The following is a 54973-nucleotide window of genomic DNA, read 5'->3' as shown; positions in this document are numbered from 1 at the left end:
CATTACATACCAAACCTCCTGGCAAGTCTGCTCAATTGTCTCTTGTTCATGCTCTTAAATAACTTTTTCATCTGCCTATATTGATCTAAAAGTTCTTTTACATCCTTTGTAGATGTTCCTGATCCTCTTGCAATTCTCTTGATCCTGGAATAGTTTATTATCTCGGGATTTAGCAGTTCTTCCTCTGTCATTGAATCCATTATTACTTTGAATTTCTTTAGCCTCTCTTCTCCGATTGAGATCACGTCATCGGGAAGGGAATATCCCAGCCCGGGAATCATTCTCAGTATTTGTTTTAGGGGCCCCATTTTTCTCATCGCTTCAAGCTGAGCATACATGTCCTTAAGTGTAAATTTACCCCTTAAGAATCTTTCAATGTCTTCCTCTTTTATTTCAACTTCTTTCTCTAACTCCTTAAATTTTTCCAGCAATCCTTGAATATCTCCAAGTCCCAAGAGTCTTGAAACAAATCTCGGTGGGTCAAAGGGCTCGATATCATCTATCTTTTCTCCCGTACCTATGAATTTTATTGGAGCCCCTGTTGCGGCAACTGCAGAAAGGGCTCCTCCTCCCTTGGCAGATCCATCGAGCTTTGTGACTATTATGGAGCCAATCGGTGTTGCTTCTTTAAAGGCTAAGGCCTGGTTGTATGCTTGTTGTCCTATTGTTCCATCAATTACAAGTATAACCTCATGAGGATGTATTACGTTGCTTATTTGCTTCATCTCTTCAATTAACGCCTTGTCTTCTTTGTGCCTTCCCGCGGTATCCACTATTATTATGTCTACTCCTTTAGATTTGAAGTAATCAACTCCTTCTTTTGCTAACTTTATGGCATCTTTTTCTTGAGGATTTCCAAACACTTCTATGTGGTAACGATCTAGAAGTTGCCTAAGCTGGTGATAAGCCCCAGGTCTCCAGGTATCTGAACATACAACTCCGACCTTATATCCTCTTTTTTGGAAGTATCTCGCAAGTTTTGCAACCGTTGTAGTTTTTCCACTTCCCTGAATTCCAACCATTAACAAAATTGTTGGTTTCTCCTTGATTTCTATTGGCTTTGCTTCTGTTCCGAGGAATTTTGTTAACTCTTCATAGACTATTTTTATAATGTGTTCTTTCTTAGATATTCCTGCAGGAGGCTTCTCTTCCAGTGCTCTTCTCTGTATTTCTCTTGTAAGTTGAAGAACTAGTCTAACGTTTACGTCAGCTTGAATTAGAGCTCTCTGGATATCCCTAACTAACTCTTTGATTAAAGCTTCATCCACACTGCTGGCTCTGGCTATCTTCTTTAGAGTGTTGGCAAGTGCTTTCCCTAGGTTATCTAGAACCATAGTTTTTCCCCCAGATTTCTTTTATCGAACTTATTATTTCCCTATGGACCTCTTCTACACTTTTAGTTGCGTCAATTATCTTAATTTCATCAAACATCTTGGCAAGTTTTATATAATTCTCTCTTACTTTCTCTTGCAACTTAAATAACTTGTCGAATTCCGTCTGTGAACTTCTTTTTTTGATCCTTTTTATGCCTTCCCTTGGAGGTATGTCAAGGAGAATTGCTATATCTGGATGCGGGGCAAATTTGTTTATCTCTATTAACCACTCCAGGTTTAATCCCCTCGCCCATTGGTATGCTAGAGAGGAATAAAAGTATCTATCTGAAATTACTACTTTCCCCTCTCTAAGGGCTGGTTCTATTATCTTTTTCACATGTTCGGCCCTGTCTGCTGCAAAGAGCAAAGCTTCAGCCTCTAGGCTTATTCTACCCCCATCTATTATGCTTCCTTCTAACACTAGCTTTCTAATGATCTTTCCAAACTCTGTGTCGGTAGGTTCTTTTGTGAGTACGACTTTGAATCCATTGTCCTCAAACCATCTTGCTAGTAGTCTTGCCTGTGTTGTTTTGCCAGAGCCATCTATCCCTTCGAGGACTATGAAGAGCCCTCTCTTCATTATTTTCACCAAGCATTAAAATTTAGCCAAGTGATCAAGTAGCTTCCATAAGCTATCGAACTCCTTCACTTCATTGTCTTTATAGACTTCAGCTATTCCATCAGGTCTAAATCTTAGACCAAAGTCGTACTCGCCTTTGGATAACTTCTGAAGAAATACTTCCTTTGGTTTTGGTGGAAGATAACTGGTCATCATATCGTTGATAAGCTCGACTTCAAATCCAAACCTTTCGTTAAGTCGTGGGAAGAGAAGGGCTGCTGGAGTGTTCATGCAATCTACAAGAGCTTTTCCACCTATGGTGAAATTATAGTGCCTAAACAATTCATATAGGAGGTCATCCAAAGCATTTGGATAGTACACAGTGGCCCCAATGTCATTTGGAGGTGCCTCTACAAAGGCCCTACTTTCGGCAATTGCCTTTACTTCTTCGACTTCAAGCCCACTTATTTCAACCCTAACTCCGCCGTAGTAGTAGACGTATACAAATGGGTATCCCTTTTTCTTTGCAAAGTCCCTTAGAGCTATCATTGGAATTAGCCTAACGTCCATTACTGTTGACCCCGTACTCACTATTCCTACAACTAAAGCCCTCTTTCCATATCTTGATATGGCCCTTCCATCTCTCCCCACTACAATTGTCCCCTGGGTAGCAGTTCCTATAGCTCTTCCCAGGAGGGCAAGTTCTTCTGGATTGAACTTTTCTGAGTAATATAACTCCATTTCCATCACCTCAGTCGGGTAGTATTATACTTTCTTTACCAATTCTCGAATCTGCCCAAATCTTAACATTTGCACCAACTTTACTAAAGTCTTCAATTATTGAGTTATCTCCAATAACACTTCCTGGCTCAATAACAACTCCCTTACCTATGTAGACGTTTTCTCCAATTATTGCCTCTCTAATTTCTGCTCCTTCTTCTATGGTAACGTTGGAGAATATAACTGACCTTTCTATTGTTACATCTTTGCTGATTTCAACATTGTTCCCCAAGACTGCAAAGCCGATGATTCTTGGTCTTCTTAGTATGCACCTACTTCCCGTGAATAGACTTCCCCCTTTTTCAATGTTTCCTTTTAGTGATCCAACATTTATTTGAGGTAGCCTTAGTTTACCCAAAAATACATCTTCAGTAGCTTGGAGATATGTGGAGGGTCTTCCTATATCATTCCAGTACTCATCAAAAGGATATCCGTAGATAGGAATGTTTTCATTTAGCATTTTTGGAAAGAGATCCAAGGAAAAATCGAAGTTTTTACCCTTCGGGATTAAATCAAAAATTTCTGGTTCAAATACATATATTCCTGCATTTACCAAATTGCTTGGAGCCTCTTCCCTTTTTGGTTTCTCTTTGAAGTATGATATTCTCCCTTCCTTATCTAATACCGCTACTCCATACGCACTGGGATCTTCCACTTTTGTTAGGGCTATTGTCGCGGGGCCTCCCTTCTTTTTGTGGTATTCAACTAAACTCCTAAAGTCCAAATTTGTTAGAATATCTCCCGAAACTACTAAGAAGGTGTCTTGGATAAGTTTTTCAGCTTTTTTTAGAGCTCCCGCAGTTCCAAGTTTTAGATTTTCCCCATTTGAGTACTTTATTTCTACTCCAAATTCTTCTCCATTTCCAAAGTATTCAAAAATTCTCTCTTTCAGATACCCTACTAGGACAATGATTTCATCTACTCCAAATTTAACCAAGCTTTCTACAATGTATTCCATTATTGGCCTGTTGAAAAATGGTATCATTGGTTTTGGTCGATATACTGTCAGTGGCAATAGGCGGGTTCCTTTACCTCCTGCTAGAACTACTGCCTGCATTTTACCTCCCTCTCCACTTTTTTAGTTAGTTAAAGAGAAGTTTTATATGTTGTGGTTTAGTAAAATGATAATGGGGGGAAAGAATGAAGATTAAGAAGTGGGAGATATACCTAATAACCCTCGTTGCTGGATATGCGACAGGAATTGGAACACTAGGCCTTTTCCCACAGATGTGGCTAAAATATGGCATGTCTGGTCTTATATTGCACTTAGTATTCTTGGCCATGTTCACATATCTTGCCATTATGGAAACTAAGAAGATTGGAGAGTCAGATTATTTTTTTGCAGAATTCTACGAGAAAGTCGTTAGGAAACCAGGAATAATTTTGCTAATTTTCTCAGTAATTGTGTTGTTCCTGTCATATTACACAGCAAACGTGGGGCTATCGGTACTTGCTCCTTATCTGGGAACTGAAACACTTGGAAGATTGATATCAAAGATTGTAGTTCTGGCAATAATAGTTGTTATCTTAGCTAGAGCAAGGGAAAAGACCTTCACGATCATGGCCATAGGCTCGATGGCATTTATATTCTTGACTCTCTTACTTGCAGTTTCCTCTTATCAAATTTCTAGAATTGCAGAGATTACTAGCTTAGGCAAGTAGATGATTACAAGCTTCAAGCCAATAACGTTTGACATGATAAGGGTAGCTGCAGATAGGGCAATATATGCAGTTGGGTTAGGGTTTGGGTTCTATATTATGCTTGGAAGCTTTATTGGTAAGAGATTTTCACCTGAAAAAATTATAAGTATTGGAATTCTCATTCAGCTAATTCTTGGGATCATTGGAACATTTGCCATCATAAACTTCTTGGGAGCGTCTGAGAGTGGAGAAATGATACTAAAGGAATATGCTCAGGGAGAAGAAGAGGAAGCACTTGCAATCTTAGGTTATTTACCCACTATAATCTCAAGCACCCTAATTTTGGCATTGATAGGTATCGCTGTATTCCTGGCAGGGTTGACTAGTATCTTGCCAACTTCAGAGGTTGCCCTTCAGATAATTCAACATTTAACACGTAAACCTAGAACAAAAGCTGCTCTCTGGTTGTTTATGATAGTTCTTCTAGTAGGTTTGACTAATTCTGCTCCAGAAATATCTGACATGTTTCTTAAGTGTGTATCAGCGATGGTGTTCATTGTAGCAATTTTTGAACTGCTACCAATCATTACAACAGAGAAAAAGCTCTCAATAGCAAAAGTAGTGGCAGGGATATCTGCCTTAATATTCCTCATAGGATTTGGCCTCCAAATCAAGCACATAATTGAAATTAGATATTACATTTCGCTGGCTCTAGTGGTGATATTATTTATTGAAGCTCTGTTGTGGGAAAAGATAGCTCCACAAAGTGAAGAAGAAATCTAAAGCCCTCTTCTACTTTTACTTTTTATTTCTTTTTCAAAAAATAGAAGTCAAGAGAAAAAGAGCTCATTCTGCGAAAGTTATGATCTTAAGGGTTATGGGTCTTCTAACTACATTAGCTTTTCTTGCACCAATCAAGTATTTTGCTCCTTTCTCGCTCACTATATCAATTAACCTTTGGGTTATGACTCCGTTAAACACAACAGCATATATACTTTCTGAGCTTTCTATTGCACTTAACATGTCTCTTATTGGCACTTCTTTTATTATGTTCTTATTTTCATCTATTAGGAGAGCTATTGAGTCGTTCTTTACCTTCTCGATGAATTCCTCAAATTCTTTGTAGTCTGGCTTTAGTACTTTTAGGGGCTTTACAATTTTTTCATTTGGTTGAACTTGCGGTTGGGGTTTTAAACTTTCCTTTTCTTCTGTATATTCTTGTTTTCTAGCTCTCTCGTCCTCTTCTTCCTTTTCTCTTTCCTTAACTATTTCATAAAAGCTCTTTCCTTTGTTGAACAATTCGTTAATAACTTGTTCCGCTGGGACCTTACTTCTTAGCGCCTTTATAATTTCTTTTTTAGTTAGCTCTTCAACTTCTTTTCCTTCTGGAGCTCTGGCTACGTAGTCTATATCAGCAACTTGGAGGAGCTCTTTTAGAATTAGCTCTCCTCCTCTGTCTCCATCGGTAAACGCTGTTACTATTCTCTCCTTACTTAGTTTTATTATTGTTTCAGGAATTGATGTTCCTTCTACAGCAATTGCGTTCTTTATCCCGTGCCTTAAGAGATTAAGGACATCTGCTCTGCCCTCAACAACTATTATTGAGTCAGAAAATGGGACATGGGGTCCTGCGGGTAACTTCTCAGGACCATATTCGATAAGCTCCATTTCTCTTACTGCCTTTCTAACTTCCTCAACTAGCTCTTGTGTTTCTGGGATCTCCTCCTCCATGAGTGTTTCGAGTATTTCTTTTGCCCTTTCGATTATATACTTCCTTTTTGTGGCTCTAACATCCTCTATTTTTATCACTCTTATTTTTGCTTCGCAAGGACCTACTCTATCTATGGTTTCAAGGGCTGCTGCTATAATTGCAGTTTCTACTCTATCTAGGCTTGAGGGTACTAAAATTGTTCCATAAGTTTTGCCTGCCTTTGTGTGTACCTCAACTTTGATTCTTCCTATTCTTCCAGTTTTTTGAAGTTCTCTTAGATCTAAATCGTCCCCAAGAAGTCCTTCCGTCTGACCAAAAATTGCCCCCACTACATCTGGTCTTTCGACAACCCCATTAGCCTCAAATTCAGCATGAATAATATACTTTGTCGTTCCGAAATCATCTTTTGCTGCCATATTCCCACCTTCTTTAGCTTTTTCAAATCTTTGTTTTTCGGAAATCAACTGGTGGATCACAGTCTTCTTTCTTTTCATTAATCACCCTCCTTAGGGGCCCAGAAACGGAGCCTCAGGCTCTCCCACAAATCATAGAGATCTTCAATCCCCTTAGCGTCCTTTGAGGCAATAAATTGGAGTTCCCTTCTAGTTTCCATATCGACTTTTGTTAGACCTACTAAGAGGTCGTAGAGCCTTTTTGCGAGTTTCTCTCCAGTTTCGTCGAAATCTGTTAGGATCATTACTTCTTCATGTTCAGAGGCTAGTAACGCTACATCTGCAAGGGATGATCGGGAGAGCCTGAGGATCTCCGTTTGGACCCCCAATTTGCGTAGGGAATCTTCATCTCGCTTTCCCTCTACTATTATAACCCCCTTGAATTCTCGCAACCTTTCAATTATTTTTTCAAACTTTTCATAGTTTTCGGGATACATATAACTATCGGATATTTTGAGCGAAGTTTAGAGTTATAAATTTTTGGGCCTGGGCCTTTAACTATTTAGCAAATTTCTTTCACTTTTCCCACATAGCTAAACGGCTCTTCATAGAACTCTTCTATAAGTTTCTGGAGTTTCCTGGAGGTTTCTATCTGTATTCCCCATGCTCCTTCAATTTTTCCTTCCGCTGCCATTCTCCCCAAGAATTTTTTCATTTCTTCGCTAAGGGGAGATGGCTTGCATTTTGCCCAGGGGGTCCCAGGTAGGGGCATGAAGTAATGAGCCCTGACTTTTCCACCCTTTTTAATAATCCATTTCATTAGTTCAATACTTTTTCTTTGCATCTCTTCGGTTTCTCCTGGTAAACCTACTATAAAGTCTACTACAGGGGTTATCCCATACTCAAGGGAGAGTTCAACAGCATTAATCACGTGTTCCACTCTATGTACTCTGTGCATTGCTTTCAGCATTTTATCATCTCCGCTTTGAGCTCCTATTGCTAGCCTTTTTGTGTCTGTATACTTAACTAAAAGCTCTACAGTCTCCCTAGTAACGAATTCTGGTCTCACCTCACTTGGAAATGTTCCATAAAACAGTCTTCTTCCTTCTCTTCTAAGAGGTTGTAACGCCCGAAGAAGCGCTTCGACTTTTTCAATTTTTAATATTCCCCCAGGACTCCCATATGCGAATGCATTTGGGGTTATATATCTCATGTCTTTCATTCTCTTTGAGTACTTTACTATCTGGTCAATTGGCCTATGTCTCATTCTGAAACCTTTTGCGTAAGGAGTTTGACAATAGTAGCATCCAAAGGGGCATCCTCTACTTATCTCCATTGGCGAAATTAACTTTAATCCCTCTGGGTATGGGGGGAATTTCCAAAAGTCCTCAACCTTTGCAAATCCCGTGAATACAAATTCATCTCCAAGATAAAAAGCAAGTCCCCTCACTTCAGTGAGATCTTTTGTTATAGTGTAGTTTGTTTTTCTAAGCTTTGTAAGGAGGTCATAAAGAGCTTCTTCTCCTTCCCCTATAACGGCAATGTCAAATCCCAGGACTTTGAGGGTATGCTTGGGCATCGCTATTGCATGATATCCTCCTGCTACCAAAATTGCGTTGATATTCTTCCTAATTTTTTCAACTTCCTTTTTAACAGTATCAACTTCTTGGCTATAGAAGGAGTATAGAATCACTTTTGGCCTCTTCTCAATTATTTCATCTAAATTGTTAGAAACTAACACGTTGGACAAATCATAGCCTTGGCTCTCTAACGCTGCAAGAAGGTGAACAAAGGCGTTATGATTTCTTCTAGTAATTCTTACTGCAACTTCATAATCCATGGGAAAACATTAAAAGAAACCCTTTAAAAACACTAAAGGTCTTACAAGGGGGACAAAAGGAAAAGTAAAAACGGAGAAATCAGCTCTTAATTGCGAGCTTAATGTCTTCGACCTTAACGGTCTTTCTACCTGCGTGCTTTGCAAGATCTACTGCCTTTTTTGCGATCTCAATAGCTTTTTCCTCAAGGTGCTCTGCAAGTACCTTAGCTGCTTGCTCGCTAACTCTCTGAGCACCAGCCTTTCTTATAAGTCTGTCAACTGGGGCAATTGGTAATTCTCCCATCATCCACACCTCCTACAAGGTTCTTTCGTTTAAAATAGGGCTGTAAAAGTATATAAACTTTTCGCAAATTTTTGCCGCCTAATCCTCCTATGGGCTATTAGAAGGAGATCTAATTAATAATTATTTGATATTTTGGCACTTACATCTCTGATGTGCCTTATAGTGGGTCAGTTATAGGATAGAGGGTGAGTCCCGGGTAGGAGGTTCTTTTCATGTTTGGTGTAAAATAATGGTTATATTTTCCGCAAAAATTTTGATTCTAGGCGATATCCCTTTAGCATGAGCAGAGACAGTGCCGTTGCCATAATGTCGGCTAAACTTCCTGGGTTTCTTAAGTCTCTTTTTTCATACATAAACCTCTCAAATTCCTCTTCAGTTATCTTATTTTTAAGCAACTGGGTGGCCATTTCTTTAACTTTCTTAGCTTCTTGAATTCCAGCCTTCCTTATTATGAGAGTGTCTTCATATTTGGATAAGAGAACAACAAATGTTTTTCTTACCTTACCTTCAAGATCTTCTTTCTCTAAATTATTTTCAAGAAGCTTTAGCGTTTCATATGTTAGGTCATAGTTATTTAACCATTCACAAAACACTAATTCCCTTTCGCAGCTAATTTCTGCCAACTTATAGAGATTAATTCCATCTCTAACGAGATCCTCAAACGAAGTGTCGCTGTATACGTCATATTTAACCCCTCTTGGAATACCTTTTGGATTGGCAATTCTTATCGCTTTGTAGAGCTCTACTGTATCTAAGGGCGTTGATTTGGAAATCAATCTGGTAGCCATTTTACCGGCATCCTCTATAGAAGCTCCTGAAGACAGTGAAACTATTAAGGGAATACTCAACACTATTATCCCAAAGTTTGGATTTGCATCCTGATATTTCTTTGTCGCTGCTACAGCCATCCTTATAAGTTCACCAATTCCGACCTCGCTCTCGTTAATTTTTCCTTCTTTAAGCAGAATTCCTCTTTCAGTAGCCTCAAAATAAGGTCCGATTAGGGCAGTATTTCCAAATAAAAAATGATAGAATGTTAGGTCTTCAAAGTCCTTATATCTTGAAACGTTTCCAGGCTTTGGAATAGCTACTTCTAACAGACTTCCTAGGATGAATGCCCTTACTATTTCACTTTTCGTTTTCAACGGTTAGCTCACCCAGAATGTCTTCAATATCTACTTTAACAATCTTATTGCTATCTTCTGAAAGATCAGCAATCTTTCCGATAATTTTAGAATATGATATCTTGGCGGTAGAATTCTTTGGTATCGTGATTTTTACCTCTCCTATGACATCCTCAATCTGAACTTCTCTTGTTGCCTTGATCTCGGCTCTTCCAAGAATGTCCTCGCTCTCAAACACTTCTGTGTATGCTTGAATATTAACTTCCCCTAATACGTCTCCAACCTCTATTCTCTTAGTTGGTACTTCAACTATAAGTCTTCCCAGGATGTCTGATGTTTTTATGCTCGATAAGTTTCCCATGAGTATTATTTCTCCGTTTTTAAAGCTCTTTTCGCGACATTCTGAGCACGTTATAACCAGCGAGTCTTCAGAAACGGACACATTTATCGGAAGGTTGGAGAGAACCTTTATCTGTGGTTCGTTACTTGGCTTTATTTTTACCGTTCCAATTACGTCCTCTATGATAAGGGATGTTGCATTATACGCTCCTATTTCTTTTATAGGACCTGCATTATTAATAGTTTCACATGTGCAGTGGCAGTTGGGGAAGTCTAGAAAACTTATGGTGCTCCCTAAAGCTAGGAGGAATATTCCTGCTAAAATTAGTGCTCCTATTATTATCCCAATAACTGCACCAATAATAAAACCAAGTAATGATAGCCCCCTTCTCACTAGTATTCACCAATGAAAAAGGACTAACAAAAATATAAAAAATTTATGAATTATGAATACTTACAATGATCACTTAAGTAATTTAACAAATTCTCTCATCCAAGCGTAAAGGTCTCCTGGGTGTCTAGAACTAACCCAGTTTCCGTCAACAACAACCTCTCTGTCTATCCACTCTACTCCGGCATTAATCATGTCGTCTCTTATTCCTATGTAGCTTGTTCCCTTTCTTCCCTTTAGCACTCCAGCGGAAATCAATATCTGAGGACCATGACAGATAGTTGCCACTGGCTTTCCTTCGGTGAACATTTTTCTTGCTATCTCAACTGCTTTCTCGTTAAGCCTTACTCTCTCTGGGGCCCTTCCTCCTGGGAGAACTAAAGCGTCGAATTCGTCGGGGTTAACCTCGTCAAAGGTTAAGTCCACCTTGACTGAATATCCGTGCTTTCCTGTAATTACACCCTTCTCGAAGCTCGCTATGTAAACTTCGTGACCTTCTTCCTTGAGCCTGTGGTAGGGGTAGATTAGCTCTACATCTTCAAATTCGTTTGCACTCAAGAACAGTATCTTCATTCCTATCACCAAAGACTTTATTCGTGGCTTTTCTTTAAGGCATTTTGGGTTAACAATACTGTTTAATGAATTAGTTTTCAAAAAATGTTGTTGGTTAAATGAAGGTAAATAACTTTTTAAATGATTATTCTGGTATTTAAGTTAGGCGAGCCTAATCTGGAGGTGAGTGAGAATGGATATAAAGCCTGGAAAAATTACTGTTCAAGCTAATCCAAACATGCCTGAAGAGATAGCTAATTTGTTTAGAAAACAACACTATGAACTCGTAGGTAGGCACAGCGGGGTTAAACTTTGCCACTGGTTGAAGAAGAGTCTAACGGAAGGGAGATTCTGTTATAAGCAGAAGTTCTATGGCATTCACTCTCACCGTTGCCTTCAAATGACTCCAGTGCTAGCGTGGTGCACCCACAACTGTATCTTCTGCTGGCGTCCAATGGAGACTTTCTTAGGTACTGAAGTTCCAGAGCCCTGGGATGACCCAGCTTTCATAGTTGAGGAGAGTATAAAGGCCCAAAGAAAGCTGTTGGTGGGGTACAAGGGTAATCCAAAAGTTGACAAGAAAAAATTTGAGGAAGCTTGGGAACCAAAGCATGCTGCAATAAGTCTTTCAGGGGAGCCAATGCTTTATCCATATATGGGAGATCTGGTAGAGGAGTTCCACAAGAGAGGGTTCACGACATTTATAGTTACCAACGGAACAGTCCCAGAAAGCCTCAGGGAGATGATAAAGGATGATAAGCTACCAACTCAGCTCTATGTATCTCTGACAGCTCCGGATATAGAAACCTATAACAAAGTAAATATTCCTATGATCCCAGATGGGTGGGAGAAGATACTGGAGTTCCTAGAATTGATGAGAGATATCCCAACGAGAACTGTTGTTAGACTAACACTAGTTAAGGGAGAGAACATGCACAATCCAGAAGGATACGCTAGGCTAATAATGAAAGCGAGGCCAATGTTCGTTGAGGCAAAGGCTTACATGTTTGTAGGATTTTCAAGGAATAGGCTCACAATAAACAACATGCCAAGCCATGAAGACATAAGAGAATTCGCTGAAGCACTGGTCAAGTATCTTCCGGGTTATCACATTGAAGATGAATATGAACCAAGTAGGGTAGTTTTGATTATGAGAGACGATGTAGATCCTTCTGGAACAGGACTGGAGGGGAGGTTTATTAAACATTGAATTCCCAGGAATAAAGCTATAAATGGAATAGCTATCTACCATTTTGGGGGAGAGGACAATGGGTGAGAAAAGAAAAACTAGGCAGGCGGAGGTAAATATAGGGATGGTTGGTCACGTTGACCACGGTAAAACAACCCTTACAAAAGCTCTTACGGGGGTTTGGACAGATACTCACAGTGAAGAGCTTAGAAGGGGTATCACAATTAAGATAGGATTTGCAGATGCAGAGATAAGGAGATGTTCTAACTGTGGCAGGTATTCAACTTCACCGATATGTCCTTACTGTGGTCACGAGACAGAATTCATAAGGAGAGTTTCTTTCATAGACTCTCCCGGTCACGAGGCGTTAATGACCACAATGCTTGCTGGGGCATCATTAATGGATGGAGCAATTTTAGTTATAGCTGCAAATGAGCCCTGTCCAAGGCCTCAGACGAGAGAGCACTTGATGGCTCTCCAAATTATTGGGCAAAAGAACATAATAATTGCTCAAAACAAAATTGAATTGGTTGATAAAGAGAAAGCCTTGGAAAATTACAGACAGATAAAAGAGTTCATCAAGGGGACTGTAGCTGAAAACGCTCCAATAATTCCAATATCTGCCCTTCATGGGGCCAATATTGATGTGCTTGTCAAGGCAATAGAGGAGTTTATACCGACCCCAAAGAGAGATTCAAATAAGCCTCCAAAGATGCTCGTGCTTAGGAGCTTTGACGTAAATAAGCCGGGAACTCCTCCAGAAAAGCTCGTGGGAGGAGTTTTGGGAGGTTCGATAGTTCAAGGAAAGCTAAAAGTTGGGGATGAGATAGAAATTAGGCCGGGAGTTCCCTATGAAGAGCACGGAAGGATAAAATATGAGCCAATAACTACCGAAATTGTATCATTACAGGCAGGAGGACAATTCGTAGAGGAGGCATACCCAGGAGGACTTGTGGGTATTGGTACAAAGCTCGATCCCTACTTAACTAAGGGTGATCTAATGGCAGGAAACGTGGTTGGAAAACCTGGAAAACTGCCACCAGTCTGGACAGATCTGAGGCTTGAAGTTCACCTACTGGAGAGAGTCGTTGGTACTGAGCAAGAGCTGAATGTTGAGCCAATTAAAAGGAAGGAAATTCTTCTCTTAAACGTTGGAACGGCTAGAACAATGGGTTTAGTTACAGCTCTAGGTAAGGATGAGATAGAGCTTAAGCTCCAGATACCAGTTTGTGCTGAACCTGGAGAAAGAGTTGCAATTAGCAGGCAAATAGGGTCAAGATGGAGATTGATAGGATACGGCATAATTAAGGAGTAAAGGCAATGAAGAGAGTTTGGCTGGTTATTCCTGATACAAATTTTCTTTTTATCCCTGGGCAATTTGGCGTGGACATAATATCTGAGCTCGAAAGAATACTTGACGTGAACTACAAAATTGTGATACCGAACGTAGTTTTGGAAGAATTAAAGACTATTCTCAAAGAAGGTAAGCTTAGAGGAAAAGATCTAATTGCTGCTCGAATGGCACTTAAGTTAGCTGAAAGGTTTCCCACAGTTTACATAGGGGAGTTCATGTCCAAAACTACAGATGAGTTAATTTATGAGTTTGCGATTTCAAACGACAATGTGATAGTTTGCACTAATGATAAGCAATTGAGAAAAAGGTTAAGGGAAGCAGGGGTTCCAGTTGTGTTTCTAAGACAAAAGAAAAAGCTAGAACTTGAGGGTATGTTGGGATAAATGACGAAGTATTCTCAAGAAGAGTTATAAACATTCTACATTATTTCCAAAGTTTAGGTGAAATAAATGAAGGTTGCTGTAATTGGAGCGGGAACAATTGGGAGTGCTGTTGCAAAGGCCTTGGCTGAAAGTAATTACGAAGTCATTGCTACAAGGAGAAGCATTGAAAAGGTTAAATGGTTGGAGAAATATGGGGTAAAACTTGAAAAAGACAACAAAAAAGCCAGTAGGGAAGCGGATATCGTGATTATCGCAGTAAAGCCAAATAAAGTAGGAAAGGTTCTTGAAGAAATAAAGGAAGAAGTTGAAAGTAAAATTGTGATATCTTTAGCGGCGGGAATTCCAATAAAGCTTCTTAAGAGGTTTGCAAATGCAAAATTTGTGAGGGCTATGCCAAATATAGCTGTTCTCGTAAAAGAGTCCTTTACAGCCTATGCAACGGAAGATTTAAGCGAAGAGGAAATTAGAACTGTTGAAAAAATCTTTGAGTCCTTTGGGAAGTATATAAGAATCGACGAAGAATATATGGATGCCATAACTGGATTAAGTGGCTCTGGACCAGCTTATGTCTCTGTGTTTTTAGAAGCCATGATATATGGCGGTTTACGGGTTGGACTCCCAAGAGATATTGCAAAACTTGCGGCCGCTCAAACCCTCTTAGGCACTGCGAAGCTCTTACTAAATTTTGAGGGACACCCTGCTGAAATTAGAGATATGGTAATTACCCCCGGAGGAACAACGATAGATGGGATATTTGAGTTGGAGGAAGGAAAAATTAGAACAACAATAATGAAAGCCATTGATGCAGCAACTAAAAAATCAAAGATCTTATCCACAAGGTTATCTCCTTAAAACTACTGAAGCTGCATATTCTTCAACATTTTCTTCGATTTTTCTGATCCAGTATTCTCTCAGTTCTTTGATTTCAAACTCTTCTTGAGTTTTTGTTTTCCACTCTATAGCCTTTGCTAGCTCCAAAGCTAAGTTTGCATCTAAGACCAAGGGAACATTTAAATCTGCTGCAAGCCTTCTAATTTCATAATCCTTATCTTTTGCATATCCTGTGGTCATTATAATATCTATTTTTCCTTCTTTGATCATATTAACTGCCTCTTGTTTTGAAATATTAATTTCTCCAATGTCTCCACCAATTGAATATGTTGTAATTCCGAGGTTCTCTAAAATTTTTGCCGTTTCTTTTAGGATATTTTTTTTCTCCCAACCATAGATTAAAGCGGATGTCTTTGGAAGTTCATTCGGCTTTACTGAGAGCCAGCTTTTCAGTAAGGCGTCTTCGTAATGTGTTCCCAGGGCCGCAACCTCTCCTGTTGATCTCATTTCTGGGCCGAGGAATGGATATGCTCCCTGGAGTTGGGCCCAGGAGAACTGTGGACTCTTTACTCCATAGGCTACAGGTGGGATCTCATAATATTTCCCTTCAACTCCAATTTTTAACTCTCCATCTAGCACTGCCTGGGCAGATAACTCCATTAGATTTACTCCTCTGGACTTACTGGAGAATGGCATTGACCTGCTAGTCCTTAGGTTAAGTTCTAGGACGTAGGGCTTTTTGTCTATCACGAACTGAACATTGAAGGGTCCCTTAATTTCTAACTCTTTGGCAAGCTCGTATGTTATTTCCCATATTCTCTTCACGTTTCGTTCACTTAAAGTTCTCCACGGGGTTACCATTGTTGAATCCCCACTGTGAACCCCTGCACCTTCGATATGCTCGAGTGTTACTCCAACAACTTTCTTTCCATCGCTAACAGCGTCAATCTCAGCTTCTGTTCCTGGGATAAACTTGGATATTAAAACTGGATGTTCAGGTGAAACTGAAGCAGCTTCTTTTAAGAAGTCTATTAGCTCTTTCTCATTCCAAGCAACTTTCATTGCTGTTCCACTTAAGACGTAGCTTGGCCTCACTATGACTGGGTATTCAATTTTCTTTGCAAGTTTTATAGCCTCATCAATGCTCTCTGCTGAGATCCATTCTGGTTGAGGAATTCCGAGCTTCTCTAATAACTTTGAAAACTTAGCCCTATTCTCTGCCTTATCCACACTCTTTCCTGAAGTTCCGAGTAGCTTCACTCCAGCATTTTCTAATTTCTTTGCTAGAGAATTAGCTAATTGGCCGCCTGCAAATGCCACTACGCCTATGGGTCTTTCAAATTCATATATATCAAGAACTCTCTCAAGTGTTATTTCCTCAAAGTATAGTCTATCACTCATGTCCCAATCAGTTGACACTGTTTCTGGGTTGTAGTTTAGAATTGCTGCTTCTATTCCCCTCTTCCTTATGGCATTTACAAAGTTAACAACTGCCCAATCGAACTCAACACTTACCCCTATCCTAAACACTCCTGCTCCCAAGACTAGAATGCTGGGTTTCTTTGGTTTTGGAATGTCGTTTTCAACACCATCATACGTAACATATAGGTAGTTTGTTTTTGCTGGAAATTCTCCAGCCAACGTGTCAATGTTCTTAACCACTGGCTTCCATTTCTTTTTTACTTTTCTTTTTGTTAGGAGCTCAATCTCCCAATCGCTGAATCCAAGCCTTTTAGCTTCCCTAATAAGTTCCTCTGTTGGATTCTTCCTTAATTCCTCTGCTATCTTAACAAGGTCTTCTATTACATAGATAAAGAACTTGTCAACTTTTGTTATCTTGTGGATATCTTCAACCGTAGCTCCGAGCCTAAGGGCCTTGGCTATGTGCATCAATAAGTATGGTTCTTTTTTCTTTAGTCTCTCTAGGACATTCTCGAGAGGCTCATCTTCCAAGTAGTATTTTCCAATGAGCTCATCACCTATGTCAAGCATTCTTATTGCCTTTTGAAACGCTTCATGCAAGTTCCTTCCGATTGCCATAACTTCTCCTATGCTCTTCATTTCACTTCCTATGCTCTTGTTAACCTCCTCAAACTTCTTAAAATCCCACCTGGGAATTTTAACAGCTACATAGTCAAGACTTGGCTCAAAGGCTGCTGTTGTGATCCCTGTAACAGTGTTTCTTAGTTCATCTAGGGTGTATCCTATTGCTAACTTTGTAGCTATGTATGCGAGAGGGTATCCAGTAACTTTGCTTGCTAGTGCCGACGACCTACTCATCCTGGGATTTGTTTCGATAACATAGTATTCCTCTGAGTTGGGACTTAACGCGAGCTGGACATTTCCTTCTCCAATTAACTCTATTGCGTCCGCAACCCTTATTGCAGCGTCCCTCAGCATTTGATACTCCCTGTTGGTCAGGGTTTGGGAAGGGCCTACAACTATTGATTCTCCTGTGTGAACTCCCATTGGATCAACGTTCTCTAAACATACAACAGCAACTGAGTTTCCAGCTTTATCCCTAACAACTTCGAACTCTATCTCTTTCCATCCGTTGAGATACTTCTCCACGAGAACTTTCCTTATTTCGCTTTGAGCAAAGGCTCTTATGATATATTTCTCAAACTCTTCTCTGGACCTAGCTATGAAAGAGCCTCTGCCTCCTAAGTTGAAGCTTACTCTTACTATTACTGGAAATCCTATGCTTTCAGCAATTTCGATGGCTTCCTCTGGAGTTTTTGCTGCATCGCTTGGGGGAACTGGTAGGCCTACTTTTTTCATGGTCTTTTGAAACTTCTCCCTGTCGAGTGCTCTTTCAATGCCTTCAATTGGAGTTCCTAGGACCTTTACGTTGTATTTGTCTAATATACCCTTTTTGTACAAGGAAACTCCCAGGGAGAGTGCAGTCTGTCCTCCAAAACCGACTAGTATTCCATCAGGCTTTTCCTTTTCAATTACCTTTTCTATGAACTCGGTTTTCAATGGAAGAAGATAAACCTTGTCTGCCAGCTCATAGCTAGTTTGAATAGTTGCAACATTTGGATTTACTAGCACTGATTCTATCCCTTCTTCCCTTAATGCTTTTAATGCTTGACTTCCACTGTAGTCAAACTCAGCTGCTTCACCTATTTTTATTGCACCGGAACCAATAACAATGACTTTTGATACATCGATTTTCATTTTCTCCCCTCCAAAATCTTTACAAATTCATCAAAAACCCACAATGAATCCCAGGGGCCAGGAGAAGCCTCGGGATGATATTGGGTAGCTATAATAGGTAAACTTTCGTGTTTTATTCCCTCTACAGAGTTATCATCTAGGTTTACCATCCATACCTTAAACTCATTTAGGCTTTCAGGAACAATTGCATAGCCATGATTTTGAGTAGTAACAAATGCTTTTCCACTCTCTAAATCTTTAACAGGTTTGTTAATCCCTCTATGACCGTATTTAAGCTTGTATATTTCTGCCCCATCTGCTAAGGCTAAAAGTTGTTGGCCAAGGCATATTCCCATCATCGGAATTTCTTCATTGAATGCCTTTCTAATCCTCTTAGCAACTTCTTTTAAGAGGGTAGGATTTCCAGGCCCATTGCTTATGAATATGCCATCTGCGTTGTAGGAGTAATAGGCCTCCAATATGTCCCAATTCCATGGAATTCTAACAACTTCAATTCCCCTCTTGAGTAACTCTCTAAGAATACCAAACTTCACTCCCAAATCAAGAACCACAACTCTGAATTTGACATTTTTTGGTGTGTGTACAATTGGGTTTTTTGGCGATACAAGTTCAACGAAATTGGTACTTTCATAGCTTATTTTTCTAATATTCTCTAAAATTTCTTCTAAATCTGTTTCTGTTGTGACTATTGCTCCTCTCATTACACCCTCCTCTCTAATCTTCTTGACTAAGGCTCTAGTATCAACTCCATAGAGCCCTGGAACGCCCTCCCTCCTTAACCATTCATCTAGAGTCATTTCGCTGCTCCAGTGATTAGGCCTCATTAGAAAAGATATAACAAATCCTTCTACTTTAATTGAGTCTGATTCGTAATGTAGGGGAAGCCCATACTCCTTTAGGCTTTTAGATGGTACTCCGTAAGTCCCCATTAGGGGATTTGTGGCGATTAGGATTTGTCCCTTGTATGAAGGATCAGTCAGGGACTCTGGGTATCCTACCATTGCTGTCGTGAAGACTACTTCCCCATACCTGACTGTTTCTGCACCAAAGGCCTTCCCTTCTATCACTGAGCCATCTTCCAAAACTAAGTATCCTTTTTTGTGCACCCCCATTAAATGCCCTCTTGCCCTCAGTCTTTTCTGATTTTTATTTCTTTTGTAACATCAACTGCAAAAATATAATAGAAAGTTGCAAATAGAACAAAATTTATAGCTCTCTCATCTTGATAATTAGATCTTCAAGAATAGTGTAAGCTGAAGGGGCATTTCTCCTATCAACTAACAGTATCGTATCCTTATAACATGAAATAATTTGGGTTATATTTATCCCATTGACAGCAAGAGCCGTGGTAATGAATGCCACGATTCCTGGGGTGTTTATTATTGCCAATGGGCTTATTAGGAGAATAGCCGTTTGCCCTTCTTGAACGTCAATTATTCCACCCTTCAATAGTTCTAATATTTTTTCCTTTTCTTCGTTTGCCATCGCTATAGTGAAAGTTTCAATTCCCTGAGTCAGCTGGAAGAATCTCGAATCTTTTGCCACCTCAACCAATTCTTTTATTTTTGAAAGAACAATGTCCCTTCTTGCTGTAATTACAACTAAATCTGATTGTAGTTGGATAACCGTTTTTGAGATGACATTTTTTATAGCTTTCTCAAACCCACTTCTTTCTTCGCTGAGCTCTTCACCCAGTCTTATAAGGGCCATTTTTATAGCTCCGGTGGATGCTTTTATGCCTTTTTTCTTGAATTCTCCCTCTATAAATCTCGCTAGAGCACTATAATTTACTATCCCGAGGATCATAAGTTCTCTTATACAGGGTTTTGTTTCTATGTACTCCTTTACAAGCTTTGCTATACTAGGCTTTTCCTCTTCTTTTTTCATGCTCTCTCCCTCCTAAATTTCTGATTATAATAAATTTGTTTAAATTTCTTTAGATCAAATTCTCATCAAACATGTGTATTCAATTCTAGCTTGATAGAGCTGTCCAAATGTTTAAATTTATCATGTTATTTTTGTCGTAGTGGTGGAGTATAATGGGTGGTGATTTTTGGACTGAGCAGGGCTATTAGAAAGGCTAAGAAAAATCCTATTATAGCAGAAATCAAAGTCTATTCTCCAAAATATGGAGATCTTTTACGGGGCAGGGATCCTCTAAGGATTTTGAGGGCATATGAAGAAGCTGGAGCTGTGGGGATTTCTTACATAACAGATCAAAAGTATTTCAAAGGGAGCTTTGACTTTCTAAAAGTTTTATGTAAGGAAACTACCCTCCCAGTGCTGAGGAAGGACTTTATAACAAGCAAAGAGGAAATTGAAAAAACTGCCGAAGTTGGTGCCTCTGCTGTTCTATTAATAACTAGAATATTGAAAGATAAGCTGCCAGAGTTTGTGGATTATGCAAAAGAGCATGGGCTTGACACTCTAGTGGAAGTTCATACCGAAGATGAGCTAAAGCTCGCAATTAAAACAAATTCTACAATGATAGGAATAAACAATAGGGACATTGGAAAGCTAGAGATGGACGATGGAGATGTTTCTCTAACTGAAATTTTAGCTCCAAAAATCCCAGGAAAATTCGTGAAAGTTAGTGAAAGCGGAATAGCAACATTGGAAGATTTGAAGAGGGCCTTAAGGGTTGCTGATGCTGCACTCATTGGGACGGCTTTAATGAAAGCTGAAAATCCCGCAGAACTTCTCAAAAAATTCGTGGAGGCTGAGATATAATGCTGGAGAAGATAGTAGAAAATAGGCATTTATCCTTCGAGGAGGCTTACGACTTATTTAACATCCTCAAGGAAGAAAGCGAAGTTAGGATTGCAGCATATCTCGCGGCTCTCCAAACTAAAGGGTATACTTCAGAGGAAATAGCGGGATTTGCAAAGGCAATGAGAGACAATGCAATTAAGTTGGATCTTGGGGAGGTTCTAGACACTGCTGGTACTGGAGGAGATAAATCATTCACGATAAATGTAAGCACTGCATCAGCCCTTATTCTTTCAGAATATACAAAGGTAGCTAAGCATGGCAATGTCTCCGTAACTTCAAGAAGTGGTTCTGCAAATCTTCTAGAGGCCCTGGGAATAAACATCAAGATTTCTCCAGAGAAGGCTAAAGAGATGATTGAAAAAGTTAACTTCACATTTATATTTGCTCCAATGTATCATCCAGCCCTAAAGAGAATAATGCCCGTAAGGAAAGAATTGGGAATAAAGACCATTTTCAACATTTTGGGACCGCTAGCAAATCCAGCAAATCCAGCTTATCAAGTTGTAGGAGTTAATTCTAGAGACCTAGTAGAGAAGATGGCAAGAGCTCTAAATTACCTCGGTGTTAAAAGAGCTACAGTTGTTCATGGTAGCGGATTGGATGAGATTAGTCCAGAGAAAGAAACTATAGTTGCCGAAGTCAATAGAGGTGACATAGATTTTTACACTGTTACTCCTGAAGACTTCGGATTGGCTAGAACTAAAGTTATCCCCTGCTATTCTCCAGAAGAAAGTGCAGAGAGAATTAGAGCTGTTTTGCGTGGAAATGGAAAAAATGAAGACAGGAATTTTGTCTTAATAAATTCGGCTATGGCACTTTATACAATAGGGATCGCCTCTGATTTGAAAGAAGGAGTAGAACTGGCTGAGAATGTTCTAGGAGAAAAAATAATAAAGAAATTGGAGGAGATTGCATGCTTATCAAAGAGTTAGATCGAGTGTCTCCTCTTCGCTTATACCTTATTCTCAGACAACTTGAGTATCCTTTTATCCTAATGTCAGCAGAAAAGCATAGCAAAAAGGCCAGATTCACTTACCTCTCAGCAGCACCTGAATTCATTGTGAGTATAAATGAGAGAGGAACTTATTTAGATGGAAAAAAGGTATCAAAAGAAAGAAATCCATTTAAGGGGTTAAAGGGCTTTATAAAGCACTCAATAAGTGGAGAAAGATTCATGGGCGGCTTGGTTGGATATATAGCTTATGATGCCGTTCACAACTACATAGAGGGGAATGTTGAGGAGCCTTCAGTTTTTGGCTATTATCCATGGACATACATTTATGATCATTTAGAAAATAAACTCTACTTTGTTTCCCTAGAAGAACCGCCATTTGATCCAGAAGCTATAGTGGAAAAGGCCAAAAGGGCAAAAATTCCCAGAGAGGATGGAGGAAGTTCAATTTTAAAAACTGATGCAAATAAAGAAGAGTTTGTTGAAATTGTAGAAAAAGGAAAAGAGTACATATTTTCAGGAGACGTATTTCAAGTAGTCCTTTCGAGAGAGTACGTAGTTGAGACGGACTTAGATCCTTTTACAATCTACCTTAGATTGCTAGACATTAATCCATCGCCTTATACTTTTCTCCTTGAATTTGAAAAAGTAGTGGTGGGAGCGTCTCCTGAAACAATGGGCTCTGTTGAAGGAAAAATTGTTAAGATAAACCCAATTGCCGGAACTATTCCAAGGGGAAAGAACGAGGAAGAAGACAAGGCACTTGAAAAAGCCCTACTCTCTGATGAGAAAGAAAGAGCGGAGCATGTAATGCTAGTGGATTTAGCTAGAAATGACGTTAGGAGAGTTTCGAAACCCAGGAGTGTTAAGGTAGTGAGGTACTTTGATGTGGTCAAGTATAGCTATGTCCAGCACATTGAAAGTGAGATAATTGGGGAGTTGGCCGAGGATAAAGACATGTTTGATGCAATTGAGGCAACTTTCCCAGCTGGAACATTGACAGGAGCTCCAAAAATTAGGGCAATGGAAATTATAGATGAACTGGAAAAAAGCAGGAGAAGAGTTTATGGAGGAGCTGTTGGATATTTTTCCGTAACAGGCTATGCAGATTTTGCCATAGCGATAAGAATGGCGGAAATAGATAAGCACGCTCACATTAGAGCGGGAGCAGGTATAGTTGCAGATTCAATTCCAGAAAAGGAGTTTTATGAAACTGAAAACAAGATGAGGGCTGTTCTAAAAGCCTTTGGGGTGGAGTAGCATGATTCTAATAATCAACAATAGAGATTCTTTTGTCTGGAATCTCGCTGAATACGTATCATTCTTTGATGAAGCAGTAGTAGTTTCTAACAAGATAACCCTTAGTGAAGTTAAAAAGCTGGATCCCGATGGTATAATAATCTCACCGGGCCCAGGTCATCCACTTGATAGAAGAGAAGTCGGCAATTCACCAGAAATAGTTTTGGAATCAGAGGTTCCCCTCTTGGGAGTTTGTCTGGGCCACCAAATAATCGGAGCTGTTTTTGGGGGGAAGATTGGAAGGGTAACTCCAAAACATGGGAAAGCTAGCCTTATTAGACATGATGGCAAGGGTGTCTATAGAGGACTCGATAATCCATTTTTAGCCGGAAGATATCACTCTTTGGCAGTTTTAGAGCCCCCAAAAGGGTTCAAAGTTACATCAGTTTCTCTGGATGATGGAGTAATCATGGGCATTAGGCATAAGACTCTCCCAATAGAAGGAGTCCAATTTCACCCAGAGAGCGTTTTGACAAAGAGAGAGGACGGATTAAGGATTATACAAAACTTCGTGGAGATGACAAGATAATGTTCGTAAAAATATGCGGAATAAAAAGTCTCGAAGAGCTTGAAATCGTAGAAAAGCATGCAGATGCTACAGGAGTTGTGGTCAATTCAAACTCTAAGAGGAGAATACCGCTTGAAAAAGCTAGGGAAATAATAGAAAACTCTGCTATTCCAGTGTTTCTAGTTTCTACTATGGTTGGATTTTCTGAATGGGCCATGGCAATCGAGAGAACTGGAGCTCAATACATTCAGGTTCACTCTAATGCTTTGCCTCAAACAATTGACACATTGAAAAAAGAGTTCGGGGTTTTTGTTATGAAAGCGTTTAGGGTTCCAACTATCTCCAAGAATCCTGAAGAAGATGCCAACAGGCTTCTCTCAGAAATATCTAGGTACAACGCTGATATGGTACTACTTGATACAGGAGCGGGGAGTGGGAAGCTTCATGACTTAAGGGTTTCTTCTCTAGTCGCAAGAAAAATTCCAGTTATAGTAGCTGGAGGCTTAAATGCTGAAAACGTTGAGGAAGTCATTAAAGTTGTGAAGCCTTATGGTGTTGATGTCTCTTCTGGAGTTGAGAAATATGGAATAAAAGATCCCAAGTTAGTTGAAGAGTTTGTAAGGAGGGCCAAAAATGTGGTTTGGTGAGTTTGGAGGTCAATATGTGCCTGAGACTCTAATAGAACCATTAAAAGAATTAGAAAAGGCATATAAAAGGTTTAAAGACGATGAGGAGTTTAACAGGCAGTTGAATTATTATCTTAAAACCTGGGCTGGCAGACCAACTCCTCTATATTATGCCAAAAGACTAACTGAAAAGATAGGTGGGGCAAAAATATATCTAAAGAGAGAAGATCTAGTTCACGGAGGAGCCCACAAGACGAACAATGCAATAGGGCAAGCTTTGTTAGCGAAGTTTATGGGTAAAACTAGGCTAATAGCTGAGACCGGAGCTGGTCAGCATGGTGTTGCAACGGCAATGGCTGGAGCTTTACTTGGCATGAAGGTTGATATATACATGGGAGCTGAGGACGTTGAAAGACAAAAAATGAATGTATTCAGAATGAAACTATTGGGGGCAAATGTTATTCCAGTAAATTCTGGTTCTAGGACATTAAAGGATGCAATAAATGAAGCCCTAAGGGATTGGGTGGCCACGTTTGAATACACTCACTACTTAATAGGTTCCGTGGTTGGGCCCCATCCATATCCAACAATAGTTAGAGACTTTCAGTCCGTAATAGGAAGGGAAGCTAAGGCCCAAATTCTTGAGGCTGAAGGGCAGTTGCCTGATGTAATAGTGGCCTGTGTTGGAGGAGGAAGCAATGCAATGGGGATATTTTACCCGTTTGTAAATGATAAGAAGGTTAAACTTGTGGGAGTTGAGGCTGGGGGTAAGGGTTTGGAAAGTGGGAAACACTCGGCATCTCTGAATGCTGGTCAAGTTGGAGTATTCCATGGAATGCTTAGCTACTTCTTACAGGATGAGGAGGGACAGATAAAGCCTACACACAGCATTGCTCCTGGCCTCGATTACCCAGGAGTGGGGCCTGAACATGCATATCTTAAGAAAATCCAAAGGGCTGAATACGTTACTGTAACTGACGAAGAGGCGTTGAAAGCGTTTCACGAACTTTCAAGAACTGAAGGTATAATTCCTGCTCTTGAATCAGCACATGCAGTAGCTTATGCTATGAAGCTTGCAAAAGAAATGAGTAGAGACGAGATAATTATAGTAAACCTATCTGGAAGGGGAGACAAGGATCTTGATATAGTCTTGAAGGTGAGTGGAAATGTTTAAGGATGGTTCTCTAATTCCATATTTAACAGCGGGGGACCCTGATAAGCAGTCTACTCTCAATTTTCTCCTAGCTCTTGATGAGTATGCTGGGGCAATAGAGCTGGGAATTCCATTTAGTGATCCAATAGCTGATGGTAAGACAATTCAAGAGTCGCACTACAGGGCACTAAAAAATGGATTTAAGTTGAGAGAGGCCTTCTGGATTGTTAAGGAATTCAGAAGGCATTCCAGTACACCAATAGTCCTGATGACTTACTACAATCCAATATACAGAGCAGGGGTTAGGAATTTTCTAGCAGAGGCAAAGGCTAGTGGTGTCGATGGAATTCTAGTTGTGGACCTTCCAGTTTTTCATGCTAAAGAGTTTACAGAGATTGCTAGAGAAGAAGGCATTAAGACAGTATTTTTGGCGGCTCCCAATACTCCAGATGAAAGGCTCAAGGTTATTGATGACATGACGACTGGGTTTGTCTATCTAGTCTCCCTATATGGAACAACAGGAGCTAGGGAGGAAATACCCAAAACTGCTTATGATTTGCTCAGAAGAGCTAAAAGGATATGCAGAAACAAGGTTGCTGTGGGATTCGGGGTGTCTAAAAGGGAGCACGTTGTGAGTTTACTTAAAGAAGGTGCGAATGGAGTTGTTGTGGGAAGCGCTTTGGTAAAAATAATAGGAGAAAAGGGAAGAGAGGCCACAGAATTCTTAAAGAAGAAAGTAGAGGAACTTTTAGGGATCTAAAATTTTGTAAAACTTTTCATATGCCCTCTCTATCTCTTCTCTTGAGACTTTTTTAGATAGTTCATGCACATTTACAGAATCTATACTCTTTAGGAATTCTGCTATCTCTTCTCTAGATCTTCTAATGACTTCTTCTATAAACCTTGGACCATCATTTAGCACTGCCTTTCCATAAATTGTTAGAAATCTAAAAGAAGTTCCCCCAAACCTTTCTAGATTGTTCTCAAGTGAGAGTTTAAGATAGGCAATGCCCAATAGATAGGGCACTCCAATAACGAATCCAATAATCCTATCATGCTCCTCCGCACTCATGAATTCAATTCTTCCACCCAGCTTCTCGATAAACTTTCCGACATCTTCGGCGTCTTTTTCCCTGCCCTTTACAGGGACAACGATAAAATAAATGCCCCCTAAAACTCTTAGCTCCTGGGCCGAACATTGGGTGGACGCTTGCTACTTTTACCTCCCTGGGAAATCCTTGGTACTCGGTAAGTACGTCTTTTTTGAACGTTGCTATGTCAAAAATCATAATATCTTTTGGATTATTTGATGATACTTCTCTCAACTCCTTAATCTGGGCCTTTATGTTCTCTATTGTGGAGGCAAGTATTATGACATCACTCCATTCGTAGGCCTCGCTGAGGGAGGAAAAGTCTAATGTTGTGTGGCTGGAATAAAATTTCACTTCTGCGTTTAATTCCTTAGAAATGACTCTTCCAAAAAGTTTTCCCATTTTGCCGTACCCACTTATTGTGATTCGCATTCTGCTACCTCCTTGATTATTTTTAGTCCCTTTTCAAGCCTATCACTCGTTAGTGAGATCCTTATGAAGTTTTGATAATTTCCAAACGCTATTCCTGGGAATGCTGAAACTCCCCTCTCGAGTAGTTTATAGACAAATTCCAACCCATCAATGGGTGTTTTGAGGAATATGTAGAATGCTCCATCGGGTTCATAGAACTCTAATCCCCTCAAGATTTTGGAGGCAAGTTCTGCTCTTCTCTTATACTCCCTACTCACTTTTTTCATTAACTCATCTCTAAGCTCCAAAGCCTTGATCCCAGCCCTTTGAACGAAAGGAGGAACACAGGTGACAGTTGATTCAATGAATGTTTTTATTTTCCTTATCTCTTCCTTATCGGCAATAGCGTATCCAAGCCTAAAGCCAGTCATTGAATACAGTTTGGAGAACCCCTTTACGGTGACCGTGTTTTCATAGAGCTCTCGAACAGGAGTAAATGACTTAAAAGAAATTTCAGCATAGATTTCATCGGAAAGAATTTTGATTCCTTTCTCTTCTGCAACTTCTACGAGTTCTTTGAGTTTTTCTCTTGGGAGTATTTTTCCAGTAGGGTTATTGGGGTAGTTGAGAATTAGGAGGTCAACATCTAAGTTGTCGTTAATTTCAGGCTTCCAGGAGTTTTCTAATGTTGTCTCAATTATTTTAACTTCTTTTTCAAAGTTCTTGGCTATCAATAGGTAGGCATTCCAGTAGGGGGCAATTACTCCAATCTTGTTGGCCATTGCTATCTCTGCAGCTATCAATATTTTGGCTCCAGGCCCAACAATTACCTCTTCTTTGCTCACTCCTTCTACTTCTGCTATCTTTTCTCTCAACTCGTTAATTCCAGTTGTACTTACATAGCCAGTTTCTCCCCTTTTTAGAGAATTTATGGCTTCTTCTATTATTTCGTTAGCTACGGGGATATCTGGTTGTCCTGCATCAAGTCGAATCTCTGGTTTTACCTCATTTATCTTATTAAATAGCTCATAAACGTTGAACATCTTTGCTAACCTCCAAAATCTTTTCAAAAATTTCCCTAAACTCGCCAGCTCTTCTTAGAACTTCTTCTTCTCTTTTTCTATCTTCTATGGGGAGATTGAGCTCTTTCTTTATTTTCCCAATTGCTTGGGCTATTTCAAGTCTCTTTTTTAGAAGAGATATTATTTGGTTGTCTATTTTATCTATCTCCTTTCTAAGGAGTTTTAATGTTGTCATTTGTTCATCTAAATTCGTTGATATTGGCGTGGCATCACCATCCCCACTTTTTGGTTGTCCTTTTATTTAAAATTCTTTGGATAGGTGGACATATCTTTCCCAGGCTAACCTCCTAAGAAAGTGATCTGCAAGCACAAAGGCCATTGCACCTTCAACCACGGGAAGAGCTTTAGGAACTATGCAGGAGTCAAATCTCCCCTTTAGCTTTATAGTTGTTTCCTTCATTTCTCTTAAATTTACGGTTTTTTGGGGAAGGTATATTGAGGGAGTTGGTTTGAACGCTATTCTAGCTACTATTGGCATTCCTGTTGTTATTCCTCCTATAATGCCTCCATGATTGTTTGTTACCGTCTGTATTTCTCCGTTCTTTATGACATAAGGGTCGTTTACTTCACTACCTCTCTTTTCACTAACCTTAAATCCAAGTCCAAACTCAACACCCTTTACAGCTGGAATTCTGAAAAATGTTGAGGCAAGATCAGCTTCTATATCATCCTCATAAGGTCCACCTAATCCTGGGGGAACGTTTATTGCAACAACCTCTACCACTCCACCAACGCTGTCTCCAGACTTTTTTGCACTTTCCATCTCCTTAAGCATCTCTTTAAATGCATCTTCATCTGGGCAGTAAGGGTTCGGAGAATTGAATATTTCCTCGATGCTCATGTTTCTAGCTTCCACTTTTCCAACTCTCTTTATATAGGCTTTAATTTTTACTCCCACTGGTTCGAGAATCTTCTTGGCGAAATATCCGGCGATTACAAAGCCTATAGTTAGCCTTCCAGAAAACCTTCCTCCTCCTCGATAGTCATTGAAGCCAAAATACTTGATCTTTGCTGGATAATCTGCATGCCCAGGTCGAGGAGTATCTTTGATCTCCTCATAATATGAAGAATCTACGTCTTTATTTTCCACAATTACTGTTATTGGAGCTCCAGTAGTGTATCCTCTAAAAACTCCGGAAATTATTATAGGTTCGTCGCTCTCTTTTCTGGCAGTTGAAAATTTGGAAATCCCCTTTCTTCTTTCAAGTTCGGCTTTTAACTCCTCCAGGTTAACTCTTATCCCAGGAGGCACTCCTTCTATTAGAACTCCTACGGCTTTCCCATGACTCTCTCCAAATAAGTGAAATGACAACATTTTCCCATTCATTTTATCACCCTCATTAAATCCTCGAAAAAGTTTGGATAGGACTTTGCAATACTTTTAGTTTCAGGAATTATACTCTCGCCCTTAGCCCCCAGGGCGAGGATTGCTAAAGCCATTGTAATCCTATGATCATTGAATGTTTTCCCCCTAAATCCCTTAGGTTGGCCACCCCAGATTTCAAGTCCATCACTAAGCTCCCTAACTCTAATTCCAGCTCTTGAAAGATTTACCGCCATTGCATGGATTCTGTCACTTTCTTTAATCCTCAACTGTCTCCCTCGTATCACACTTTTTCCTTCGGCATATGCCGCAAGAACAGCTAGGAGGGGAAATAAATCAGGAAAGTTTGAGCAATCTACATTTAATGGATTTCTTTCGTTGCTTTCAACTTCTACATACTCATCTTTTACCTTAACTTTTGCTCCATATTCCCTCAATATGTTGAGGATTTCTTTGTCTGCTTGAACGTCATCCCTCATCAAGTTTCTGACCCTTATCTTGCCGTAGAGTGCACCGGCAACTAAGAAGTTTGCCGCTGAGGAATAATCCCCTGGAACCTTAAATTTTGTCCCCTTAACTCCTGGGTCAACAAAAATTACTAGTCTCTCATTTTCTTGAGCTTTATCGTATTTAACGCCAAACTCTTCCATGGTTTTTAGTGTCATCTCAATATAAGGCTTTGAGACTGGTTTCACTATTTCGACTTTCAATCCGATCTTCGCTGCTAGTATTAGAAAGCCTGTTGCAAATTGAGAGGACTTTTCGGCCACTATGGAGACTTCTTTGGCACTAATTCTTCCCCTCCCAAAGACTTTCACTGGAAGTCTCTTTCCAATTGCTTCTACACCAATCATTCTCAAAGAAGATACTCCATCTTCCATTGGTCTCCTACGGAGCTGTTCCCTACCATCTATTACACTAACACCCTTAGCTAGGGAAGAAACTATTATTGAAATCCTTGCTGTTGTTCCAGAATCTCGGGCAAATATATAGTTTGGCCTTAATTCTTCGGGAGGATAGACCACCTCTTCTATGAGATCAGCACCAAAAGCTCTAATTGCATCTATGGTTGCAAGGGTATCATCACTAATTAGGGGTCTCTCTACTATACTTTTTTCATCTGCAAGGAGGGACAAAAAATAACCCCTATGGGTGTAGCTCTTTGAGGGCGGGGCTATTACTTCACCTTGAATTTCTTTTGGTGGAACAATTCTAAGCATGTGGAATGCTACTTCCAATGAATTTATTGTTTTTTGGATTAGTGGAGCTGGCCAGAATTTAAAAAGGGAAAGAAAGTTACTCCTTGATATAAGGTTTCCCAAGAGCCCTGGGAGCTTTAACTTTTTTCATGATTATTGTGACCACTAATAATGTTCCTATATATGGGATTATCCTAAAGAGATTTGATTCTGCGGTTATTATTCTTCCAGTGGTTTTCTGGATCTTTATTGGTACGTATATTGACAGTGCGTCAAAGAATCCAAATATAATTCCCCCCACCACTGCCATCAGTGGATTCCAATTGCTGAAAGCTACATTTGCTAGGGCTATGAATCCTCTTCCTGCCGATATAAACTTTGTAAACTGCCCTATCCATCCCACAACTAAATACGCACCTCCGAGCCCAGTTAAAGCTCCCCCCACCATCGTTGCATATAGCCTAGTTCTGTGAACGTTAACCCCCATAGCCTCAGCAGCTCTTGGATCCTCTCCACAAGCTCTCAGTTTTAAACCGCTTGGAGTTTTATATAGCCACCACCATGTAATTACTCCAACTAATATTGCCACTATTGCCATTGGGGGAATTGTAAGGTGGCCGATAATAATTACGGGCATCTTTTCTACAGAAGGAGAGGAGCCGTGACTGTGCCATAGGGCTACAAGTGAAAGTATGCTTATTCCATAGGCTAGAGAATTAAAACCAACTCCTGCAATTATTTGATCACCTTTCAAGTATACGCTGATTATCCCGTGGAGAAGTCCGGAGAGTGCTCCAACTAATATTCCAATTATGAGGCCCAGATAGGGATTTTCTGTGTAAAACGTAACTACAGTTGTGAGGAAGGCAGAGAGAATGAATATCCCCTCTAGCCCGATGTTAACCACTCCAGAGCGCTCTGTTATTACTTCTCCAACCCCAGCAAGAACCAATGGGACCATTGAAAATAATGTGTTTGAGAGAAGCACAAATACATCTTCAAGCATGCTTCTCCCTCCTAATTCTCTTGAAAATTTCTCTATACAGCTGGGGAACTGCAAGGGTTATCACTATTACACCTACTAGCGTATCTGCAAGCTCTGGTGGGGCTCCTGTTTTTAACTCAACCCATTGCCCTCCAATTATCAGTCCGCTCATAAATATTCCCGAGAATATTATTCCTATTGGATTGTTCCTTCCCAAGAGCCCTATTCCTATTCCCGTAAATCCAACTCCATATACTGTGGAGAGAGTGTCATCAATAGCATATGTTATTCCCAGGACTAAGAGGGCCCCTCCAAGGCCCGCAGCTAGACCACCCAATAGCATTGAAGAGAGAATTAGCTTGGAGGGATTGAACCCTGCATACCTTGCAGATTTAGGTGACAATCCTGACACCCTCAACTTGTACCCAAGTTCCGTAAAATTAAGGAGGTAATAGTAGAGAATAGCAATAAGAACTGCAATTATGAAAATTCCCCCTATTCTTGCTTCAGATGGGACTGGAACGGATTCATGAGGATTTTTTGGATCGTGGTATTTGGCTGATATGAGGTACGCTAGAATGTAGAACATTGTCCAGTTTATCATTATTGCCGTTATCACTTCATTAATGCCTCTGTAAACTCTAAGTGCTCCGATGAAAAGTCCTAAGGCACCTCCTGCTATTCCTCCGAGGATTAGGGCTAAAATAGGATTTCTTGTATAATAAGCAACTAGAAGGGCTGTAAGTGCACCTACATAAAGTTGGCTTTCTCCCCCTATGTTAAAAACACCTGCAAGAGCTGGTATTGAGAATGCAAGTCCTGTCAATATAAGTGGTGTGCTTTTATTAAGGAGATACTCAAGATTTCCGTACCCGTATTTAAATAGTATGATGTAAACTTTAGCCGGGTTATATCCCAACAATGTTAAGACAATTGCCCCTATTAAGAATGCAAATATTAGCGAAGATATAACTTCGAGTGTTTTCTCATTCACTTTCAGCATGCACACCACCCATTAGCAGTCCTAGCTTCTCAAGGGTGAACTCTTCAGGTTTTCCAACTGCCATAATTTGACCCTCATATATCACGGCAATTCTATCACTTAATTGAAGAATCTCATCTAGATCTGTTGAAATTAGGAGAATTCCCTTTCCTTGATCTCTAAGATTCAGTAATGTTTTTCTTATGAATTCCGTTGCTCCTATATCCAACCCTTGAGTTGGCTCTGCAACTATGAAGACCTTTGGTTCTCTGATTATCTCTCTTCCAACCATTATTTTTTGTTGGTTCCCTCCACTCAAGTGTTTTACTTTGGCGGCTAAGGATGGAGTAATGACTTCAAACCTCTCTACAATATCTTTTGCCATTTTTCTTCCCTTGTCCCAAGAAATTCTTCCGGATTTAACTACTTCAAATAAATTTGTGAGAATGGTGTTTTCTACTATGTTCATCTCTTCCACTAATCCTACTTTTCTGGAATCGGGAACGTATGCAATTCCCATCTTATATCTTTCAAGTGCTCCTGTTTTTGTAATATCTTTTTTATCAAAGATAATTTTACCTTTTTCTGGTTTTCTAACTCCTGCAAGTGTCTCAGCCAATTCTCTCTGTCCATTTCCTTGAACTCCTGCAATTCCGAGTATTTCTCCTTCCCTTATCTCTAGTGATATTCCCTTTACTGCATCTAATCCTCTATCGTCCTTTACCCAAAGATTCTCTACCTTAAGCACTGTTTTTCCTGGCTCCTTGGGCATTTTCTCAATTTTCATTACAACGTCCCTTTGCACCATCATTTTTGCTAGCTCCTTTTCCGAAACTTCACTCGTCTTCACTGTTCCAATTACCTCTCCCCTTCGCATTACGGTGACTCTATCAGTTATCTCCTTTACCTCCTTCAGTTTGTGGGTAATGAACACTATTGTAATTCCCTTTTCTTTGAGCTTTCTAAGTGTCTTGAAGAGTTCTCTAACTTCAATTGGAGTTAATACTGATGTTGGCTCATCTAGTATCAAAATCTTAGCATTTTGCATGAGTGCCTTAGTTATCTCAACTCTCTGCTGAATTCCAATAGGAAGATCCTCTACTATTTCATCAAGGGGGATTTTGAGCCCAGTTTCTTTCATCTTTTCTTTTGCAAGTTTTTTGACTTCTTTTAGGGTAATTTTTGGATTTAATGGAAGTAAGGCAAGGTAAAGGTTTTCAAGAACAGTAAAAGTTGGGACCAATGTAAAGTGCTGGTAAACCATTCCTATACCTGATCTTATTGCGTCCCAGGGCCCAGAAAATTTTACTTCTTTTCCAAAAACTCTTATTTTTCCCTTTGTTGGCTTTATCTCCCCATAGAGGATCCTCATTAGCGTTGTTTTTCCAGCTCCGTTCTCGCCAAGAAGACCATGAATTTCCCCAGCTTCTACTTTAAAGTCGACTCCCTTGAGGGCTACAACTCCATCTGGATAAACCTTTACTATATTCTCCATCTCAATTGCATTCATAACTTGGCACACCTGAAAAAAGAAGAGAAAGGGGTAATAAAAAGTTACTCTTTTTCGAGGGCGGCATCTAAGTTACCTTTCTCTAACTCCTTAATTATCTGCTCATATTCGTCGTGGCTCTGTGGTGTCTTGAACTTTATCTCTCCATTCTTTATCTTCTCCTCAAGCTCACGCACGATCTCCCAAACTTCTGGCTTTATGTACTTCTCTCTCTGCTCTTTTACTATTCTAACAACATCTTCTGGGGTCATGTCTTTTAGTTTTCCACCCTCCTGGGCAAATTCTGCAAATTGCCTAACTCCATCCAAATTCCAGTAGCCAACGCCTCCCTCTTTGAGACCGAGGGTCATTATTCCTCCTTTCCATTGATTTTTGACAACCATTTCAATGGCCGTATAAACAGCAACGTCAACTCTCTTAGCTCCGCTAATTGGGATATACTCTGGTGCATACCACTCTTGACTTGCGTCTTGACCAATAGCAAGTGCTTTGCCCTTTCCTTGCTTATTCCAGTCGATTACTGCGTCAAACATTCCAACGTGAGTTAGACCTGCTAGGCCATAGAGAACTTTGGCACCCTGTTGCAACAGTTGCATTCCAGTAGTGTATCCAACTTGTGTATCTGTAAATGTTCCAGTGTACTGCCAGAGCAACTTCACGGGCTTCCCAGTCTTCTTCTCAAAATACTTTGCTCCATAGAGGTAGCCTATGTGGAATTTCCAAAGTGGTGGAATGTCCATTCCAGCTACAGCACCTATGGTATCGCCACCAAGTTCATAGGCCATTCCAGAGGCTATCACGCCTATGAGTGCTGCAGCTTCTTGTTCTCTAAAGAGAATATCTACTTCATTCTCCCTAACTTTTCCAGTAGTTGAGTCTATGAGGGCAAACTTTTGATCTGGATATTGATCTGCTACTTGATCTAATGGAGTAGTCCAAAGGAACCCAATTAGAACTAGGAGGTCATATTCCTTGCTTTCAGCCAGTTGCTTTAGTAAAGGTACCATATCTTCACGAGACTTTGGAGTCATGTATTCAACTTCTACTCCAAGTTCTTTCTTTGCCCTTTCTGCTCCTAAGTATGCCATATCATTGAAGCTTAAATCTCCCCTCCCTCCAACGTCAAAGAGAACTGCTACCTTTACTTTTTCTCCCTGGGTTTGAGTACCACCAATACATCCTGCTACAAATCCCATTATTACTAGAGCAACTACAGAAAGTGTAATTCCTACCTTTCTCATCTTAGTATCACCAAAAATAAATCATGTTTCAGGATTTATCTTTTTCGTCTTATCTTGTTGAAGTAATTATAACATCTCCAAATTCTCTCCAAACTTCTTCTATCCTCTCCGGTTCATCTGTAATTGCAAATACACTTGGTCCTTTTCCACTTAACCCCACTACAGCTCCAAGATGTAAGGCTTTGGATATGGGTTCAGGAGGATAGCTTAGAAATGTTGAGTATATCAATCCGTTTAAAACAAGTGCCTTTTTCCATTCCCCTTTAATTGCAAGCTTGAATGCTTCCTCAACATAGGGGGCTATTTTTAGGAAATCTACCCCTTTCAGCTCTTCTGTAAGAACTGTCTCATTTGGAACTAAAATTACCACTGGCAACTCATCAATTTCAATTCTCTTAAGTAGTTCAACTCTTAGATTATCTGTTAGGCACAAACCTCCAAAATAAGAGGCACAAGCATCGTCAAAAGCTCCCGTCAATGTTACCCCTGCTTTTTTCGCTGCCTCAACTCCAAGCTTTACGACCTTTATTCCGGGAATATTTAAGCGAAGAGCCCTTGCTATTGCTTCTACAAGAGCATTTGCTACGGCAGAGCTACTTTTTAGACCTTTTCCTACGGGTATTTCAGAGTTTATCTCGAACTCTATTCCAAATTCTATCCCAGAATACCTCCTCATTACATCCAAAACGGCATTTACTACTCTAAAATCGTTGAATTCTAACCCGTTTACAAGAATTTTCCCTTTAACTTCTCCGTCTGTTATCTTTACCTTGGCCTCAGTCCATAGGTCTATTCCAATAGCTCCGCCTTTTCCAGTTGCAAAAGCATTAACGACAGTTATTGCACTACTTCCTTTCCCTAAGCCACGCAAGGGCGACCCTCCTCATAAGTTCTACGTCTCCCTCCTCTCCAGTCCAAAGTCTAAAACTCTCTGCTCCTTGATAGACTAGCATCCAAAGTCCATCAATAGCTATACATCCCTTTTCCTGAGCATATCTAAGAAGTAGGGTGTTTAGTGGTTTGTAGACTATATCCATAACAACTAGCCCAGGTCTTAGGAGATTCTTTGGTACTAGACTTTTTTCTTCATTCATTCCAACTGAGGTTGCATTAATCAGTATATCTGCCCACTCGACATAATATGGGAGGGCTTCTAGGGAGTCTCCCACTATTCCAAACTTTTCTAACCTCTTGGCTTTCTCTATGGTTCTGTTTAAGACTACGACATTTGCAACTTTTGAGAGTTCATATGCAATTGCTTTTCCAGCACCTCCTGCTCCTAGAATTAAAATGTTGGCCCCATCTACCTGAGTAAATCGCTCCAATGCTCTTCTGGCTCCTATTCCATCCGTTGTATACCCCACTAGCTTTCCTTCAAGGTTCACAACAGTGTTTACGCTTCCTATATTTTGAGAGTCTTCGGAGAGCTCATCAAGGAATTTTATAACTTCTTCTTTGTAGGGCATTGTAACGTTTACTCCCTGAATGTCAAGTGCCTTAACACCGTTTATTGCATTCTTTAGATCTTTTTTCACTTCGAATGGGACGTAAATGGCATTTATTCCAAATTTTTTGAATAGGGCGTTGTGCATTATTGGGCTCAAGGAGTGTTTTACTGGATTGCCAATTATTCCATAAATTTTTGTTTCTCCGTTTATCATTTTGTCTCACCTAGCAATTCTAGGATTTTTCTCATCTCTCCAACTGTAAATTGTCCAGGAGCTACGCTATTGTCAATGCTAACATACGTAAAAGGAGAGTAGAGGGCGCTAAATATTCTTGAAATTTTTCCCTTCTCGCCCATGCAAAACGCAATTAGATTTTCGCTGTTCTCGTAGAGTTTGATCACCTCTATGTTGTCTCGAAAATCCCTCGCATAGGTCACGATTTTTATTATATCTGGTTCAAGCTCTATCATCGAATCCAAAATTGATTGGAGAGTTTGGTATGAAGGAGTTTTAGAAAAGTTATGGTATGATAGGATTACTTTGCTCCCTATTTTTGAGGAGAGGTTTATTACATCCTCCACGATATTTGAGTAAAGTTCAACATCGAAATATGCAGGTTTAATTTTTGCAAACTTCTCAAATAATTTTAACCTTTCTTGTTCTTCAATGCGTTTTGCTCCTCCCTCTTCTACTTTCCTCACGGTCACTATCAGCTTGTTTGAATGAGGTAAGAGGAGTTCAATGTTCTCCATGCTCTCCAGGTAATCTACTCTAAGCTCATAAAGGTCGGCTTCATGTAGCTTTATCTTTTTTACAGCTTCTTCAATGGTTTTAGCTATTATAACTCCGGCCAATTTAGGCATTTTTAGCTTCCTCCAGCGCTTGTAGAATTATCTTTTCATCTACCTCCTCAATATTGGCTTTTCCAATCTCAACCGGAACAACAATAACTATCTTTCCGTACCAAGCCTTTTTGTCGATTTTCATGGCTTGAAGAGTTGTGTATGGATCAAAGGGTATTTTTACAGGCAAACCAAATTTAGTTAGTATCTCAACAACTTTCCCTGAATCAAAGCCATACAATATTTCTCCAATTTTTGCTTCCACAACTAATCCCATTGAAACTGCGAAGCCGTGTTTTATTTTGTAGTCAGAAATTTTCTCTATGGCATGTCCTACTGTGTGACCCAAGTTTAGAACTCTCCTCTTTCCGTTTTCCTTTAAATCTTCCTCTACGATTCTCAGTTTTACCGCTACAGATTTCTTTATTATATCCTCCCTTTCTACAATTTCCCTGGGAGAGTTCATTGTTTTAATTGCATTGTAGACTTCTTTGTCTAGTATTCCATACTTCACAACTTCAGCTAACCCATTAAGAATTTCCACCATTGGGAGGGTCTTGAGAAAGTCCCTACAAATTAGCACGAATTTCGGAAGGTAAAATGTTCCAATTATATTCTTCCCGTAGAAATTTATGCCAGTTTTTCCCCCAATAGCTGCATCAACTTGGGCTAGAAGTGTTGTGGGAACGAGACCTAGGTATGTTCCTCTCATATATGTTGAGGCAACAAAACCAGCAATGTCTGTTATAACCCCTCCACCTAACCCTATTAGGAGTGATCTTCGTGTAAATCCCATTTCTAGTAATTTTTCCCAAATATATCTAACTGTATCTAAATCTTTGTATTTTTCCCCATCTGGAACAACGATTGTCTGGGGTTTGAACTCTTTTAACCACGTTAGAACTTCTTCGAGCCATAATTCCTTTAGAGTTGTGTTAGTTAGAACTACTACCTTGTAGGGAGAAAGAGAAGAAAGCAAATCGGGAAGTGTTGAAAGATCTCCAAAAATTATCCCTTCCATCCCAGGGCCTCCAGCTCTTTTAGTAGTTGTAAGAAGTCATCAAACGTTAGTTGTTGCTGGGAATCTGAGAGTGCCTTTTCTGGTTCTGGATGAACTTCAACCATAATACCATCTGCTCCAATGGCATATGCAGCCTTGGCTAGTGGAATTACTAGGCTTCTCCTTCCTGCTGGGTGGGAGGGGTCTACAATAATTGGTAGGTGAGAAAGTTCCTTCACCACTGGGACTGCAGAAATATCAAGTGTAAATCTCGTAGCTGTTTCAAAAGTCCTTATACCTCTTTCACATAATATTACGTTCTCGTTTCCTTGCGCCATAATGTATTCGGCCGAGTATAGCAGCTCTTGTATTGTGTTCCCCATGCCTCTTTTTAGCAGAACTGGATTTTCCACCTTACCAACCTCTTTTAAGAGTTCAAAGTTCTGGGAATTTCTGGCTCCTATCTGGAGGATGTCTGAGTATTTTGCCACGAGTTCGACATGCCTTGTGTCCATAACTTCAGTTACAGTTACTAATCCGTATTCATCAGCGGCCTCTCTCATCCACCTTAGGGCCTTTTCTCCATACCCTTGGAAGGAATAGGGGGAAGTCCTTGGTTTAAATGCTCCCCCACGCAAAACTTTGATTCCAACTTCTGCCAAAAATTCAGCCACCTTCATAATTTGATCCCTGCTTTCTATTGAGCATGGCCCTGCGATTATTGTGAACCCCTCACCAAACTTAACGTCATTGATTTTAACTACGGTCTTCTCTTTGTATTCTTTTGAGTACTTCATAACGCTCAAATTACATCACCACCTGGACAATTTTTTGGTAGATTTTGTCGGGTGTTAATCCATACCTGTCTAGAAGTGCAAGATAATCCCTACCAGATTGTCCAAACTCTACTGTTCCTATCCGAACTACTCTCCTGGGAAGTTTTTCGCTCAAAACCTCCGCAACTGCTCCTCCTAGCCCTCCATAAATGCTGTGTTCTTCAAGGGTAATAACTAATTCAGCTCTTTTTGCATAGTTCAAGAGAGTTTTTTCGTCAAGTGGCTTTATTGTATGCATGTCAATAACACTCGCATCTACATTCAGTTTCTCAAGCATTTTAGCTACATTTAACGCTGTATGGACTAAAGTTCCAGCTGCCACTAGAAGTATTTCCTTTCCTTTTCTTAACACATTGGCCTTTCCTAGCTTTATCTTTGTCCCATCCTCGTAAACCCTTGGAGCATAGTCTCTTCCCAACCTCATATATACTGGTCCATAAGTGTCTATAATCTGCTCGAGCAGCACTTTTGTTGCGTATGCGTCTGCTGGGACAACCACCTTCATGTTTGGTAAAACCCTCATAAGGGCGATATCTTCCAGACACTGATGGGATGATCCATCCATGTAATCTGAAAATCCCGAATGGGTTCCTACTATCTTCACGTTTAGGTTGTCTCTTGCTACGGTATTTCTTATCTGTTCCCAGGCCCTCATTAGGAATACTGCAAATGCAGAGGCTACTGGTATCTTACCCGCAATTGCAAGCCCTGCCGCAGTTCCTATCATATCTTGTTCGCTTATTCCGACTTGGATAAATCTTTTTGGGAATGCTTTTTCGAAATATATTGTCTTTGTTGAGCCTTTTACATCCGCATCAATTACTACAACCTCTTCTCTTTTCTTCCCAATTTCGACAAGTGCTCTTCCGAAAGCTTCTCTGAAGCTTTCTATCACCAATTCCACCTCGCTATTATGACTTTTGGTCTATCATTGATCTTTTCTAGCTCGATTATGGTTTCCTTTAGCTTTTCCACATTATTTTCAACTTCCCTAACCTCCCATCCAAAGGCCTTCCACTTCTCTGCTAACGGTTCTTTTGCGAGTATATCTTCAGTATGTCCTGTAAGCTGGTGGTAATTTCTGTCAATAATTGCTACAACATTGTCAAGGTTGTGGTGAGCTGCTGTCATGGCAGCTTCCCATATTTGACCCTCATCTAGCTCTCCATCTCCTAAAATAACGAATATTCTGCCTTTCTTGTTGTCCATCTTTTTAGCTAGTGCTATACCGTTTGCAACAGAGAGGCCTTGACCTAGTGATCCTGAAGAGACTTCAATAAAGGGGAGTCCTCTAGTTACGTGGCTTGGAAGTCCGTCAATTTCTGCGAAGCTCATAAGTTCTTCGTCACTTATTAGTCCCATTTTCCAGAGCAAAACGTAGAATGCTGGGGCTGAATGTCCCTTGCTTATTATTATCGTATCTTCTTCCTTCTTTAGTTCTAAAACTGCTTGGAGTATTCTAAGGCAAGTTAAGGAGGAGTTCATGTGGAAGCCATTAACAGGCTTTAGCATCTCTTTTAACTTTACTGTAAGAACTTCACTCACTTCCATCACCTCTTAAAATTGTCAGAACAAGTTTTCCTTCTTCAGTCAATCTAACGGGTTTTGGATCATCCTTTGTTCCGTATTCTATCAATCCTAGCTCCTTCAGAATTCTTGCATTAAGCTTTAGGGTTGACAGTGGTTTCCTTTTCTTTCTGCTAAGTTCCTCAAGTAGAGCGTTCAATGACCTGTGCTTGCCGTTTATGCTTTCAAGTATAAGCCTCTGATTTTCGTTTAAAGCTCTAAGAAGTAGTTTTCTTAGAACATCTACCCCGCCGTTATCTATTGATATTGGCAGGGCATCACCCATTGGCGGGGCATCACCTTTTGCTGTGTAAATTGGCGTGGCATCACCCTATCACCATCCACAAAGAAAATAAAAAGAGTATTTAAATTCTTGGGCAACTGTTCCTATCCAAATGACAAAATTTGTCAAGATATGAATTAGAAAAGTAGCGGTTTGTCAATCGTTTGAGCTGAGCTCGAGAATTGCGTTTTTAAGGATTTCAATAGCTTCTAGGTATTCCCTGAGCTTTATCCTTTCGTAGGGAGTGTGGTCAAGCTTGGAATCTCCAGGCCCATATGCTATTGCATCCACTCCATACTTTGGTCCGAGAATATTTGTATCGGCTGTGCCAGTTTTTTTCTTTAGCTTCGGCTTGTAACCTGCTTTCCTTATTGCTCTAACGAACGCTCTTACAAGGGGAGAAGTTCTACTTACTTCATATGCTGGAACAAAGTCAATGATGTCCCATTCTTTTGGAGGCATATATCCGGGAGGAGTTCTTAAATTAACTATCATCTCTCCAAAAAAGTCAAACTCCCTTTCATATGCAACAAATTTGACAATTCTTCCGCTCAGACTGTTAAAGCCCTCACCGAAGTACTTGGCTATAGTGAGCCATTTCTCTATTAGTTTTTCAGCTGCTCCGACTCCAATGCTGCCGTGCACTTTTTCTACTGTTTCTGTAAACTTAACTGTTAAACTACCTTTGTATCCAATCGTTACTCCATTGGTTCCACTTGGTTCTCCCACAATTATGTAATCAGGTTTTGGAACTTCTAAGTTCTTTGCCCCCTTGGAAAATCCTTCTTCATCCACTAACCCAGCAAAAATTATGTTTGCGTCACTTTCTATTGTAGCAAAAAAGAAAGTAGCTAATGGCCCTTTTGCATCGACAGCCCCTCTGCCCCATAGCTCTCCGTTCTCAATCCTGACGGGAATATAGCCCGGAACTGTATCCATATGGCCAGCTAATAGGATTAGTGGTCCCTTTCCCTTTTTTACAGCGATTACGTTCCCTACATCATCGAGATATGCCTCTATCCCATAATTTTCAAAGGATTTAATGAGGAACTTAGCAACCCCATTTTCTTTTCCCGTCGGACTATAGATTTCAACAAGGCGTTTAAGAAACTCAATTTTTTCTTCCGTAGATATCATTAATAACACCTTCAATGGCCGATTTTGCTTGATTTATCTCATCTTTGCTAATTATAAGAGGTGGGAGAAGTCTTATAACCCGCTGCCCCGCTGTGTGAACGAGATAACCTCTATTTTGAAGTTCTTCTACCACTTTAGCTACGGGTTTTTTCATGACTATTCCTATCATTAGCCCTTTTCCTCTCGTTAAGACAACATTTTCTCCTTTTATTTCAATGAACTTTTCAGCAGCTTTTTCGATTAGTTTTTCTCTTCTCAAAATTCTTAGAGTTACGGCCACAGCTTTACAGGCTAGAGGATTTCCTCCAAATGTTGATCCGTGTTTCCCTCTTTCCACGTCAAAGTTTGTTAATGTTAAGCTTACTGGCACTCCATTTCCAATGCCCTTACCCATAGTTACAATGTCTGGTTCCACTTTGTAATGCTCAATAGCTAGAAATTTTCCTGTCCTAAGACCACTCTGAACTTCATCTGCAATTAGCAAGGCTCCTTTGTCTTCAGTAAGATCTCTAAGTGTTTTGACGAACTCTTCATTTGCTGGAACAACTCCTCCTTCTCCTTGAATTGGCTCAAATATTACAGCTGCAGTTTCCGTAGTTATTGCTTCTTTTGCTGCTTCAACATCGTTGAAAGGTATGTGCTTAAACCCAGGAACTAAAGGTTTGAAGTCTTCTCTATACTTTGGTTTCCAAGTAGCACTTAAAGCCCCCATTGTCCTTCCATGGAAAGCGTTTGTCATAGCTATTATCTCTTTTCTCCCGGTATAAAGCCTAGCAAACTTTAATGCAGCTTCAACTGCTTCTGTTCCTGAATTTCCTATGTATACGTATTCGTATGTGACAAATTTTTCAAGTTCTTCAAGCATCTCGTACTTTTCCTCATGATCAAACATTGGGCCTGCAACTACAAGCTTTTCTAGCTGTTCCTGCAATTCACTTACCCACTCGGGATGATTGTGTCCTAGAACGTTTACTCCAATACCTGCTATTAAGTCTATGTACTTCTTTCCCTGGGAATCCCATACGTAAATTCCTTCTCCTTTTACGAGCCTTAGTCTCTTCCTGTACAAGCTCATTTCCCTCAATATATCACCGTCCTTCCGTTTAATCCTTCAATTACAACGTTCTTAATACCACTGTTTATCGCTTCTTTGGCCATAAGAAGCTTCTTTTTCATTCCTCCCTTTGCAAAAATTAAGTATTTCTCTATTTCATCTGCAGGGAGCTCTGAAACTACTTTTCCTCCAGCCATAAATGCTGTGTCTGAGAGGAAGTAGAGCTCCTTTGCATCCATGGCGAGGGCCACATGATAAGCAACTTTATCACCATCTACGTTGAGGGGAGTGTTCTCAATTGGGTCATAGGCAATGGAAGCTATAACTGGAGTTCCAATCTTGAGATACTCTCTTAGGATTTGAGTGTTCACTTTCTTTATTACTCCAGAATAATCATCCCTAATGGCAACAACTCTTCCATTGATAACTGCTTTGATTAGCTTTTTCCTCTCTCCAATAATCAGCTCCCTGTCAAGTCCTGTGAGGCCTATTGCGTTTATTCCTTGATTTCTCAAGAATTCAACAATTTCTTTATTGGCCCTTATCATTGCGGCTACATAAACCTTAAGCACTTCCTTTGTTGTTCTTCTAAAGGTTACCCCAGAGGGGCTTGTTAGCTTCTCTATTTTAACTCCCATTTTCCTGGAAAGTTCATCAACATGTCTTGATCCTCCATGAACAATAACTGAATTTCCCAGAATTTCTGAGATTCCGTTTTCTCTCCATAGATTTTCTAGCATTGATATAACGGAACCTCCAATCTTCACGACTCTCATTGTTACCACCTCACACGGGATAAACAGGATAATACTCTAATCCAGTCGTTTCTTTAAGTCCAAACATTATGTTCATGTTTTGAACAGCCTGTCCAGCTCCTCCCTTGATCAAGTTATCTATTGCCGAGAATACCATCACCCTTGAGTTTTCGGAGTCGTATGCGAATCCTATATCGATAAAATTGCTTCCAATGACGTACTTTGGATCAGGATACCTTTGTAATCCTCCTTTATCAGTTACGATTCTTACAAAGGGCTCGTCTTTATACATCAAGAGCTTTCTCAGCAGTTCTCTTTCATTGCCCTCATAGCGGAAGTAAATTGTAGCTAACAATCCTCTCACTAAGTCTACAGAATGGACTGTGAACATGGCCTTTACTCTAGTTTCCTGCAGAACCTCTGCCTCGTGCCTGTGGTGATAGGGCTTGTATACCCTAACCACGTTGCTTCTTTCTGGATGAATACTTGCAATGTTCTCTCTTCTTCCTCCTGCAGAGGAGCTGACTTTTAGGTCAACTATGGCCTCCTGAGTTAAGTCCTTGAAGGGATAGAGTCCAAGGATCGTTGCTGTGGCATTACACCCTGGATTGGCAACAAGTTCGGCCTTTTTTATTTCTTTTCTGTGAAGCTCTGGTAAGCCGTAAGTAAATCTGTCTATGAGTTCGGGTTTCTCGTGCGGACCATAATACTTTTCGTACAACTCTTTCTTTATCCTGAAATCAGCGCTCATGTCTATTATCTTAGCACTTCCCAAGAACTCCTCTATGATTTTCATAGATGTCCCATGTGGGACTGCCAAGAATATCACATCTGCATCGAAATTGTAGTCGTTTGTGAATCTTAAGTCAAGTCCTCTAAGGTTTGGATGAACTTTATGCACTTTCTTTCCGGCATATTGTCTTGAGGTTATTGCAGTAATCTCAACTTCTGGATGCATTGCGAGTAACCTAACTAATTCCCCTCCGATATATCCACTAGCCCCAACAACAGCAGCCTTGATCATCTCTTTGCCACCTCCACTGCATATTCAACGAGTTTTCGAGCAATATCAACTCCAGTAACTCTGGCTGCGTTCTTAAACTCCATATTTGGATTAACTTCGTTGACTAACAACCCCTGAGGGCTTTCAAAAATGTCTATTGCTAAAGCTCCATCTCCAAATGCCTCCCAAGCTTTTATTGAGACTTCTTTGACATCTTCATCTGTACAGGGGGTAGCCTTGCCTCCCCTAGCTGTGTTTGTAATCCAATGATCAGAATACCTGTAAATAGCAGTCACGAATTCTCCTCCTATCACATAACTCCTAATGTCTCTTCCAGGTTTTTCTACGAACTCTTGAAAGTAATGGATGTTGTAAAGGGGATTTTTCATCCAGGTTTTATGTTCAAGTAGGCTCTCTAGGGCGTCGATATCGTTTACTTTCGTCACTAACCTACCCCAGCTTCCATAGATAGGCTTTGATACAAATGGAAATCCAAGCTTTTTCCCCAAATTTTTCGCGCCATTCTCGCTTATTGCAACTCCCCACCTGGGAACCTTTACTTTCTTTGAAAGTTTCAATGTTGCAAGTAATTTGTCTCCAGCTTCAAGTATTATATTAAACGGATTTACTACGGGAATTCCAGCATCTTCAAACAACTTTGCTAGGTATAGGGCCTTAAAATGGCTTATATTCCTAATTATAACAACGTCTAAGTCAAATTTTGCGGGAAATGTCATGTCGTCCTCGTGCAACATTATAACTTCTCCAAACTCACTGGCTCTCTCTCTAATCATTACTTCCTCTTTTCTCAAGATTGTGTATGTAATTCCGATCTTCATAGGATTCTCCTCCATAAAAAAATAAAAGCTGGGGAAACTACTCTCCCCAGTCCTCTTCAACTTCTGGAAGCTCTTCCAGTGTTAGGGGGTTCAAACTAACGACTTCAAGCTCTGCTCCGCATACAGGGCACTCAACTATCTGGTGTAACTCCACTCCGTCAACTTCTATCTCTGCTCCACATACGGGACACTCAACTACACTCATTCCAACCACCTCCTGGCTTTGGTTTCAAATACAATGTATTTGTAATAATTTCGTATCATATAGTTCTGAAAATCAATATTTTGTTTCAAATATTACATATCAAAGCGAGTTAATATAGTGCTTACTCTAATTTCTTCGTTCCAAAGATCCTCTATATCCTCATCTAAGTTTTTTAGAGTCTCCCAAATGACTGCTATTGTATCCATAAATCTCCCCTCCTTCTAATGTATTCAATAATACCTCCTTCTTCGACTATAGCGAGAAGAAAACTGTCAAGGGGTTTAAACTTTAGAACTTCCCCATCTTCTTTCTTTACCTCTCCACTTCTCCAATTAACCTCAACAATTTCTCCATCTAAGAGTGGGTCAGTATTCCCTATCAAGAGGGGAAGTCCCAGGTTTACTGCGTTTCTAAAGAATATTCTCCCGAAGGATTTTGCAATTACTCCCCCTACTCCAGCAGCTTTTAGTGCTAGGGCTGCGGATTCTCTAGATGATCCTATTCCAAAGTTTTTTCCTCCAACAACTACATCTCCTGGTTTAACTTCTTTGGAAAACTCTGGTCTTTCTTCAATGAATGCTATCTTTGCTAGCTCGTTTGGATCTTTTGTTAGATTATACCTTCCAGGGGTTATTGCATCTGTTGAAATGTTATCGCCAAATTTCCATACCCTACCTCTTGTTATCATATAGCTCCCTCCGGGTTCGTTATCTCTCCATACAAGGCGCTTACAGCTGCAGTTATTGGATTAGAAAGGTAAATTTGGGCATTGGGAGATCCCATTCTTCCTCTGAAGTTCCTGTTTGTTGTGCTTAGGACTATCTCCCCATCTCCAACTACGCCCATATGCCTCCCTAAGCAAGGCCCGCATCCTGGGGGAAGAATAACTGCTCCAGCTTCAATGAGTTTTCTTGCTACTCCCTCCTCTATCATTCTCTTGTATACATTCATAGAGGCAGGACCTACGATGGTTCTAACTGCTACTTTCTCTCCCTCTAAAATCTCGGCAGCTTTGGAAATTTGTTCAAACCTCCCATTTGTGCACGAGCCTATGAAAACCTGATCTATCTTTGTTCCCTCTACTTCTTCCACTGGAACAACGTTTGCTGGATTATGCGGCTTTGCAACAAGGGGATTGAGAGAATTTAATTCAATCTCCAGCTCTTTTACATACCCATCTCCTGTGTACTCTTCCCCTATTATTCCCGTTTTTGCATTAGCTTCCACTACAAAGTTCGTTAGCGTTAGACGCTCATCAAGGGAAAAAGGAACGTTGAAGAATTCTACGGCCCTGTAGTTCATGTCGTAGTCTTTTAGTAGTGAGAGGAGATGAAGTATCACATCAGTTGCCATAACGTATCTTGAAGGATTGCCCTCTAGGATTACTCCAACGCTCTCTGGAATTCTAAACCATGTCTTTCCTAGCCCTAAGATTACAGCAACATCCGTTGCTCCCATCCCTACTGCAAAAACTCCAAGTGCTCCGAGAGTTGGAGTATGGGAATCTGCTCCCACAACTATCTTTGAGTTTTCTGTTAATCCCATTTCAACGACGAGTTGATGGCTAATTCCTTGACCTTCTATTACTGGAATTCTATGCCTTTTTGCGAAATCTCTAATCTCTTTTTGCAAGTTTGCAATCTTTACTGTAGGCGCTGGATACACGTGGTCAAAGAAGATATATGCTCTTGCTCTTACAGTGGCAAAGACCTTGTTGAATGCCTCTATTATTAAGGGCATTGTCCCATCATGAGCGTATACTAAATCCACTCTTCTAACAACACTTTCTCCAGATTTTCCACCGAGAATTTCTTCAATTAATGTCATGTTGCTAACCTCCTAGCTTCTTCTATTAATTTTTCCCAGGTATAAGGTTCTCTGCTTTCTTTTACTCTTCTTAGAAGTTCTTCAACAATATTTTCGTTTTCAATACCTGCTTTTCTCAAATAAAATCTAATTGTGTCCCTACCAGCAAATCTGTCTAGATAGATCCTTCTTTCCCTGCCGAAGGTTTCTGCTGGCAGAAATTCATAAAAAGTTGGGTCTTTTATTACAGCAGAGACATGAAGTCCAGCTTTATGTGTAAATGCGTTCTCCCCCACTATTGGGTAGTTTTGCTGTGGTCTTATTCCTGTTATCTTGGTAAGTAGCTGGCTTAAGTAGTAAAGCATCTCTAGCTTATACTTTTTGATGCCATAATGGTAGTATAGAACTGTAGCAATTTGGGCCAAATCAACAATTCCTGCTCTTTCCCCTAATCCATTTATTGTAGCATCCACCAGTGTTGCACCTGCCTCGATTCCCATAATTGCATTTGCAAGAGCTAAGCCAAGGTCGTTGTGACAGTGGACGTTTACAGGTATTCCAAACTCTGTGACGTTTTTAACGAGCATGTAGAATTTTAAGGGGTGAGCACTTCCAGTTGTATCTGCTATGCTAACTCTATCAACTTTTAGTTCCTTTGCAAGATTAAGCGCGGCTACTAAGTTCTTCCACTCAGTTCTCGTTGTGTCTTCTGGAGTAAATCTAACTTTTAATCCATGGTCTTTTGCATATTCTATAGCTCTACTGATTCTATCTAATGCTTGCTCTAGTGTTATTCCAAACCTCTTGGTTAGGCAGTGGTTTGATAGGCAGAAGAATATTCCTATCCAGTCTGTCCCTGCCTTCAAAACATAGTCAACATCACTTATTAAGGCCCTTGAATGTGCAAGAAGATTTGCCTTTAGTCCCTGCTGAACTACAAGTTTTATCCCCTCGAATACATCTCTGCTCACTGCGGGATGCCCAACTTCAATGAACTCAACGCCAAACTCGTCCAAGGCTAAAGCTATCTCAAGTCTCTGTTCTGGTGTGTAGTTAACTCCTGGTGTTTGTTCCCCCTCTCTTAGCGTTGAATCCAGTAGTAATATTTCTCTCCTGCTTAATATACACCACCCGCTTCACATCATTCTGAATGGGTATTTAAAATTTTCGGCAAATTTTTTGTCTTGTCGAACAAATTTCTTGAATTTTCATAAACGTCGAAAAAATTTAGGTTAAATGTCAATTTATTCGAAAAAATTTTTGTGCATCTATAGTTTAGTTTACTTTGTTCAAGATTAAGGTTTAAAAATGTAAAGAAGAGTCATCCTCTAAGAGCCTTCTTTATTTTGTCAGAAATTACAAGTGCCATTAGAGCCTTTATAATATCGAAAACAATGAAAGGTGCCACTCCTAGATAAAATGCTTTCTTAAAGTCCATACCAAGCCACATTCCCAATCTTGCCCATCCGAGAATATAAATTACGCTTAATCCTAAAAGACACCCTCCCAGTTTTCCCCAGAAGGTCTTAGCTTTTTCTGAGAAATAGCCTGAAATAAAGGCTGCTATCGGAAAGGCAAGTAGATACCCTCCAGTCGGTCCATAGATGTGGATTATTCCTCCACTAAACCTGGCAAAGACTGGTAATCCAAGCGCTCCTAGCAATAGGTAGATAGCTTGACTAAGAGCTCCAAGCTTCGCTCCTAAAACTAATCCGGAGAGGAATACCATGAGGACTTGAAATGTAAACGGTACTGGGCCGAGAGGCACAGAAATCTGGGCGCCAACTGCTGTTAATGCCGCAAATACTCCTGATAATGCAATATCCCTAGCTCTCATATGACCACCCACGTTACAATTTCGTTAACCTTTAAATATATTTTGGTTAACCACAAGGATGAAATTTTTGAAGCATTTTGGGAATATCATTGAAGATGTTGAAGGATAGTGCACCAAAAAGGAAAATACTTGAGGAGTTGAGAAAAGGAGAAACGGTTTCGGGAGACTATTTAGCCTCAAAATTAGGAGTATCTAGAGTTGCCATTTGGAAACACATTAGGGAATTAAAGGAGCTAGGGTATGGAATAATCGCCGATAAAAAGGGATATAAGCTAGTTTATGAGCCGAAAAAACCTTATCCCTGGGAAATTGACGTCCAATCATATTATCTCAAAAAGACGACCTCTACGATGGAAGTAGCTAAAAAATTAGCCGAAAAAGGTGAAAAAAGTTTTACAGTGATTATAGCTGAAGAACAGACCCAGGGAAGAGGAAAGTTGAAGAAAAAATGGGAGTCAAAACCAGGAGGATTGTATTTTTCTATAATATTAAGGCCAAAAATTAAACTAGTAGATGTTAAGAATTTGGCTCCCATACTTTCTTCTGCAATCCTTAATACTTTGAAAAAATTAGGAATTGAAGGAAATGCAAACGATAAAGGTGAAATTTTTGTAAATGGGAAAAAGATAGGAGGAATACTAATAGAAGCCAAAGGAGAGCTTGACATAGTTGAGTATGTTATTATAGGTGTTGGGATAAACGTTAATAATGATGTTACTTACCCATTAGCAACATCACTGAAAAAAGAACTTGGGAGGGAAGTAGATTTACTAAAGTTCTCTAAGGACCTCTTATCAAACATGTTAAATGCTTTGAGAGGCAACTTCAATTAATTTTTTGATATGGATTTCCGCTGAATCAAAGACTTCTATACTCACGTCACCCCGCTTGACAGCCAGAGGTAGTTCAGTACATCCAAGAATTACTCCCTCAACCCCTTCTTCTTTTGCATACCTTTCTATTAAATCTATTATCCATCTCTTGCTCTTCAAATTCTCAAATGCAAGCTCCTCGAAAATTATCCTATTGAGTTCCTCTTGCTCTTCTTCGTTTGGAACAACAACTTCTAGGCCCTTATTTTTAAGTGCATTTACATAAAAGCCGGAGCTCATAGTCGTTTTAGTCCCCAGCAATAGAACTTTCTTTAGGCCATGGCTTAGAATTTCTTCTGCAACGGCATCAATTATGCTGACCATTGGAACGCTTATCTCTTTTTGGATATCATCAAAAACTATATGGGGAGTGTTTGCTGTAAGAGCAATTAATTCAGCTCCAGCCCTCTCCAAAGCTTTAGCAGCGTTTATTAGGATTCTTTTTCTTCCTTCCCATCCCTCTGGATTCATAAAGAAGTCCCGAAAGTTTATGGAGTAAATAAGAAGCTCGGGATACTCATATTTTCTGAATTTCTTTCTGCTTATTTCAATGTATTTTCTGTAGTAATAGCACGTAGATTCGGGAGTCATTCCTCCAATTAGTCCTATTTTCTTCACTACTCTCACCGAAATAGGGGGAATCTAAATGCTTAAGAACGTTTTTGTGAAAAAACTCTCAGGTGATATAATGGAGGTTCGCTTTGTTGACGATTATGTGGCGTTTTCTAGAATGCCATATGAAGATGAGATTGGGGAGTTAGTTAAGGAGTTTGATGCTTTCGTTGTGTTGGTTGAAGAATTTGAGTTGGAATATGATCTAGAAAAAGTTAAAAGGGAAGTTGAGGTTTTACACGTTCCAATACCTGATTTTACAGCACCTAGCATTGAAGAATTAAAATACATCGTGAAGTGGATTGATGAAAAGGTGAAAGAAGGAAAGAAAGTTCTAGTACATTGCTATGGAGGGAGTGGAAGAAGTGGAACTGTGGTTGTGGCTTGGTTAATGTATAAGTATAAGCTCCCTTTAAAAGAAGCACTTTTGGAAGTTAGGACCTTGAAGCCAAGTGCTGTAGAAACTAGGGATCAGCTAGAGGTTCTTAAAGAATTCGAAAAGCTTCTAGGAACTATTGTCTGAGGTAAACCGTAAAGTTTTTAAAGTGTTTGTGGGGAGTTGGTAGTGGTACGGCGGCCATAGCGGGGGGGCCACACCCGGTCTCATTTCGAACCCGGAAGTTAAGCCCCCCAGCGATCCCGGTTGTACTGCCCTCCGAGAGGGGGCGGGAAGCCGGGGACGCCGCCGGCCACTAACATTTGCGCCCGGGTGGTGTAGCCCGGCCTATCATGCGGGACTGTCACTCCCGCGACCCGGGTTCAAATCCCGGCCCGGGCGCCAAAATTCTTCTTTCTATTTTGTTCCTATGAGAATGGAGTATATGGGTTTGAAAATTGAAATATCAGAGGAGGTTTATGAGCCAGCGGAAGATTCTTTCCTTTTGGCTGAGGTTCTTCTAAAGGAAGTTAGGGATGAGGACATTGTACTGGATATGGGGACGGGAAGTGGTATCTTAGCACTTTTAGCGGCAAAAAAAGCGAAATTTGTTGTCGGCGTTGACATAAATGAAAGAGCCGTTGATATTGCTTGGAAAAATGCAGTCAATAATGACGTAAAAAATGTGATCTTTGTAAAGAGCGATTTATTTGAGAACATTAGGGGCAGATTCTCTCTAATAGTTTTCAACCCTCCATATCTCCTAGGAGAAGATGAAGAAATTAGAGACCCTATAGATTTAGCCCTAATTGGGGGTAAAACTGGTGGAGAAGTAATTGAACGCTTTGCAAAACACGTGAAAGATTTTCTTCTTCCTGGGGGAAGAGTTCTCCTTTTATATAGCTCACTCACTAAAATTAACGTAAGAAAGTTATTTGATGAACTTGGGTTCAAAACTGCGATTGTGGCTAAGGAAAAATTGTTTTTTGAGGAGTTATACGTCATGAAGGCTGAGCTCTCTTTACACTTCCGATGAACCTTACAACCGGCTTTTCATGGTGTTCTTCTTGAGACCATTCTTCTTCAATGTAATCTTTTAACTTTGCTTCATATAGTAGGAGTTTGGGCTTTACATTGAGCATGTCATCGACTTCTCCCTAACTTATTTAAGTTTTTCGTCGAAAATCTTCAAGACATCCTTAAAGTCTGGAATTTGTATCCCAAGGAGGGTTGCAGAATATGCAGGAATATCAAAAATTTTCTTAACTTTTTCAATAATTCCTACGTCTCCAGTTGCAACAATATCAAATTTTTTCAACTCAAAATCGGGGCTTTTAACGACCTTAACTTCTCCCTTAATTCTTCTTTTTTCTAACTCCTTTTTTGTTAGCTCTGCTATTCTCCCACTTTTTGACGTTGACTTACCATAGAAAATGATAACTTTTTCTGGGGCCAGAGTGGATAGAGTATCTGCGATAATTCTTATTAGGTTGAGGGTATTCTGGTCAAATTTGTAGTTTTTTATGTATCTGATATCTCTAACTATTCCATCCTCACATCTAAAAGCTTCTCCCCTAATTACAGAATCTAGGGTAATTAAAACATTGAAGCCATCTATCCCGATTTCTTTTCCAGTAATCTCATTCTTTGAAGCGAGTTTTCGTTTTGTCTCTTCAATCCATTTTGTGGGAAATACGCATCTCGCCAAAAGATGTCTTGCATTTGAAGGAAGAAGGTAATGATTGCATACAAATTCCAAAGCTTTGGACTTCCTATAACCCCTATTGAGCAAGTATTTTAAATCTTTATATGCCTCATACACTCTCCCCATTTTCCTCTAGTAAGTTTGGACAAAATACTTTTAAAATATTCTTTTACACTGTGGTTTTGTGATAGCAGGAATATTATTAGCTTTAGGGGCAGCATTTTCCTGGGCATTGTCTTCAGTTCTCTCAAAAATGATAATGGAAAGGATTAGTCCTTTATCCTTAAATATTGTTAGGTTATTGATAAGTGGGCTGGTTTATTTGGGGATGTTCCTTGTACTTCCATTTCCTAACAAACCAATTTTGTGGTGGCTGATCGTTATAGCTTCAGGTGTTTTAGGTTTTACAGTGGCTGATTTTATGTTCCTAAAAGGAATGAAGGAAGTTGGAGTGTCAAGGGCAAGTATATTGGTCACTCCTCATCCTATACTTACGATGATACTTGCTCATTATTTTCTTGGAAGACCTTTAAATTCCGGAATTTTTCTTGGAGCCTTTCTCATAGTTCTTGCTGTTATAATCCTGCTTAGTGAAAGCGGGAATAGAGAGTCAAAGACTTCGTTTGAGGGCGTTCTTTGGATCTTTGGGGCAGAGGCCTTGTGGACTGTTGCTGTTCTCTTGACAGATTGGCTTGTTGAAAACGAGTCCCCTCTTCTTATTACGGGGCTACGTATAATAGGCGGGAGTATTGGAGCTATATTTTTTGTACCTTCTGTCTTAAAAGAGGTAAAGAGAATTAGCATAAGAGATTATGTCTGGATTGTTATCATAACTTTTCTTGGAACCGTTATTGGGCAGTATCTTTTTGTCATGGCGATAAGACTTGTTACTTCAAGCATTGCAACTCCCATAACAGAGTCTAGTCCAATTATGGCCACTATACTTGCAGCATTTATTCTGAAAGAAGAGATAACTGAAAGAATCTTCATTTCTATTATACTTGCATTTGTGGGAGTTATCCTAATTGGGATTTTTATGTGAGGCTTTATTTTTGACAGTAGAGATTATTGTTATAAAATTGTTAACTTTTAATGACTATCAGGGTTAAATTAACATGTAAATTTCTAAAAGTTACAAAGGGATAAGAATTTTTCCTGATATTTGACATAGTTCTATGAATTTTTATTTCAATGTGTTTCAAAATATCTATACATTTTGACTATATGTAATATATCCTCATTAGAACTGTTGACACCAAAATATTTATTAAGCATAAAATAACCATGCAACTTTGATCACTAATGTACGGTGGTGCCACATGAAGGGGCTAAAAGCTCTCATATTAGTGATTTTAGTTCTAGGTTTGGTAGTAGGGAGCGTAGCGGCAGCTCCAGAGAAGAAAGTTGAACAAGTAAGAAATGTTGAGAAGAACTATGGTCTGCTAACGCCAGGACTGTTCAGAAAAATTCAAAAATTGAATCCTAACGAGGAAATCAGCACAGTAATTGTATTTGAAAACCATAGGGAAAAAGAAATTGCAGTAAGAGTTCTTGAGTTAATGGGTGCAAAAGTTAGGTATGTGTACCATATTATACCCGCAATAGCTGCCGATCTTAAGGTTAGAGACTTACTAGTCATCTCAGGTTTAACAGGGGGTAAAGCTAAGCTTTCAGGTGTTAGGTTTATCCAGGAAGACTACAAAGTTACAGTTTCAGCAGAATTAGAAGGACTGGATGAGT

General features: G+C 39.9%; 62 protein-coding genes, 1 tRNA gene, 1 rRNA gene and 1 pseudogene (2 of these 65 running past the window's edge). 19 read left to right on the top strand and 46 right to left on the bottom strand.

The window, feature by feature from the left end; translation table 11 throughout:
- The 5 genes in view from ACMFNG_RS01315 to ACMFNG_RS01295 are tightly spaced (at most 15 nt apart) and all read right to left on the bottom strand, a layout consistent with a single transcriptional unit that may run on beyond the window.
- Window positions 1–3: the beginning of an Lrp/AsnC family transcriptional regulator gene (locus tag ACMFNG_RS01315; RefSeq protein WP_011012878.1), read on the bottom strand. 231 nt of this gene lie to the left of the window's left edge; the window shows 3 of its 234 coding nt (coding positions 1–3); its start codon is at window positions 1–3; the stop codon falls past the left edge of the window.
- A complete protein-coding gene (gene srp54, locus ACMFNG_RS01310) occupies window positions 3–1334 on the bottom strand; it encodes a signal recognition particle SRP54 (protein ID WP_011012877.1) in 1332 nt (443 codons plus the stop codon). Before srp54 ends, ACMFNG_RS01315 begins: the two co-directional genes overlap by 1 nt.
- Complete coding sequence (gene tmk / locus ACMFNG_RS01305) at window positions 1321–1953, bottom strand: dTMP kinase (RefSeq protein WP_011012876.1); 633 nt, start codon at window positions 1951–1953, stop codon at window positions 1321–1323. Before tmk ends, srp54 begins: the two co-directional genes overlap by 14 nt.
- A gap of 15 nt (window positions 1954–1968) precedes the next feature.
- On the bottom strand, window positions 1969–2673 hold the full coding sequence (locus tag ACMFNG_RS01300) for a phospho-sugar mutase (protein ID WP_014835577.1): 705 nt from the start codon (window positions 2671–2673) through the stop codon (window positions 1969–1971).
- A gap of 10 nt (window positions 2674–2683) precedes the next feature.
- Complete coding sequence (locus ACMFNG_RS01295) at window positions 2684–3769, bottom strand: sugar phosphate nucleotidyltransferase (RefSeq protein WP_011012874.1); 1086 nt, start codon at window positions 3767–3769, stop codon at window positions 2684–2686.
- An 83-nt stretch (window positions 3770–3852) separates the two neighbouring features.
- On the opposite strand from ACMFNG_RS01295, the pseudogene ACMFNG_RS01290 reads away from it, so the two are divergent.
- A pseudogene (locus tag ACMFNG_RS01290) lies at window positions 3853–5136 on the top strand (sodium-dependent transporter).
- A gap of 63 nt (window positions 5137–5199) precedes the next feature.
- Here ACMFNG_RS01290 and dnaG read toward each other — a convergent pair.
- The 7 genes from dnaG to pfpI all read right to left on the bottom strand — a co-directional run bounded on the left by dnaG (window position 5200) and on the right by pfpI (window position 11006).
- Window positions 5200–6558, bottom strand: a complete 1359-nt coding sequence (dnaG, locus tag ACMFNG_RS01285; RefSeq protein ID WP_014835578.1) for a DNA primase DnaG — start codon at window positions 6556–6558, stop codon at window positions 5200–5202.
- A complete protein-coding gene (locus ACMFNG_RS01280) occupies window positions 6558–6953 on the bottom strand; it encodes a toprim domain-containing protein (protein ID WP_011012870.1) in 396 nt (131 codons plus the stop codon). Before ACMFNG_RS01280 ends, dnaG begins: the two co-directional genes overlap by 1 nt.
- A 65-nt stretch (window positions 6954–7018) precedes the next feature.
- Window positions 7019–8296, bottom strand: a complete 1278-nt coding sequence (locus ACMFNG_RS01275; protein WP_011012869.1) for a TIGR04013 family B12-binding domain/radical SAM domain-containing protein — start codon at window positions 8294–8296, stop codon at window positions 7019–7021.
- Between the two features lie 79 nt (window positions 8297–8375).
- A complete protein-coding gene (hpkB, locus tag ACMFNG_RS01270; RefSeq protein ID WP_011012868.1) occupies window positions 8376–8579 on the bottom strand; it encodes an archaeal histone HpkB in 204 nt (67 codons plus the stop codon).
- Between the two features lie 233 nt (window positions 8580–8812).
- Window positions 8813–9724, bottom strand: a complete 912-nt coding sequence (locus ACMFNG_RS01265) for a triphosphoribosyl-dephospho-CoA synthase (protein WP_011012867.1) — start codon at window positions 9722–9724, stop codon at window positions 8813–8815.
- Window positions 9708–10436: a hypothetical protein gene (locus ACMFNG_RS01260; RefSeq protein WP_011012866.1), complete on the bottom strand. Its 729-nt coding sequence runs from the start codon at window positions 10434–10436 to the stop codon at window positions 9708–9710. Before ACMFNG_RS01260 ends, ACMFNG_RS01265 begins: the two co-directional genes overlap by 17 nt.
- A gap of 69 nt (window positions 10437–10505) precedes the next feature.
- Window positions 10506–11006, bottom strand: coding sequence for a deglycase PfpI (gene pfpI, locus ACMFNG_RS01255; protein ID WP_011012865.1), 501 nt, complete (start codon window positions 11004–11006; stop codon window positions 10506–10508).
- 172 nt (window positions 11007–11178) lie between these two features.
- Here pfpI and twy1 point away from each other — a divergent pair, with 172 nt between their 5' ends.
- The 4 genes from twy1 to proC all read left to right on the top strand — a co-directional run bounded on the left by twy1 (window position 11179) and on the right by proC (window position 14763).
- Window positions 11179–12195, top strand: a complete 1017-nt coding sequence (gene twy1 / locus ACMFNG_RS01250; RefSeq protein ID WP_014835579.1) for a 4-demethylwyosine synthase TYW1 — start codon at window positions 11179–11181, stop codon at window positions 12193–12195.
- 58 nt (window positions 12196–12253) lie between these two features.
- Window positions 12254–13489 carry a translation initiation factor IF-2 subunit gamma gene (locus ACMFNG_RS01245; protein ID WP_430515188.1) on the top strand — a complete coding sequence of 412 codons (1236 nt, stop codon included), beginning with the start codon at window positions 12254–12256 and terminating at the stop codon, window positions 13487–13489.
- Window positions 13490–13494: 5 nt separating this feature from the next.
- On the top strand, window positions 13495–13911 hold the full coding sequence (locus ACMFNG_RS01240; RefSeq protein WP_430515187.1) for a PIN domain-containing protein: 417 nt from the start codon (window positions 13495–13497) through the stop codon (window positions 13909–13911).
- 66 nt (window positions 13912–13977) lie between these two features.
- Window positions 13978–14763 (top strand): pyrroline-5-carboxylate reductase, encoded by a 786-nt coding sequence (gene proC, locus ACMFNG_RS01235; protein ID WP_011012861.1) that lies wholly within the window; start codon window positions 13978–13980, stop codon window positions 14761–14763.
- Here the strand turns inward: proC and carB are convergent.
- The 3 genes from carB to ACMFNG_RS01220 all read right to left on the bottom strand — a co-directional run bounded on the left by carB (window position 14752) and on the right by ACMFNG_RS01220 (window position 19809).
- Window positions 14752–17922: a carbamoyl-phosphate synthase (glutamine-hydrolyzing) large subunit gene (carB, locus tag ACMFNG_RS01230; RefSeq protein ID WP_011012860.1), complete on the bottom strand. Its 3171-nt coding sequence runs from the start codon at window positions 17920–17922 to the stop codon at window positions 14752–14754. The two genes, proC and carB, sit on opposite strands and share 12 nt — an antisense overlap.
- A complete protein-coding gene (gene carA / locus ACMFNG_RS01225) occupies window positions 17919–19034 on the bottom strand; it encodes a glutamine-hydrolyzing carbamoyl-phosphate synthase small subunit (RefSeq protein WP_430515186.1) in 1116 nt (371 codons plus the stop codon). Before carA ends, carB begins: the two co-directional genes overlap by 4 nt.
- 94 nt (window positions 19035–19128) lie before the next feature.
- Window positions 19129–19809, bottom strand: a complete 681-nt coding sequence (locus tag ACMFNG_RS01220; protein WP_011012858.1) for an ACT domain-containing protein — start codon at window positions 19807–19809, stop codon at window positions 19129–19131.
- A gap of 156 nt (window positions 19810–19965) precedes the next feature.
- Here ACMFNG_RS01220 and trpC point away from each other — a divergent pair, with 156 nt between their 5' ends.
- Genes trpC through trpA form a run of 7 tightly spaced genes read left to right on the top strand, consistent with a single transcriptional unit; the run spans window position 19966 to window position 25992 of the window.
- Complete coding sequence (gene trpC, locus ACMFNG_RS01215) at window positions 19966–20652, top strand: indole-3-glycerol phosphate synthase TrpC (protein WP_011012857.1); 687 nt, start codon at window positions 19966–19968, stop codon at window positions 20650–20652.
- The gene (gene trpD, locus ACMFNG_RS01210) at window positions 20652–21626 is read left to right on the top strand and encodes an anthranilate phosphoribosyltransferase (protein ID WP_011012856.1); all 975 of its coding nucleotides are present in this window, start codon (window positions 20652–20654) and stop codon (window positions 21624–21626) included. The genes trpC and trpD overlap by 1 nt, the downstream gene beginning before the upstream one ends.
- The gene (locus ACMFNG_RS01205; RefSeq protein ID WP_011012855.1) at window positions 21608–22906 is read left to right on the top strand and encodes an anthranilate synthase component I; all 1299 of its coding nucleotides are present in this window, start codon (window positions 21608–21610) and stop codon (window positions 22904–22906) included. Before trpD ends, ACMFNG_RS01205 begins: the two co-directional genes overlap by 19 nt.
- A gap of 1 nt (window position 22907) precedes the next feature.
- Window positions 22908–23474 carry an aminodeoxychorismate/anthranilate synthase component II gene (locus ACMFNG_RS01200; RefSeq protein ID WP_011012854.1) on the top strand — a complete coding sequence of 189 codons (567 nt, stop codon included), beginning with the start codon at window positions 22908–22910 and terminating at the stop codon, window positions 23472–23474.
- A complete protein-coding gene (locus tag ACMFNG_RS01195; RefSeq protein WP_011012853.1) occupies window positions 23474–24100 on the top strand; it encodes a phosphoribosylanthranilate isomerase in 627 nt (208 codons plus the stop codon). The genes ACMFNG_RS01200 and ACMFNG_RS01195 overlap by 1 nt, the downstream gene beginning before the upstream one ends.
- Window positions 24087–25253, top strand: coding sequence for a tryptophan synthase subunit beta (trpB, locus tag ACMFNG_RS01190; RefSeq protein WP_011012852.1), 1167 nt, complete (start codon window positions 24087–24089; stop codon window positions 25251–25253). Before ACMFNG_RS01195 ends, trpB begins: the two co-directional genes overlap by 14 nt.
- Complete coding sequence (trpA, locus tag ACMFNG_RS01185; protein ID WP_011012851.1) at window positions 25246–25992, top strand: tryptophan synthase subunit alpha; 747 nt, start codon at window positions 25246–25248, stop codon at window positions 25990–25992. The genes trpB and trpA overlap by 8 nt, the downstream gene beginning before the upstream one ends.
- On the opposite strand, the gene ACMFNG_RS01180 is transcribed toward trpA, so the two are convergent.
- The 28 genes from ACMFNG_RS01180 to ACMFNG_RS01045 form a co-directional block, all read right to left on the bottom strand.
- Window positions 25981–26304 carry a hypothetical protein gene (locus ACMFNG_RS01180; protein WP_430515185.1) on the bottom strand — a complete coding sequence of 108 codons (324 nt, stop codon included), beginning with the start codon at window positions 26302–26304 and terminating at the stop codon, window positions 25981–25983. The two genes, trpA and ACMFNG_RS01180, sit on opposite strands and share 12 nt — an antisense overlap.
- Window positions 26305–26308: 4 nt before the next feature.
- The gene (locus ACMFNG_RS01175; RefSeq protein WP_430515184.1) at window positions 26309–26755 is read right to left on the bottom strand and encodes a prephenate dehydrogenase/arogenate dehydrogenase family protein; all 447 of its coding nucleotides are present in this window, start codon (window positions 26753–26755) and stop codon (window positions 26309–26311) included.
- Window positions 26740–27777: a pyridoxal phosphate-dependent aminotransferase gene (locus ACMFNG_RS01170; protein ID WP_430515183.1), complete on the bottom strand. Its 1038-nt coding sequence runs from the start codon at window positions 27775–27777 to the stop codon at window positions 26740–26742. The genes ACMFNG_RS01175 and ACMFNG_RS01170 overlap by 16 nt, the downstream gene beginning before the upstream one ends.
- Entirely contained in the window at window positions 27761–27991 is a 231-nt protein-coding gene (locus ACMFNG_RS01165; RefSeq protein WP_011012847.1) for a chorismate mutase, read from the bottom strand. The genes ACMFNG_RS01170 and ACMFNG_RS01165 overlap by 17 nt, the downstream gene beginning before the upstream one ends.
- Window positions 27992–28057: 66 nt before the next feature.
- Window positions 28058–29143 (bottom strand): chorismate synthase, encoded by a 1086-nt coding sequence (aroC, locus tag ACMFNG_RS01160; protein WP_014835580.1) that lies wholly within the window; start codon window positions 29141–29143, stop codon window positions 28058–28060.
- Complete coding sequence (gene aroA, locus ACMFNG_RS01155) at window positions 29140–30360, bottom strand: 3-phosphoshikimate 1-carboxyvinyltransferase (RefSeq protein WP_223208981.1); 1221 nt, start codon at window positions 30358–30360, stop codon at window positions 29140–29142. Before aroA ends, aroC begins: the two co-directional genes overlap by 4 nt.
- Window positions 30361–30436: 76 nt before the next feature.
- Window positions 30437–31345, bottom strand: a complete 909-nt coding sequence (locus tag ACMFNG_RS01150; protein WP_011012844.1) for an ABC transporter permease — start codon at window positions 31343–31345, stop codon at window positions 30437–30439.
- Window positions 31338–32327 carry an ABC transporter permease gene (locus ACMFNG_RS01145; RefSeq protein ID WP_011012843.1) on the bottom strand — a complete coding sequence of 330 codons (990 nt, stop codon included), beginning with the start codon at window positions 32325–32327 and terminating at the stop codon, window positions 31338–31340. Before ACMFNG_RS01145 ends, ACMFNG_RS01150 begins: the two co-directional genes overlap by 8 nt.
- Window positions 32311–33816, bottom strand: coding sequence for an ABC transporter ATP-binding protein (locus tag ACMFNG_RS01140; RefSeq protein ID WP_011012842.1), 1506 nt, complete (start codon window positions 33814–33816; stop codon window positions 32311–32313). The genes ACMFNG_RS01145 and ACMFNG_RS01140 overlap by 17 nt, the downstream gene beginning before the upstream one ends.
- A 44-nt stretch (window positions 33817–33860) precedes the next feature.
- On the bottom strand, window positions 33861–35057 hold the full coding sequence (locus ACMFNG_RS01135; protein ID WP_011012841.1) for a BMP family lipoprotein: 1197 nt from the start codon (window positions 35055–35057) through the stop codon (window positions 33861–33863).
- 49 nt (window positions 35058–35106) lie between these two features.
- On the bottom strand, window positions 35107–35928 hold the full coding sequence (locus ACMFNG_RS01130) for a shikimate kinase (RefSeq protein ID WP_011012840.1): 822 nt from the start codon (window positions 35926–35928) through the stop codon (window positions 35107–35109).
- Window positions 35903–36718 carry a shikimate dehydrogenase gene (locus tag ACMFNG_RS01125; protein ID WP_011012839.1) on the bottom strand — a complete coding sequence of 272 codons (816 nt, stop codon included), beginning with the start codon at window positions 36716–36718 and terminating at the stop codon, window positions 35903–35905. The genes ACMFNG_RS01130 and ACMFNG_RS01125 overlap by 26 nt, the downstream gene beginning before the upstream one ends.
- A complete protein-coding gene (locus ACMFNG_RS01120; protein ID WP_011012838.1) occupies window positions 36715–37368 on the bottom strand; it encodes a 3-dehydroquinate dehydratase in 654 nt (217 codons plus the stop codon). Before ACMFNG_RS01120 ends, ACMFNG_RS01125 begins: the two co-directional genes overlap by 4 nt.
- Window positions 37361–38368: a 3-dehydroquinate synthase gene (aroB, locus tag ACMFNG_RS01115; protein ID WP_011012837.1), complete on the bottom strand. Its 1008-nt coding sequence runs from the start codon at window positions 38366–38368 to the stop codon at window positions 37361–37363. Before aroB ends, ACMFNG_RS01120 begins: the two co-directional genes overlap by 8 nt.
- Window positions 38356–39144: a 3-deoxy-7-phosphoheptulonate synthase gene (gene aroF / locus ACMFNG_RS01110; protein WP_011012836.1), complete on the bottom strand. Its 789-nt coding sequence runs from the start codon at window positions 39142–39144 to the stop codon at window positions 38356–38358. Before aroF ends, aroB begins: the two co-directional genes overlap by 13 nt.
- A gap of 10 nt (window positions 39145–39154) precedes the next feature.
- Window positions 39155–40078, bottom strand: a complete 924-nt coding sequence (locus tag ACMFNG_RS01105) for a transketolase family protein (protein ID WP_011012835.1) — start codon at window positions 40076–40078, stop codon at window positions 39155–39157.
- On the bottom strand, window positions 40075–40734 hold the full coding sequence (locus ACMFNG_RS01100) for a 1-deoxy-D-xylulose-5-phosphate synthase N-terminal domain-containing protein (RefSeq protein ID WP_223208980.1): 660 nt from the start codon (window positions 40732–40734) through the stop codon (window positions 40075–40077). Before ACMFNG_RS01100 ends, ACMFNG_RS01105 begins: the two co-directional genes overlap by 4 nt.
- On the bottom strand, window positions 40721–41035 hold the full coding sequence (locus tag ACMFNG_RS01095) for a hypothetical protein (protein ID WP_011012833.1): 315 nt from the start codon (window positions 41033–41035) through the stop codon (window positions 40721–40723). The genes ACMFNG_RS01100 and ACMFNG_RS01095 overlap by 14 nt, the downstream gene beginning before the upstream one ends.
- Window positions 41036–41188: 153 nt before the next feature.
- The gene (locus ACMFNG_RS01090; protein ID WP_011012832.1) at window positions 41189–42169 is read right to left on the bottom strand and encodes a [LysW]-lysine hydrolase; all 981 of its coding nucleotides are present in this window, start codon (window positions 42167–42169) and stop codon (window positions 41189–41191) included.
- Window positions 42144–43244 carry an acetylornithine/succinylornithine family transaminase gene (locus ACMFNG_RS01085; protein WP_011012831.1) on the bottom strand — a complete coding sequence of 367 codons (1101 nt, stop codon included), beginning with the start codon at window positions 43242–43244 and terminating at the stop codon, window positions 42144–42146. The genes ACMFNG_RS01090 and ACMFNG_RS01085 overlap by 26 nt, the downstream gene beginning before the upstream one ends.
- A 5-nt stretch (window positions 43245–43249) precedes the next feature.
- Window positions 43250–43999, bottom strand: a complete 750-nt coding sequence (locus tag ACMFNG_RS01080; protein ID WP_011012830.1) for a [LysW]-aminoadipate/[LysW]-glutamate kinase — start codon at window positions 43997–43999, stop codon at window positions 43250–43252.
- 10 nt (window positions 44000–44009) lie between these two features.
- Entirely contained in the window at window positions 44010–45002 is a 993-nt protein-coding gene (gene argC / locus ACMFNG_RS01075; RefSeq protein ID WP_011012829.1) for an N-acetyl-gamma-glutamyl-phosphate reductase, read from the bottom strand.
- A complete protein-coding gene (gene lysX, locus ACMFNG_RS01070; RefSeq protein WP_288073360.1) occupies window positions 44999–45820 on the bottom strand; it encodes a lysine biosynthesis protein LysX in 822 nt (273 codons plus the stop codon). The genes argC and lysX overlap by 4 nt, the downstream gene beginning before the upstream one ends.
- A 37-nt stretch (window positions 45821–45857) precedes the next feature.
- Window positions 45858–46025, bottom strand: coding sequence for a lysine biosynthesis protein LysW (gene lysW, locus ACMFNG_RS01065; RefSeq protein WP_011012827.1), 168 nt, complete (start codon window positions 46023–46025; stop codon window positions 45858–45860).
- A gap of 193 nt (window positions 46026–46218) precedes the next feature.
- On the bottom strand, window positions 46219–46713 hold the full coding sequence (locus ACMFNG_RS01060; protein WP_011012826.1) for a 3-isopropylmalate dehydratase small subunit: 495 nt from the start codon (window positions 46711–46713) through the stop codon (window positions 46219–46221).
- Window positions 46710–47852 carry a 3-isopropylmalate dehydratase large subunit gene (locus ACMFNG_RS01055; RefSeq protein WP_011012825.1) on the bottom strand — a complete coding sequence of 381 codons (1143 nt, stop codon included), beginning with the start codon at window positions 47850–47852 and terminating at the stop codon, window positions 46710–46712. Before ACMFNG_RS01055 ends, ACMFNG_RS01060 begins: the two co-directional genes overlap by 4 nt.
- Window positions 47849–48928 (bottom strand): homocitrate synthase, encoded by a 1080-nt coding sequence (gene lysS, locus ACMFNG_RS01050; RefSeq protein WP_081420790.1) that lies wholly within the window; start codon window positions 48926–48928, stop codon window positions 47849–47851. The genes ACMFNG_RS01055 and lysS overlap by 4 nt, the downstream gene beginning before the upstream one ends.
- Before the next feature lie 224 nt (window positions 48929–49152).
- Window positions 49153–49668, bottom strand: coding sequence for a biotin transporter BioY (locus ACMFNG_RS01045; RefSeq protein ID WP_011012823.1), 516 nt, complete (start codon window positions 49666–49668; stop codon window positions 49153–49155).
- Window positions 49669–49763: 95 nt separating this feature from the next.
- Here ACMFNG_RS01045 and ACMFNG_RS01040 point away from each other — a divergent pair, with 95 nt between their 5' ends.
- A complete protein-coding gene (locus ACMFNG_RS01040; protein WP_011012822.1) occupies window positions 49764–50501 on the top strand; it encodes a biotin--[acetyl-CoA-carboxylase] ligase in 738 nt (245 codons plus the stop codon).
- On the opposite strand, the gene ACMFNG_RS01035 is transcribed toward ACMFNG_RS01040, so the two are convergent.
- Window positions 50472–51158, bottom strand: coding sequence for an aspartate/glutamate racemase family protein (locus ACMFNG_RS01035; protein WP_430515255.1), 687 nt, complete (start codon window positions 51156–51158; stop codon window positions 50472–50474). The two genes, ACMFNG_RS01040 and ACMFNG_RS01035, sit on opposite strands and share 30 nt — an antisense overlap.
- 28 nt (window positions 51159–51186) lie before the next feature.
- Between ACMFNG_RS01035 and ACMFNG_RS01030 the strand changes: the two genes are divergently transcribed.
- The 4 genes from ACMFNG_RS01030 to ACMFNG_RS01015 all read left to right on the top strand — a co-directional run bounded on the left by ACMFNG_RS01030 (window position 51187) and on the right by ACMFNG_RS01015 (window position 52564).
- Window positions 51187–51675 (top strand): protein-tyrosine phosphatase family protein, encoded by a 489-nt coding sequence (locus ACMFNG_RS01030; protein WP_011012820.1) that lies wholly within the window; start codon window positions 51187–51189, stop codon window positions 51673–51675.
- 46 nt (window positions 51676–51721) lie between these two features.
- Window positions 51722–51843, top strand: a 5S ribosomal RNA gene (gene rrf, locus ACMFNG_RS01025).
- A gap of 12 nt (window positions 51844–51855) precedes the next feature.
- A tRNA-Asp gene (locus ACMFNG_RS01020) sits at window positions 51856–51933 on the top strand.
- Window positions 51934–51958: 25 nt separating this feature from the next.
- Entirely contained in the window at window positions 51959–52564 is a 606-nt protein-coding gene (locus tag ACMFNG_RS01015) for a HemK2/MTQ2 family protein methyltransferase (RefSeq protein WP_430515182.1), read from the top strand.
- On the opposite strand, the gene ACMFNG_RS01010 is transcribed toward ACMFNG_RS01015, so the two are convergent.
- Window positions 52530–52670, bottom strand: a complete 141-nt coding sequence (locus tag ACMFNG_RS01010; protein ID WP_158295419.1) for a hypothetical protein — start codon at window positions 52668–52670, stop codon at window positions 52530–52532. The genes ACMFNG_RS01015 and ACMFNG_RS01010 overlap by 35 nt on opposite strands.
- Window positions 52671–52690: 20 nt before the next feature.
- Window positions 52691–53359 carry a DUF434 domain-containing protein gene (locus tag ACMFNG_RS01005; protein WP_011012818.1) on the bottom strand — a complete coding sequence of 223 codons (669 nt, stop codon included), beginning with the start codon at window positions 53357–53359 and terminating at the stop codon, window positions 52691–52693.
- Between the two features lie 58 nt (window positions 53360–53417).
- On the opposite strand from ACMFNG_RS01005, the gene ACMFNG_RS01000 reads away from it, so the two are divergent.
- Together ACMFNG_RS01000 and ACMFNG_RS00995 are read left to right on the top strand one after the other, a co-directional pair.
- Complete coding sequence (locus ACMFNG_RS01000; RefSeq protein ID WP_011012817.1) at window positions 53418–54275, top strand: DMT family transporter; 858 nt, start codon at window positions 53418–53420, stop codon at window positions 54273–54275.
- 277 nt (window positions 54276–54552) lie between these two features.
- A protein-coding gene (locus ACMFNG_RS00995; protein ID WP_011012816.1) for a S8 family serine peptidase crosses the window boundary here: on the top strand, window positions 54553–54973 show its beginning. The gene runs 1544 nt beyond the window's last position; the window shows 421 of its 1965 coding nt (coding positions 1–421); its start codon is at window positions 54553–54555; its stop codon lies off the right edge, out of view.

Source organism: Pyrococcus woesei, from assembly GCF_050496105.1.
GTDB classification, from domain to species: domain Archaea; phylum Methanobacteriota_B; class Thermococci; order Thermococcales; family Thermococcaceae; genus Pyrococcus; species Pyrococcus furiosus.
Note: the sequence above shows the minus strand (reverse complement) of the source record. Positions and strands in the feature narration are given on the sequence as shown.

What these genes read in the sequence shown, in the direction of transcription:
- srp54 (WP_011012877.1), bottom strand. Translation starts at nt 1,334, where the DNA reads ATGGTTCTAGATAACCTAGGGAAAGCACTTGCCAACACTCTAAAGAAG.
- tmk (WP_011012876.1), bottom strand. Translation starts at nt 1,953, where the DNA reads ATGAAGAGAGGGCTCTTCATAGTCCTCGAAGGGATAGATGGCTCTGGC.
- ACMFNG_RS01300 (WP_014835577.1), bottom strand. Translation starts at nt 2,673, where the DNA reads ATGGAGTTATATTACTCAGAAAAGTTCAATCCAGAAGAACTTGCCCTC.
- ACMFNG_RS01295 (WP_011012874.1), bottom strand. Translation starts at nt 3,769, where the DNA reads ATGCAGGCAGTAGTTCTAGCAGGAGGTAAAGGAACCCGCCTATTGCCA.
- dnaG (WP_014835578.1), bottom strand. Translation starts at nt 6,558, where the DNA reads ATGAAAAGAAAGAAGACTGTGATCCACCAGTTGATTTCCGAAAAACAA.
- ACMFNG_RS01280 (WP_011012870.1), bottom strand. Translation starts at nt 6,953, where the DNA reads ATGTATCCCGAAAACTATGAAAAGTTTGAAAAAATAATTGAAAGGTTG.
- ACMFNG_RS01275 (WP_011012869.1), bottom strand. Translation starts at nt 8,296, where the DNA reads ATGGATTATGAAGTTGCAGTAAGAATTACTAGAAGAAATCATAACGCC.
- hpkB (WP_011012868.1), bottom strand. Translation starts at nt 8,579, where the DNA reads ATGGGAGAATTACCAATTGCCCCAGTTGACAGACTTATAAGAAAGGCT.
- pfpI (WP_011012865.1), bottom strand. Translation starts at nt 11,006, where the DNA reads ATGAAGATACTGTTCTTGAGTGCAAACGAATTTGAAGATGTAGAGCTA.
- twy1 (WP_014835579.1), top strand. Translation starts at nt 11,179, where the DNA reads ATGGATATAAAGCCTGGAAAAATTACTGTTCAAGCTAATCCAAACATG.
- ACMFNG_RS01245 (WP_430515188.1), top strand. Translation starts at nt 12,254, where the DNA reads ATGGGTGAGAAAAGAAAAACTAGGCAGGCGGAGGTAAATATAGGGATG.
- ACMFNG_RS01240 (WP_430515187.1), top strand. Translation starts at nt 13,495, where the DNA reads ATGAAGAGAGTTTGGCTGGTTATTCCTGATACAAATTTTCTTTTTATC.
- proC (WP_011012861.1), top strand. Translation starts at nt 13,978, where the DNA reads ATGAAGGTTGCTGTAATTGGAGCGGGAACAATTGGGAGTGCTGTTGCA.
- carB (WP_011012860.1), bottom strand. Translation starts at nt 17,922, where the DNA reads ATGAAAATCGATGTATCAAAAGTCATTGTTATTGGTTCCGGTGCAATA.
- carA (WP_430515186.1), bottom strand. Translation starts at nt 19,034, where the DNA reads ATGGGGGTGCACAAAAAAGGATACTTAGTTTTGGAAGATGGCTCAGTG.
- ACMFNG_RS01220 (WP_011012858.1), bottom strand. Translation starts at nt 19,809, where the DNA reads ATGAAAAAAGAAGAGGAAAAGCCTAGTATAGCAAAGCTTGTAAAGGAG.
- trpD (WP_011012856.1), top strand. Translation starts at nt 20,652, where the DNA reads ATGCTGGAGAAGATAGTAGAAAATAGGCATTTATCCTTCGAGGAGGCT.
- ACMFNG_RS01205 (WP_011012855.1), top strand. Translation starts at nt 21,608, where the DNA reads ATGCTTATCAAAGAGTTAGATCGAGTGTCTCCTCTTCGCTTATACCTT.
- ACMFNG_RS01200 (WP_011012854.1), top strand. Translation starts at nt 22,908, where the DNA reads ATGATTCTAATAATCAACAATAGAGATTCTTTTGTCTGGAATCTCGCT.
- ACMFNG_RS01195 (WP_011012853.1), top strand. Translation starts at nt 23,474, where the DNA reads ATGTTCGTAAAAATATGCGGAATAAAAAGTCTCGAAGAGCTTGAAATC.
- trpB (WP_011012852.1), top strand. Translation starts at nt 24,087, where the DNA reads ATGTGGTTTGGTGAGTTTGGAGGTCAATATGTGCCTGAGACTCTAATA.
- trpA (WP_011012851.1), top strand. Translation starts at nt 25,246, where the DNA reads ATGTTTAAGGATGGTTCTCTAATTCCATATTTAACAGCGGGGGACCCT.
- ACMFNG_RS01180 (WP_430515185.1), bottom strand. Translation starts at nt 26,304, where the DNA reads ATGAGTGCGGAGGAGCATGATAGGATTATTGGATTCGTTATTGGAGTG.
- ACMFNG_RS01175 (WP_430515184.1), bottom strand. Translation starts at nt 26,755, where the DNA reads ATGCGAATCACAATAAGTGGGTACGGCAAAATGGGAAAACTTTTTGGA.
- ACMFNG_RS01170 (WP_430515183.1), bottom strand. Translation starts at nt 27,777, where the DNA reads ATGTTCAACGTTTATGAGCTATTTAATAAGATAAATGAGGTAAAACCA.
- ACMFNG_RS01165 (WP_011012847.1), bottom strand. Translation starts at nt 27,991, where the DNA reads ATGACAACATTAAAACTCCTTAGAAAGGAGATAGATAAAATAGACAAC.
- aroC (WP_014835580.1), bottom strand. Translation starts at nt 29,143, where the DNA reads ATGAATGGGAAAATGTTGTCATTTCACTTATTTGGAGAGAGTCATGGG.
- aroA (WP_223208981.1), bottom strand. Translation starts at nt 30,360, where the DNA reads ATGCTTAGAATTGTTCCACCAAAAGAAATTCAAGGTGAAGTAATAGCC.
- ACMFNG_RS01150 (WP_011012844.1), bottom strand. Translation starts at nt 31,345, where the DNA reads ATGCTTGAAGATGTATTTGTGCTTCTCTCAAACACATTATTTTCAATG.
- ACMFNG_RS01145 (WP_011012843.1), bottom strand. Translation starts at nt 32,327, where the DNA reads ATGCTGAAAGTGAATGAGAAAACACTCGAAGTTATATCTTCGCTAATA.
- ACMFNG_RS01140 (WP_011012842.1), bottom strand. Translation starts at nt 33,816, where the DNA reads ATGAATGCAATTGAGATGGAGAATATAGTAAAGGTTTATCCAGATGGA.
- ACMFNG_RS01135 (WP_011012841.1), bottom strand. Translation starts at nt 35,057, where the DNA reads ATGAGAAAGGTAGGAATTACACTTTCTGTAGTTGCTCTAGTAATAATG.
- ACMFNG_RS01125 (WP_011012839.1), bottom strand. Translation starts at nt 36,718, where the DNA reads ATGATAAACGGAGAAACAAAAATTTATGGAATAATTGGCAATCCAGTA.
- ACMFNG_RS01120 (WP_011012838.1), bottom strand. Translation starts at nt 37,368, where the DNA reads ATGCCTAAATTGGCCGGAGTTATAATAGCTAAAACCATTGAAGAAGCT.
- aroB (WP_011012837.1), bottom strand. Translation starts at nt 38,368, where the DNA reads ATGGAAGGGATAATTTTTGGAGATCTTTCAACACTTCCCGATTTGCTT.
- aroF (WP_011012836.1), bottom strand. Translation starts at nt 39,144, where the DNA reads ATGAAGTACTCAAAAGAATACAAAGAGAAGACCGTAGTTAAAATCAAT.
- ACMFNG_RS01100 (WP_223208980.1), bottom strand. Translation starts at nt 40,734, where the DNA reads ATGGAAGTGAGTGAAGTTCTTACAGTAAAGTTAAAAGAGATGCTAAAG.
- ACMFNG_RS01095 (WP_011012833.1), bottom strand. Translation starts at nt 41,035, where the DNA reads ATGGGTGATGCCCTGCCAATATCAATAGATAACGGCGGGGTAGATGTT.
- ACMFNG_RS01090 (WP_011012832.1), bottom strand. Translation starts at nt 42,169, where the DNA reads ATGATATCTACGGAAGAAAAAATTGAGTTTCTTAAACGCCTTGTTGAA.
- ACMFNG_RS01085 (WP_011012831.1), bottom strand. Translation starts at nt 43,244, where the DNA reads ATGAGCTTGTACAGGAAGAGACTAAGGCTCGTAAAAGGAGAAGGAATT.
- ACMFNG_RS01080 (WP_011012830.1), bottom strand. Translation starts at nt 43,999, where the DNA reads ATGAGAGTCGTGAAGATTGGAGGTTCCGTTATATCAATGCTAGAAAAT.
- argC (WP_011012829.1), bottom strand. Translation starts at nt 45,002, where the DNA reads ATGATCAAGGCTGCTGTTGTTGGGGCTAGTGGATATATCGGAGGGGAA.
- lysX (WP_288073360.1), bottom strand. Translation starts at nt 45,820, where the DNA reads ATGAAGATCGGAATTACATACACAATCTTGAGAAAAGAGGAAGTAATG.
- lysW (WP_011012827.1), bottom strand. Translation starts at nt 46,025, where the DNA reads ATGAGTGTAGTTGAGTGTCCCGTATGTGGAGCAGAGATAGAAGTTGAC.
- ACMFNG_RS01060 (WP_011012826.1), bottom strand. Translation starts at nt 46,713, where the DNA reads ATGATAACAAGAGGTAGGGTATGGAAATTTGGCGATAACATTTCAACA.
- ACMFNG_RS01055 (WP_011012825.1), bottom strand. Translation starts at nt 47,852, where the DNA reads ATGACATTAATTGAAGAAATTCTCGGTGGAAAATCTGGAGAAAGTGTT.
- ACMFNG_RS01045 (WP_011012823.1), bottom strand. Translation starts at nt 49,668, where the DNA reads ATGAGAGCTAGGGATATTGCATTATCAGGAGTATTTGCGGCATTAACA.
- ACMFNG_RS01040 (WP_011012822.1), top strand. Translation starts at nt 49,764, where the DNA reads ATGTTGAAGGATAGTGCACCAAAAAGGAAAATACTTGAGGAGTTGAGA.
- ACMFNG_RS01030 (WP_011012820.1), top strand. Translation starts at nt 51,187, where the DNA reads ATGCTTAAGAACGTTTTTGTGAAAAAACTCTCAGGTGATATAATGGAG.
- ACMFNG_RS01015 (WP_430515182.1), top strand. Translation starts at nt 51,959, where the DNA reads ATGAGAATGGAGTATATGGGTTTGAAAATTGAAATATCAGAGGAGGTT.
- ACMFNG_RS01010 (WP_158295419.1), bottom strand. Translation starts at nt 52,670, where the DNA reads ATGCTCAATGTAAAGCCCAAACTCCTACTATATGAAGCAAAGTTAAAA.
- ACMFNG_RS01005 (WP_011012818.1), bottom strand. Translation starts at nt 53,359, where the DNA reads ATGGGGAGAGTGTATGAGGCATATAAAGATTTAAAATACTTGCTCAAT.